Origin of the sequence: Streptomyces armeniacus, assembly GCF_003355155.1 — a bacterium.
GTDB lineage: Bacteria > Actinomycetota > Actinomycetes > Streptomycetales > Streptomycetaceae > Streptomyces > Streptomyces armeniacus.
Genome location: NZ_CP031320.1, coordinates 5,949,174 through 6,006,844, shown reverse-complemented (window position 1 = coordinate 6,006,844; position 57,671 = coordinate 5,949,174). Strand labels below are relative to the sequence as shown.

The 57,671-nt window shown below is 69.9% G+C and carries 51 protein-coding genes, 1 tRNA gene, 1 pseudogene and 2 CRISPR repeat arrays (2 of these 55 cut by a window edge); of the genes and pseudogenes, 37 read left to right on the top strand and 16 right to left on the bottom strand.

Going from position 1 to position 57,671, the window contains the following annotated elements:
- From DVA86_RS26125 to DVA86_RS26110, 4 genes are all read left to right on the top strand, one after another.
- Positions 1–675 carry the 3' portion of a carbohydrate kinase family protein gene (locus DVA86_RS26125; RefSeq protein ID WP_425470930.1) on the top strand. Its footprint begins 447 nt before the window's first position, so the window shows 675 of its 1,122 coding nt (coding positions 448–1,122); its start codon lies off the left edge, out of view; its stop codon occupies positions 673–675.
- 52 nt (positions 676–727) lie between these two features.
- Positions 728–2,146: an extracellular solute-binding protein gene (locus DVA86_RS26120; RefSeq protein WP_208881914.1), complete on the top strand. Its 1,419-nt coding sequence runs from the start codon at positions 728–730 to the stop codon at positions 2,144–2,146.
- Positions 2,147–2,328: 182 nt separating this feature from the next.
- Positions 2,329–3,171, top strand: a complete 843-nt coding sequence (locus DVA86_RS26115) for a carbohydrate ABC transporter permease (RefSeq protein WP_208885181.1) — start codon at positions 2,329–2,331, stop codon at positions 3,169–3,171.
- Complete coding sequence (locus tag DVA86_RS26110; RefSeq protein ID WP_208881913.1) at positions 3,168–3,989, top strand: carbohydrate ABC transporter permease; 822 nt, start codon at positions 3,168–3,170, stop codon at positions 3,987–3,989. The genes DVA86_RS26115 and DVA86_RS26110 overlap by 4 nt, the downstream gene beginning before the upstream one ends.
- A 36-nt stretch (positions 3,990–4,025) precedes the next feature.
- Here DVA86_RS26110 and DVA86_RS26105 read toward each other — a convergent pair whose 3' ends face one another.
- On the bottom strand, positions 4,026–4,667 hold the full coding sequence (locus DVA86_RS26105) for a hypothetical protein (RefSeq protein ID WP_208881911.1): 642 nt from the start codon (positions 4,665–4,667) through the stop codon (positions 4,026–4,028).
- Between the two features lie 194 nt (positions 4,668–4,861).
- Here DVA86_RS26105 and DVA86_RS26100 point away from each other — a divergent pair, with 194 nt between their 5' ends.
- A complete protein-coding gene (locus DVA86_RS26100) occupies positions 4,862–6,001 on the top strand; it encodes a PQQ-dependent sugar dehydrogenase (protein WP_208881909.1) in 1,140 nt (379 codons plus the stop codon).
- Positions 6,002–6,090: 89 nt separating this feature from the next.
- Here DVA86_RS26100 and DVA86_RS26095 read toward each other — a convergent pair whose 3' ends face one another.
- Positions 6,091–6,498: an ATP-binding protein gene (locus tag DVA86_RS26095; RefSeq protein ID WP_208885180.1), complete on the bottom strand. Its 408-nt coding sequence runs from the start codon at positions 6,496–6,498 to the stop codon at positions 6,091–6,093.
- Between the two features lie 215 nt (positions 6,499–6,713).
- On the opposite strand from DVA86_RS26095, the gene DVA86_RS26090 reads away from it, so the two are divergent.
- Genes DVA86_RS26090 through DVA86_RS26075 form a run of 4 tightly spaced genes read left to right on the top strand, consistent with a single transcriptional unit; the run spans position 6,714 to position 8,771 of the window.
- Entirely contained in the window at positions 6,714–7,562 is an 849-nt protein-coding gene (locus DVA86_RS26090) for a helix-turn-helix domain-containing protein (RefSeq protein WP_208881907.1), read from the top strand.
- Entirely contained in the window at positions 7,559–7,753 is a 195-nt protein-coding gene (locus tag DVA86_RS26085; RefSeq protein WP_208881905.1) for a DUF397 domain-containing protein, read from the top strand. The genes DVA86_RS26090 and DVA86_RS26085 overlap by 4 nt, the downstream gene beginning before the upstream one ends.
- Positions 7,754–7,777: 24 nt before the next feature.
- Positions 7,778–7,975, top strand: a complete 198-nt coding sequence (locus DVA86_RS26080) for a DUF397 domain-containing protein (RefSeq protein WP_208881904.1) — start codon at positions 7,778–7,780, stop codon at positions 7,973–7,975.
- 49 nt (positions 7,976–8,024) lie between these two features.
- Positions 8,025–8,771, top strand: a complete 747-nt coding sequence (locus tag DVA86_RS26075; protein ID WP_208881903.1) for a phosphotransferase family protein — start codon at positions 8,025–8,027, stop codon at positions 8,769–8,771.
- A 33-nt stretch (positions 8,772–8,804) separates the two neighbouring features.
- Here DVA86_RS26075 and DVA86_RS26070 read toward each other — a convergent pair whose 3' ends face one another.
- Positions 8,805–9,251, bottom strand: a complete 447-nt coding sequence (locus DVA86_RS26070; RefSeq protein ID WP_208881901.1) for a nuclear transport factor 2 family protein — start codon at positions 9,249–9,251, stop codon at positions 8,805–8,807.
- A gap of 165 nt (positions 9,252–9,416) precedes the next feature.
- Here DVA86_RS26070 and DVA86_RS26065 point away from each other — a divergent pair, with 165 nt between their 5' ends.
- The 6 genes from DVA86_RS26065 (at position 9,417) to DVA86_RS26040 (ending at position 15,732) form a co-directional block, all read left to right on the top strand.
- Positions 9,417–10,151, top strand: coding sequence for a vWA domain-containing protein (locus tag DVA86_RS26065; RefSeq protein ID WP_208881900.1), 735 nt, complete (start codon positions 9,417–9,419; stop codon positions 10,149–10,151).
- Positions 10,152–10,268: 117 nt separating this feature from the next.
- Positions 10,269–10,811 (top strand): hypothetical protein, encoded by a 543-nt coding sequence (locus DVA86_RS26060; protein ID WP_208881898.1) that lies wholly within the window; start codon positions 10,269–10,271, stop codon positions 10,809–10,811.
- Positions 10,808–12,643, top strand: a complete 1,836-nt coding sequence (locus DVA86_RS26055; protein WP_208881896.1) for an alpha/beta hydrolase — start codon at positions 10,808–10,810, stop codon at positions 12,641–12,643. Before DVA86_RS26060 ends, DVA86_RS26055 begins: the two co-directional genes overlap by 4 nt.
- Before the next feature lie 140 nt (positions 12,644–12,783).
- Positions 12,784–13,320 (top strand): hypothetical protein, encoded by a 537-nt coding sequence (locus tag DVA86_RS26050; RefSeq protein WP_245997181.1) that lies wholly within the window; start codon positions 12,784–12,786, stop codon positions 13,318–13,320.
- Positions 13,321–13,405: 85 nt separating this feature from the next.
- On the top strand, positions 13,406–14,197 hold the full coding sequence (locus tag DVA86_RS26045) for an NAD(P)-binding domain-containing protein (protein ID WP_208881895.1): 792 nt from the start codon (positions 13,406–13,408) through the stop codon (positions 14,195–14,197).
- Between the two features lie 287 nt (positions 14,198–14,484).
- The gene (locus DVA86_RS26040) at positions 14,485–15,732 is read left to right on the top strand and encodes an alpha/beta hydrolase (RefSeq protein WP_245997179.1); all 1,248 of its coding nucleotides are present in this window, start codon (positions 14,485–14,487) and stop codon (positions 15,730–15,732) included.
- A 38-nt stretch (positions 15,733–15,770) separates the two neighbouring features.
- Here DVA86_RS26040 and DVA86_RS26035 read toward each other — a convergent pair whose 3' ends face one another.
- From DVA86_RS26035 to DVA86_RS26025, 3 genes are all read right to left on the bottom strand, one after another.
- Complete coding sequence (locus tag DVA86_RS26035) at positions 15,771–16,643, bottom strand: 5-oxoprolinase subunit C family protein (protein ID WP_222623365.1); 873 nt, start codon at positions 16,641–16,643, stop codon at positions 15,771–15,773.
- Positions 16,644–16,836: 193 nt separating this feature from the next.
- Positions 16,837–17,475 (bottom strand): 5-oxoprolinase subunit B family protein, encoded by a 639-nt coding sequence (locus DVA86_RS26030; protein ID WP_245997178.1) that lies wholly within the window; start codon positions 17,473–17,475, stop codon positions 16,837–16,839.
- 131 nt (positions 17,476–17,606) lie between these two features.
- Positions 17,607–18,368 carry a LamB/YcsF family protein gene (locus tag DVA86_RS26025; protein WP_208881889.1) on the bottom strand — a complete coding sequence of 254 codons (762 nt, stop codon included), beginning with the start codon at positions 18,366–18,368 and terminating at the stop codon, positions 17,607–17,609.
- An 81-nt stretch (positions 18,369–18,449) separates the two neighbouring features.
- On the opposite strand from DVA86_RS26025, the gene DVA86_RS26020 reads away from it, so the two are divergent.
- From DVA86_RS26020 to DVA86_RS25975, 10 genes are all read left to right on the top strand, one after another.
- Positions 18,450–19,172 (top strand): GntR family transcriptional regulator, encoded by a 723-nt coding sequence (locus DVA86_RS26020; RefSeq protein ID WP_208881887.1) that lies wholly within the window; start codon positions 18,450–18,452, stop codon positions 19,170–19,172.
- A 280-nt stretch (positions 19,173–19,452) separates the two neighbouring features.
- Positions 19,453–20,175, top strand: coding sequence for a DUF969 domain-containing protein (locus DVA86_RS26015; RefSeq protein ID WP_208881885.1), 723 nt, complete (start codon positions 19,453–19,455; stop codon positions 20,173–20,175).
- Positions 20,172–21,140, top strand: coding sequence for a DUF979 domain-containing protein (locus DVA86_RS26010; RefSeq protein ID WP_208881883.1), 969 nt, complete (start codon positions 20,172–20,174; stop codon positions 21,138–21,140). The genes DVA86_RS26015 and DVA86_RS26010 overlap by 4 nt, the downstream gene beginning before the upstream one ends.
- A gap of 674 nt (positions 21,141–21,814) precedes the next feature.
- Complete coding sequence (locus DVA86_RS26005; protein WP_208881881.1) at positions 21,815–22,069, top strand: hypothetical protein; 255 nt, start codon at positions 21,815–21,817, stop codon at positions 22,067–22,069.
- 403 nt (positions 22,070–22,472) lie between these two features.
- Entirely contained in the window at positions 22,473–23,060 is a 588-nt protein-coding gene (locus DVA86_RS26000) for a class I SAM-dependent methyltransferase (protein ID WP_245997176.1), read from the top strand.
- Entirely contained in the window at positions 23,057–24,439 is a 1,383-nt protein-coding gene (locus DVA86_RS25995; protein ID WP_208881879.1) for a N,N-dimethylformamidase beta subunit family domain-containing protein, read from the top strand. The genes DVA86_RS26000 and DVA86_RS25995 overlap by 4 nt, the downstream gene beginning before the upstream one ends.
- Positions 24,440–24,453: 14 nt before the next feature.
- Positions 24,454–25,581, top strand: a complete 1,128-nt coding sequence (locus tag DVA86_RS25990) for a glycosyltransferase family protein (protein WP_208881877.1) — start codon at positions 24,454–24,456, stop codon at positions 25,579–25,581.
- A 5-nt stretch (positions 25,582–25,586) separates the two neighbouring features.
- Complete coding sequence (locus DVA86_RS25985; protein WP_208881876.1) at positions 25,587–27,185, top strand: hypothetical protein; 1,599 nt, start codon at positions 25,587–25,589, stop codon at positions 27,183–27,185.
- A complete protein-coding gene (locus DVA86_RS25980; protein ID WP_208881874.1) occupies positions 27,166–27,717 on the top strand; it encodes an FkbM family methyltransferase in 552 nt (183 codons plus the stop codon). The genes DVA86_RS25985 and DVA86_RS25980 overlap by 20 nt, the downstream gene beginning before the upstream one ends.
- Positions 27,714–28,367: a histidine phosphatase family protein gene (locus tag DVA86_RS25975; RefSeq protein ID WP_245997174.1), complete on the top strand. Its 654-nt coding sequence runs from the start codon at positions 27,714–27,716 to the stop codon at positions 28,365–28,367. Before DVA86_RS25980 ends, DVA86_RS25975 begins: the two co-directional genes overlap by 4 nt.
- A 32-nt stretch (positions 28,368–28,399) precedes the next feature.
- Here DVA86_RS25975 and metG read toward each other — a convergent pair whose 3' ends face one another.
- Positions 28,400–30,121 (bottom strand): methionine--tRNA ligase, encoded by a 1,722-nt coding sequence (metG, locus tag DVA86_RS25970; RefSeq protein WP_208881873.1) that lies wholly within the window; start codon positions 30,119–30,121, stop codon positions 28,400–28,402.
- Between the two features lie 317 nt (positions 30,122–30,438).
- On the opposite strand from metG, the gene DVA86_RS25965 reads away from it, so the two are divergent.
- From DVA86_RS25965 to DVA86_RS25920, 10 genes are all read left to right on the top strand, one after another.
- Positions 30,439–31,728 carry a nucleotide sugar dehydrogenase gene (locus DVA86_RS25965; protein ID WP_208881870.1) on the top strand — a complete coding sequence of 430 codons (1,290 nt, stop codon included), beginning with the start codon at positions 30,439–30,441 and terminating at the stop codon, positions 31,726–31,728.
- An 11-nt stretch (positions 31,729–31,739) separates the two neighbouring features.
- Positions 31,740–32,669 carry an NAD-dependent epimerase/dehydratase family protein gene (locus DVA86_RS25960; protein WP_208881869.1) on the top strand — a complete coding sequence of 310 codons (930 nt, stop codon included), beginning with the start codon at positions 31,740–31,742 and terminating at the stop codon, positions 32,667–32,669.
- A gap of 744 nt (positions 32,670–33,413) precedes the next feature.
- Positions 33,414–38,222, top strand: coding sequence for a type I-E CRISPR-associated protein Cse1/CasA (gene casA, locus DVA86_RS25955; protein ID WP_208881868.1), 4,809 nt, complete (start codon positions 33,414–33,416; stop codon positions 38,220–38,222).
- A complete protein-coding gene (casB, locus tag DVA86_RS25950; protein WP_208881866.1) occupies positions 38,219–39,082 on the top strand; it encodes a type I-E CRISPR-associated protein Cse2/CasB in 864 nt (287 codons plus the stop codon). The genes casA and casB overlap by 4 nt, the downstream gene beginning before the upstream one ends.
- Positions 39,083–39,177: 95 nt before the next feature.
- Positions 39,178–40,380 carry a type I-E CRISPR-associated protein Cas7/Cse4/CasC gene (gene cas7e, locus DVA86_RS25945; RefSeq protein ID WP_208881864.1) on the top strand — a complete coding sequence of 401 codons (1,203 nt, stop codon included), beginning with the start codon at positions 39,178–39,180 and terminating at the stop codon, positions 40,378–40,380.
- Positions 40,377–41,132, top strand: a complete 756-nt coding sequence (gene cas5e / locus DVA86_RS25940) for a type I-E CRISPR-associated protein Cas5/CasD (protein ID WP_208881862.1) — start codon at positions 40,377–40,379, stop codon at positions 41,130–41,132. The genes cas7e and cas5e overlap by 4 nt, the downstream gene beginning before the upstream one ends.
- The gene (gene cas6e / locus DVA86_RS25935; protein ID WP_208881861.1) at positions 41,132–41,866 is read left to right on the top strand and encodes a type I-E CRISPR-associated protein Cas6/Cse3/CasE; all 735 of its coding nucleotides are present in this window, start codon (positions 41,132–41,134) and stop codon (positions 41,864–41,866) included. Before cas5e ends, cas6e begins: the two co-directional genes overlap by 1 nt.
- Before the next feature lie 3 nt (positions 41,867–41,869).
- Positions 41,870–42,817 carry a type I-E CRISPR-associated endonuclease Cas1e gene (gene cas1e, locus DVA86_RS25930; protein WP_208881859.1) on the top strand — a complete coding sequence of 316 codons (948 nt, stop codon included), beginning with the start codon at positions 41,870–41,872 and terminating at the stop codon, positions 42,815–42,817.
- Entirely contained in the window at positions 42,814–43,173 is a 360-nt protein-coding gene (gene cas2e / locus DVA86_RS25925) for a type I-E CRISPR-associated endoribonuclease Cas2e (protein WP_208881858.1), read from the top strand. The genes cas1e and cas2e overlap by 4 nt, the downstream gene beginning before the upstream one ends.
- A gap of 95 nt (positions 43,174–43,268) precedes the next feature.
- Positions 43,269–47,040: a CRISPR direct-repeat array (repeat unit 29 nt; unit sequence GTGGTCCCCGCGCCTGCGGGGTTGTTCCC).
- 91 nt (positions 47,041–47,131) lie between these two features.
- Positions 47,132–47,771: a CRISPR direct-repeat array (repeat unit 29 nt; unit sequence GTGGTCCCCGCGCCTGCGGGGTTGTTCCC).
- Between the two features lie 1,148 nt (positions 47,772–48,919).
- Positions 48,920–50,575 carry a recombinase family protein gene (locus tag DVA86_RS25920; protein ID WP_222623364.1) on the top strand — a complete coding sequence of 552 codons (1,656 nt, stop codon included), beginning with the start codon at positions 48,920–48,922 and terminating at the stop codon, positions 50,573–50,575.
- On the opposite strand, the gene DVA86_RS25915 is transcribed toward DVA86_RS25920, so the two are convergent.
- Positions 50,557–50,641 (bottom strand) — tRNA-Leu (locus DVA86_RS25915). The genes DVA86_RS25920 and DVA86_RS25915 overlap by 19 nt on opposite strands.
- Before the next feature lie 165 nt (positions 50,642–50,806).
- A pseudogene (locus DVA86_RS25910) lies at positions 50,807–51,148 on the bottom strand (sugar phosphate isomerase/epimerase); the annotation flags it as partial.
- 37 nt (positions 51,149–51,185) lie between these two features.
- On the opposite strand from DVA86_RS25910, the gene DVA86_RS25905 reads away from it, so the two are divergent.
- Positions 51,186–51,716, top strand: a complete 531-nt coding sequence (locus DVA86_RS25905) for an FAD-dependent oxidoreductase (protein ID WP_425470929.1) — start codon at positions 51,186–51,188, stop codon at positions 51,714–51,716.
- Between the two features lie 173 nt (positions 51,717–51,889).
- Here the strand turns inward: DVA86_RS25905 and recX are convergent, their stop codons facing one another.
- From recX to DVA86_RS25870, 7 genes are all read right to left on the bottom strand, one after another.
- Positions 51,890–52,537 (bottom strand): recombination regulator RecX, encoded by a 648-nt coding sequence (gene recX, locus DVA86_RS25900; protein WP_208881855.1) that lies wholly within the window; start codon positions 52,535–52,537, stop codon positions 51,890–51,892.
- Between the two features lie 3 nt (positions 52,538–52,540).
- On the bottom strand, positions 52,541–53,692 hold the full coding sequence (gene recA, locus DVA86_RS25895) for a recombinase RecA (protein WP_208881853.1): 1,152 nt from the start codon (positions 53,690–53,692) through the stop codon (positions 52,541–52,543).
- A gap of 178 nt (positions 53,693–53,870) precedes the next feature.
- A complete protein-coding gene (locus tag DVA86_RS25890; protein WP_245997173.1) occupies positions 53,871–55,058 on the bottom strand; it encodes an AI-2E family transporter in 1,188 nt (395 codons plus the stop codon).
- Positions 55,059–55,101: 43 nt separating this feature from the next.
- Positions 55,102–55,296 (bottom strand): DUF3046 domain-containing protein, encoded by a 195-nt coding sequence (locus DVA86_RS25885; protein WP_208881851.1) that lies wholly within the window; start codon positions 55,294–55,296, stop codon positions 55,102–55,104.
- 56 nt (positions 55,297–55,352) lie between these two features.
- Positions 55,353–55,667: an AzlD domain-containing protein gene (locus DVA86_RS25880; protein WP_245997169.1), complete on the bottom strand. Its 315-nt coding sequence runs from the start codon at positions 55,665–55,667 to the stop codon at positions 55,353–55,355.
- Entirely contained in the window at positions 55,664–56,494 is an 831-nt protein-coding gene (locus tag DVA86_RS25875; protein WP_208881850.1) for an AzlC family ABC transporter permease, read from the bottom strand. The genes DVA86_RS25880 and DVA86_RS25875 overlap by 4 nt, the downstream gene beginning before the upstream one ends.
- Positions 56,495–56,586: 92 nt before the next feature.
- Positions 56,587–57,417, bottom strand: coding sequence for an AraC family transcriptional regulator (locus tag DVA86_RS25870; RefSeq protein WP_245997165.1), 831 nt, complete (start codon positions 57,415–57,417; stop codon positions 56,587–56,589).
- A gap of 45 nt (positions 57,418–57,462) precedes the next feature.
- On the opposite strand from DVA86_RS25870, the gene DVA86_RS25865 reads away from it, so the two are divergent.
- Positions 57,463–57,671 carry the 5' portion of an ATP-dependent helicase gene (locus DVA86_RS25865; protein WP_208881847.1) on the top strand. 4,471 nt of this gene lie beyond the right edge of the window, so the window shows 209 of its 4,680 coding nt (coding positions 1–209); the start codon lies at positions 57,463–57,465; its stop codon lies off the right edge, out of view.

Here is a 57,671-nt window from a genome sequence, read left to right as displayed (position 1 = left end):
TGCGTGAGCGCGGCGGAGCGGCCGCGCTCGCGCGCCTGCGTGACCTCGCTGGACCCGGGCCGGCTGGAGGACTGGGTGCGCCAGGCGCACGCCGAGGGCAGCATGATCTTCGCGGACGTCGGCTGGGACGAGACCGGCGCCTGGGACCCGGACACCCTCGCCGACCTGTCCTTCTGCCACGCGTTCCTGCCCAACGCCACCGAGGCGATGCACTACACCCGTACGGACACCCCCGAGGCCGCCGTACGCGCGCTGGCCGAACTGGTGCCGATCGCCGTCGTCACCAAGGGGTCCGGCGGCGCGGTCGCCGTCGACGGCGTGACCGGCGAGACGGCCGACGTGCCGTCGCTGCGCGTGGAGGCGCTGGACCCGACGGGCGCGGGCGACGTGTTCATGGCCGGGTTCACCACGGGCACGCTGGCGGGCTGGCCGCTCGCGGACCGGCTCGCGTTCGCGAACCTCACCGCCGGGCTGTCCGTACAGCACTTCGGCGGATCGCTGTCCGCGCCCGGGTGGCGCGAAGTCGCCGCCTGGTGGCAGTACGCCACGCGGTGCGGCGGGCAGAGCGAAGAAGTGATGCGGCGTTACCGCTTCCTCGAGGACCTGCTGCCGACCGGCGGCCACGAGGGATCGCTCCGCCGCGCCACCCCGACCATCGGTTTCCGCGCGTCGTAACAGGCACCGGGCAGACGGCACCGGCCGCCGGCGCCGAGAGGAGTTGCTGACGATGAGCTTCCCCCGCAGCGGGGCGTCCCCGCGCCGCCGTGCCCGCGCGTCCGCGGTCGCGCTGGCCCTCGGCATGGCGCTGCTCGGCGCCGCGTGCGTGCCCGGCACCGACGGGTCCGGCGCGGGCTCCGGCGGCGCCGGTGACGCCACCGCCGTCCCCGACCCCTCGAAGGAGGGGAAGGTGACGCTGACGGTCTGGGACCAGGAGGTACGCGGCGGTCAGAACGCCGAGATCGAGAAGCTGAACAAGGAGTTCCAGGACAAGTACCCGAACGTCCGGATCAAGCGCGTCGCGCGCAGCTTCACCGATCTGAAGACCACGCTGAAGCTCGCCCTCTCCGGCAACAACCCGCCCGACGTCGTCCAGGCCAACCAGGGCTACGCCGACATGGTGGCCTTCGCGAAGGCCGGGATGCTCACCCCGCTGGACAACTACGCGGGCATCTACGGCTGGAACAGCCGCTACCCGAACACCCTCCTCGACCTCAACCGCGTGTCCGTGGACGGGATGAACTTCGGCACCGGACGGCTCTACGGCCTGTCGCAGACCGGCGAGTACATCGGCCTCTACTACAACAAGGACGTCCTGGAGAAGGCGGGCGTCGAACCGCCGCGCACCTGGGCCGAGTTCACCGCCGCGCTGCCGAAGCTGAAGCAGGAGGGCGAGCTGCCCGTGCAGTTCGGCAACCTCGACAAGTATCCGGCCATCCACACCTTCGGCGTGCTCCAGGACCAGGCCGCGGACGGCCCCGGGCAGATCCGGAACACCGTCCTCGGCAAGGGCGACGGCTTCGACAACGAACCGACCCGGCAGGCCGCCCGTACGCTCGCCGACTGGGCGGAGAACGGCTACCTGCCGAAGGGCGCGAACGGCACCGGGTACGACGACGCGGCGAAGAAGTTCGCCGGCGGCGACGGCGCGTTCCTGCTGACCGGCACCTGGCAACTCGCCGATCTGAAGAAGCAGATGGGCGGCAAGCTGGGCTTCATGCCGCCGCCGCCCGGCAAGGCCGGCGAGCCGCTGCGGACGACGGGCGGGCAGGGCCTGGCCTGGTCCGTGACCTCGAAGTCCCGGCACCCGGACGTCGCCGCGGCCTACCTCGAGCACATCACCAACGCGCACGCCGCCGAGGTGATGATGGACGAGGGCGTGCTGCCCGCCGTGCCCGGCAAGGCGGCGGGCCGGGCCCCGGAGGGCAGCCCCGACCGCCAGATGGTCGAGGGCTGGGAGCAGTTGAACGAGGACGACGGCATGGTCCCGTACCTCGACTACACCACGCCCACCATCTTCGACACCCTCACTGCCGACCTGCAGGGCCTGCTCGAGGGCAGCCTGTCGCCGGACAAGCTGGTGTCGAAGATGCAGGAGGAGTACGAGACGTTCCGCGAGAAGCAGTCCGGCGAGAAGGCGGACCGGTGAGCGCGCCGCACGCCGGAAGCCCCGCGGCCACCGGAAGCCCTGCGGCCACCGGAAGCCCCGCGCCCGCCGGGAGCCCCACGCCCGCGGGGCGGGCCCGCGACGGGGGTCGGGCCCGCCTCGCGCTGCGGGCGTACGCCGCCCGCTACCGCCGCCGCGCGCCCGGCGAGCCGCGCGCGATCGGGATGCTGTACGTGCTGCCCGCGCTCGTGCTGTACACGCTGTTCCTGCTGATCCCGCTGGGGCAGACCGTGTGGCTGTCGTTCCTGGACTGGGACGGGCTGACGGTCGCCACGTGGGCCGGACTCGACAACTACCGCGAGCTGTTCACCGATCCCGCGCTGCGCGCCCCGTTCGTGCACGCGCTCGTGCTGCTGCTGTTCTACGCGGCGCTGCCGGTCGCGATCGGGCTGCTGCTGGCGGCGGCGCTGTCGCGGTTCCGGGTGCGCGGGATGACGTTCTTCCGGACGGTGCTGTTCCTGCCGCAGGTGCTCGCCATGGTGGTGGTCGGCGTCGCCTGGCGGTCGATCCTGGCGCCCGACGGGCTGCTGAACGACGTCCTGCACGCCGTCGGCGCGGGCGGCCTCGCCCGTTCGTGGCTGGGCGACTACACCTGGGCGCTGCCCGCCGTCGGCATCGTCGGCACCTGGGTGGAGACGGGGCTGTGCCTCGTACTGTTCCTCGCCGGCGCGCAGCGCATCCCGCGCGAGCTGTACGAGGCGGCGCGGATGGACGGGGCGGGCGCCGTACGGGAGTTCTTCACCGTCACGCTGCCCGGCCTGCGCGGTGAGGTGGCCGTCGCGCTGACCCTCACCATCGTCGCCGGGCTGCGGAACTTCGACCTGATCTACATCACCACCAGCGGCGGACCGGGCAACGCCACCTCGGTGCCCGCCTTCGAGGTGTACCGGCGGGCGTTCGAGGTGAACGAGGTCGGCGCGGCCGCCGCGATGGGCGTCGGCCTCACCGTCATGATCTTCGTTCTGACCGTAGTGGTGGCACGGCTGGTGGAGGGCCGCAAGTCATGATCAGCCGCACCGAACGACTCCTCACCTACGGCATCCTGGCCCTCTTCACCGTCATCTCGCTGACACCCGTGGTCGGCATCCTGTCGTCCGCCTTCGGCAAACGGTCGTCCCTGGAGTCCGGCTTCTCCCTGCCGGACGGCCTCAACTGGGGCAATTTCAGCGAGGCCTGGACCCGCGGCCACTTCGGCACCTACATGACCAACTCGGTGCTCGTCGCCGTCGCCGTCGTCGCCGTCACCACGGTGCTGGCCGTACTGGCCGCGTACGGGCTCGGGGCGATGCGCTTCCCCGGCTCGGACCTGCTGTTCTACCTCTTCGTGCTGGGGCTCACGCTGCCCCAGGAAGCGGTGCTCGTCCCGCTCTACTTCGACCTGCGGTACTGGGAGCTCACCGACACGTACTGGGCGTTGATCCTGCCGCAGACCGCGCAGTCGCTCGCGTTCGGCGTCTTCTGGATGCGGACGTACTTCCGGAACAGCTCGCGCGCGGTCGTGGAGGCGGCCCGTATCGACGGCGCGTCCAGCTGGACGGTCCTGTGGCGCGTGCTGCTGCCGATGGGGCGGCCCGCGCTGTCCACGATGGTCGTGATCGTCTTCATGTGGACGTGGAACGAGTTCCTGATGGCGCTCGTCATGGTCAGCGACGAGGCACACCGTACGGTCCCGCTGGGCCTGGCCTTCTTCCAGGGCCAGCACAGCTCGGACACGGCGCTGCTCGCGGCGGCCTCGGTGCTGATCGCGCTGCCGGTGGTGATCGTCTACATCGCGCTGCAACGCCGCTTCATCGAGGGCATGCTGACGGGCTCGACGAAGGAGTAGGCGGCGCCAACGGGGAGTGGGCGGCGCTCCCGGTGCCTACTCGGGAAGGGTTCGCGTCGGAGGGGTCTGCGGTGGAGTGGTCTGCATCGGAGGGGTGCGCGTCAACTGCACGCCGTGATGGTCGAGATGAGTGGTGAGGAGCTCGACCATCACGGTGGCCGCGTCGTCCGTGTTCAGCAGACGGTCGGTCTCCGCTTCCCCCGAGGGAAAGGCGGAGTGCCCGGGCAGAGTGACGGCCCGGGTGAAGAAGTCGCACAGGACGTCGAAGGACTCGTGATCCGAGCGCTCGGGAGCGGTCTTGCCCAGGGCTGTCAGGCCGGCCTCCACGATGGTGTTGAGGTAGCGCCGGCGCGCGTTCCTCTGCTGTCGGGCCTCGCTGGAGGCGTTCTCCTCGGTGGCCTCCACCACCCGGAACCTGCCGGGGTCGCTGCCGGGTCCGCTCCTCGGCCACTGGTCCGCCTCGCGGACCTTCACCACGGCCTCCTCCAGCGAATCCGCGTGCACATGGTGCACCCGCCTGATCCCCTCGTCGCTGCTCTCCAGTTCGATCCGGTAGCGCGGCAGGCCGTTCTCCCGCCCTTCGCGCGACTCCTCCGGCGTGTGCTCGAGGTCGTCGATCCCGGCCTCTTCCGGGGCCGAAGGCCCGGTCACGTGCTGATTCGACGGTGACTCACTCATTCGTTCTCCTGGATGGCCTCGCTCGAACCTCGGCTTTGGTCTACGCCAAAGCGCCGCGCCCCAGTATCCTCATGCGTGCCAGTGGCACACGATCCCCCCACCCAGGTTGCGTGCTGGCGACGGGCGTTGCCCACACCAACTCTGCCCCCAGCAGCCGGGTGAACTCTTCGACCGCCACCTCCAGGAGGGTCACGGTGAAAGTTCGCACCAGAAGCTCGGCGATCATCGGCACACTGTTCCTCGTCGGGTCACTCGCCTTCGCCACAGCGTCCGCCGACGAGCCCGCCGCCCCGCGCGAGGCCGCAGCGGAAGTCGCGCTGAGCGAAGTGGCCACCGCGGAGAGCCCCTCCGCAGGCGTCGCCGGGCCCGGCGAAACCGTATGGATCACCGAACGCGCCGGACGTATACGGGTCCTGGACGACAAGGGCCTCGGCGAACCCGTCCTCGACATCTCCGACGAGACCACCGTCGACGGCGAACGCGGCCTGCTGGGCATCGCGTTCGACAAGGACTTCGCGCACCTCTACATCATGTTCACCGACAAGGAAGGCACCAGCACGCTCGACGAGTTCGCGATGGAGGGCAGCGAGATCAAGCCGGACACCCGGCGCACCGTCCTCACCCAGGAGCAGCCGTACGCGAACCACAACGGCGGCCAGATCGCGTTCGGCCCGGACGGCATGCTCTACGTCGCCCTCGGCGACGGCGGCTCGGGCGGCGACCCGCACGGCAACGGCCAGAAGCTCGACACGCTGCTCGGCAAGATGCTGCGCATCGACCCCAGCGGCGGCGACCCGTACGCGATCCCGGAGGACAACCCGTTCGCGGGCGACGCCAACGCGCGCGGCGAGATCTGGGCGTACGGGCTGCGCAACCCCTGGCGCTTCTCGTTCGACGCGGAGACCGGCGACATGCTGATCGGCGACGTCGGCCAGAGCGCCTGGGAGGAGATCGACTGGGCGCCCGGCGACAGCAAGGGTGGCGAGAACTACGGCTGGTCCGAGATGGAGGGCAACCACGTCTTCCGGGACGGCACTGAGCCCGAGAACCACGTGCCGCCGGTCCACGAGTACGGGCGCGACGACCTGGCCTGCTCGGTCACCGGCGGCTACGTCTACCGCGGCGAGAAGATCGCGGACCTCAAGGGCCAGTACCTGTTCAGCGACTACTGCGACGGCACCGTACGCGCCCTGAAGATGGAGAACGGCAAGGTCACCGGCGAGACCGACCTCGGCGTCAACGGCGGCGAGGTCGTCTCGTTCGCGGAGGGCCCCGACCGCGAGCTGTACGTGCTCGACATCGGCGGCACGATCTCCCGTATCGACCCGGCGTAACGGGCCCCAGGGCCGTTGGGCCCCCTGGCCCGTCGGCTTCCGCCCCCGCCCGCCCTTCGGGGCCGGGCGGGGGCGGTGCCTTACGCCGCTCAGCCGTCCACGACCTCCGCCCACACCGTCTTCCCGGACGGGAAGTACGGCTCCGTACCCCACCGTTCGGCAAGCGCCTCCACGAGCAGGAGGCCGCGCCCGGCCTCGTCACCGGGACGGGGTGCTGGTACGGCCTCCGGCGGGTGCCGCGTCTCGCACGCATCGGTCACCTCGATCCGGAGGAGACAGTGCCGCCGTACGGGCGGTCCGGCCGTTGGCACGAATACGAGCATCAACCGGAAGCTGCGCCCCGGTACGCGCCCGTGCAGCGCGGCATTGGCGGCGAGCTCGGCGACAACGGCCTCGGCACGCTCGACGAGGCCGAACGGGGCGTCCCACTGGCGGAGTTGCCCAACGGCGAGCAGCCGCGCGAGCCGCGCCCCGCGACGGGTGGACGAGAAGAGCATCGTGAACCGGCCGGAAGCGGAAGCGGGCGGGGCGGCTCGGGGAGTGGTGATTTCGTGAGTCACGTCACACAGCCTGTCCGGCTGGCAGTAGGCTGACCAGTGACGACTCCGGTACGCAGCGCTACCGTCCGCCTCCCACCGGGCGTGCGTACCAGCGGGCGACCGTGACCGTGCGGAGGCGGACGGGCGGAGACCGGAACGGCGCGGTGGAACGCATGGCTGACCCGACGGACGAGGACGCGGGCGACGGCGCGGTGGACCTGTTCCGCGCCCTGGGACGACAGATCAAACTGCTACGGGAACGGGCCGGACTCACCCAGCGCGAACTGGGCGACCGGCTGGGCTACGGCGAGAACCTGATCTCGTCGGTCGAACGGGGCCGCCGCGTGTCCCAGCCCGAACTGCTCGACGCGGTGGACGAACTGCTGGGCGCGGGCGGCCTGCTGAGCGCGGCGAAGACGGACGTGGAACGCGCGAAGGCGAAGGCCCGCGTGCGGCACCCGGCCTGGTTCCGCGACTACGCCCGCCTCGAGCGCGAGGCGGAGGAACTCTGCTACTTCGCCAACCAGGCAGTGCCCGGCATCTTCCAGACCGAGGCCTACGCTCGCGCGGTGATCACCAGCCGCCTCCCACTCTTCGACGAAGAGACGGTGGAACAGCGGGTCGCTGCGCGACTCGGTCGGCAGGAGTTGCTCACCAGGTGGCCACCCCCGATGGTGAGCGCGATTGTCCAAGAGTCGGTGCTTCGGCAGGCGTTCGGAGGGCAGGCTGTGCAACGGGCCCAGCTGGAGCGTCTCCTCACGGTGGGGCGGATGCGCAGCGTTGAGGTTCAGGTGATGCCATCGGCCAGCACGGAGCACTCGGGTATGGGCGGCCCGTTTACGCTGCTAGTTCCCCGTGGCAAGCCACAAGTCGCGTACCTGGAGGTGCAGCACGTGAGTCGCGTGGTGACGGAGGCTGACGAGGTGCGGGCACTCGCGGTGACCTATGGCAGTATCCGAGGGCAGGCGCTCACGCCACGAGAGTCCCTCCTCTTGATCGAGAAGATGCTGGGAGAGCTATGAACACGGAGAATCGCGCGGCGCTGGACTGGTTCAAGAGCAGCTACAGCGGCCCTGAGGGCGGCGAGTGCGTCGAGGTGGCCGCCGCCAACGGGACGATATGCGTGCGGGATTCGAAGGATGTGTCGCGTCCGCCGCTTGTGGTGAGCGGCGCGAGTTGGTCGCGGTTCGTGCGGTACACGGCGCGGGGCTGACCCACTCGCCTGGAAGGGGTTCATATGCCGAGCACGGAGAAGCGCGCGCCGCTGGACTGGTTCAAGAGCAGCTACAGCGGCGGCGAGGGTGGCGAGTGCGTCGAGATTGCTGTCACTGAAGACGCTGTCTGTGTGCGGGATTCGAAGGATGTGTCGCGTCCGCCGCTCGCGGTGAGCGGCGCGAGCTGGTCGCGGTTCGTGCGGTACGCGGTGCGCGGCTGATCGATAAACCCGGCGACGTCGGCGATCGTCCCCGGGACACTTGTCGCCCATGGATGAGATCGAAGTCGTCGTCGCCCATTCCGAGCGCGCGACTCTGCGCGTCGGCGACGTGTTCCTGAAGGTGGACGCCGATCAGGCGCGTATCGACGTCGAGGTCGAGGCGATGGCCCTCGCGCCGGTCCCGACCCCGGAGGTCCTGTGGCGCAAGCCGCCCGTGCTCGCGATCGCCGCACTCCCGGGGACGACGCTTGGGCGCCTCGGCGGGCCCTCGACCGGGTCGCCGGCGGCGTGGGCCGCGGCGGGTGCCGCCATCCGGGAGCTGCACGACGCGCCCCTGCCGCCCCGGTCCGGCCAGGCCGGCCGGAGCATCGCCGCGCTGGCGGCGGAACTCGACGACGAGTGCGAGTTGCTCGTGACGAACGGCCTCCTGCCCGCTGACCTGGTCACCCGCAACCGCCAGGTCGCCGAGGCCGCGCTCCGGCCGTGGACTCCGGCGTTCACGCACGGCGACCTGCAGATCGCGCACGTCTTCGTCGAAGGCGACGAGGTGACGGGCATCATCGACTGGTCCGAGGCGGGCCAGGGTGACGCCCTGCACGACCTGGCCACCTTCACGCTCGGACACGAGGAGCACCTTGACGATGTCGTCGCCGGCTATGGCACCGACATCGACCTCGATGTACTGCACGCGTGGTGGTCGTTGCGAAGCCTGCTGGCAGTCCGCTGGCTGGTCGAGCACGGCTTCGACCCGTTCGCGCCGGGCTGTGAGGTCGACGTGCTGAGATCCCGGATGTGAGGCTGCGCGGGCCGGAGTCGTTACCCCGAGTCGTTACGGCGCGCACGCCTCCGCGATCGACAGGCTGTTCTCGTACAGGTGGTGCCGCGTGATACGGCCGTCCTCCACGGTGAGGCGCAGCGCGAAGGGGCCCTCGAACGACTTGCCCGTCGCCCGTACGGTCCCCGAGAGGTGACCCGTCAACACCGCGTCGGTGCCGTCCACGAGGAACGCGTCGACCGACGCCCGCGCGTCCTCGGGCACCGTGTGCTCGGCCAACTCCTCCGACTGCGCGGCGCATTCGGCCGCGGTGGAGCGCGGCCGTATCCACGGAACGCCGGGGTTCTCGGCGAGCAGCCAGTCCACCTCGTCGGCGAACAGCGCGACGAGCCGCTCGCCGTCCCCGTTCAGCCGGGCGGCCAGGAACTCCTGGACCACGCGGCGGGTCTCGTCGGCGACGGAAGCCGTGGCGGCGGGGGACTGGGCGGTCGTGGCGGTCATGGCGCGCTCCTCGGGACTGCGGTGGTGCCGGAACCTCGTTGACGTGCACCACGCTGCCGCAGCGCGGGAACGCGGTCGATTACGTCCGGGGTAATGGCAGAGGCGGCCGTACGCTGAGCGGTGCAGAGACGCGTGGCCGAGACGCGTGACAAGGAGCAGCCCACCGTGACTTCCGCGATCAGCCTGTCCAAGGTGGAGGCGACGGCTCCCACACTCGTCAGCCTCTACAAGACCGCCGGCGTGAGCCTGCGCAAGCACGCGCTGGAGGGTGAACGGGCCGCGGTCTACCTGGTGCTGGACCGCTCCGGGTCCATGCGCCCGTACTACCGCGACGGCACCGTTCAGCACCTCGCCGAGCAGGTGCTGAGCCTGGCCGCGCACCTGGACGACGACGGGACCGTGCCGCTCACGTTCTTCTCCACCGACGTCGACGGCGCCGCAGACCTCTCGCTGACCGATTACGAGGGGCGGATCGAGAAGCTCCACGGCGACCTGGGCCACATGGGCCGTACGAACTACCACTGGGCGATGGACGCGGTCATCGACCACTACCTCGCCTCGGGCAGCGGCGCCCCCGCGCTGGTCGTCTTCCAGACCGACGGCGGCCCCACCAGCCGCCCGGCCGCTGAGCGTTACCTGTGCAAGGCGGCGCGGCTGCCGCTGTTCTGGCAGTTCGTCGCCTTCGGCGATCCGGACGCGAACGAGTTCGCGTTCCTGCACAAGCTCGACGAACTCCCCGTCCCGGGCAGGCGCGTGGTCGACAACGCAGGCTTCTTCCACGCCGGTGCCGACCCGCGCGCCGTATCCGACGCCGAGCTGTACGACCGGCTGCTGGGCGAGTTCCCCGACTGGCTCACGGCGATCCGCGCCCGTACCGACATCTGGCCAGTGACCCCGTAGACCGGTAACCGCGGAGTGAGGGTCCGAGGGGCATGCTGCGGAAGTACGGTAATGCCTGGTCGGTAGTGTGTTCGGGGCTGTTGAATGCGTGCGGGTGTGTCCACGGGAGGGGGATTCATGGCGGAGGGGACCGGCCAGCGTTCGGCGATCTACGACCTGATCGGTGATCCGTCACCCGGAGCCGGAAGTCCCCGAGCTGATTCCGGAGGTCCCGGAGCCGGTTCCGGCGACGTGGGCACGCGGCTCGCCGGCGCCGGCGACAAGCCCGACTGGGCGGACGGAGGCGACAGTTCCGGCAGCATGACGTCCGACCAGAAGGCGTGGGCGGCCGGCGGCGAGGGCGTACGTTCGCTGCGTTCCGGAATCAAGAAGGTACGGACCCGGCTGGAGCCCGCAGAGGGCGGCGGCTCCGGCGGCGAGGCGGACGACTTCGAGTGCGGCGCCGTCCTGCAGAGCCTGAACACCTCCTGGAAGCGCTACACCGGAGACGTCAGCGGTAGATGCGGCACGCTGGCGGGCCTGCTGGAGAAGGCGGGCAACGACCACTACAAGGGCGACCAGGAGCGGCGCGCCGCGTTCGAGGCGCTCGACGCCAAGTACGAGGACACCGCGGCGGTGGGCGGCGGGAAAGGGACTGGGGACGGTGACGGGGGCCGGTGAAGTACACGACGCTCTCCGCGCTCAAGCCCGGTGACCTGGAGAACGCGGCCGACGACTACGCCGCCGCGAGCAACATGGCCGACAACGCCAAGGGCCGGCTGAACGACGAGATCGGCCCGAAGATGCGGGGCGCGCTGGAGGGCAAGTCCGTCGACGCGGCGCTCACCCAGGTGAAGAAGCTCTCCTCGAACTTCCACTACACGCAGACCCAGTGCGGCCTGATCCGTACGAACCTCAACCTCCTCGCCGGTGAGCTGCGCGCGGCGCAGAAGAAGCTGAAGGGCGCGGAGTCGGACGCGGCGGCCGAGGGGTTCACCGTCAACCCAGACGGCTCGGTCAGCTACCCCGCCGCCGGCGACAAGGTGGACGGCAAGACGCCGGCGGGCGGCACCGTAGCCGGCAGCACCCGGCCGGAGTCGCCCACCGAGGGCAAGCCGCTAGACCCGGCGGGGGACGCCGGCGACCTGGCTGACGCGCTGGACCGGCAGGCCGCCAACGCGGACCCCAACCCGAACCGCGCCAAGGCCCTCGCCATCGCCAACACCATCGCCGCCGCCGTCAAGGAAGCCACCGAAGCCGACCGGCAGTACGCACCCGTACTGCGCCGGCTCAAGGCCGACGACGACCTCGACGTCTCCCACGCCGACTGGGCCGACAGCGGGCAGGACATGGAAGCCTCCCGCAAGGCGGCGAAGGAGGTCGGCGCCGAGCTGCCGGGAGCGCCCCGGAACGGCACGCCCAAGGCGAACGCGGAGTGGTGGAAGGACCTCAGCGCGGAGGACCGGGACAACTACATCGCCCTGCACCCGGCGGGCATCGGCGCCATGGACGGCCTGCCCGCCGACGTACGGGACGAGACGAACCGCGTCGTGATGTCGGAGAAGCGCGGCCAGTACGAGATGGAGCTCGCGGGCATCCCGCCCGAGCCCCGCAAGGAGCGCCCGGGGCCCTCCGGCCTGCCCAGCCGGGAGTGGGAGAAGTGGGACGAGAAGTACGGCGACCGGAAGGCGCATCTGGAGTCGTCCATCAGCGGCATGAAAGCGATCCAGGGCCGCTTCGACCGTACCGGTGAGAAGGGCCTGCCCGAGGCGTACCTCCTCGGCTTCGACCCCGAGGGCAAGGGCGACGGCAAGGTCATCATCGCCAACGGCAATCCGGACACCGCCGACCACACGGCGGTCCACACGCCCGGCACGGGCACGAATCTCGGCGGCATCAGCGGTGACCTGGACCGCAGCGACAAGCTGTGGCGCAACAGCGACCGGCTGGCCCCGGGCGAGTCCGTCTCCACGGTGATGTGGTTCGACTACAACGCGCCGGACAGCATTCCGCAGGCCACCGAGAGCGGCTGGGCGAAGGACGGCGGGCCGTCGCTCCAGCGGTTCCTCGAAGGCACGGAGGCCGCTCAGGGCGGGCCGGAGGCCAGCCACACCACCGTGTCCGGGCACAGCTACGGCAGCACGGTCGTCGGAGAGGCCGCCAAGCACCACGACATCCCGGCCGACGACATCATGGTGGAGGGCAGCCCCGGCATGCAGGTCGAGCACGCCCGCGACCTGGGCGTGGGCGCCGACCACGTATGGGCGGTGGGCGCCGACTGGACCTGGGACGACTCCATCGTGCGGCAGGGCGGCCGGCTGATGGGCCTGGGCGAGGGCGGCAACATTCCCACGGATGACGACTTCGGCGGGAACGTGATGGACTACGGCGAGCACCGAGGCATCTCCGGGCACAGCGGATTCTGGGACGAGAGCGGTGGCGAGCCGTCGACGAGTTTGCGGAACCTGTCGAGTGTGGTGGTCGGGGACTACGACAACGTTGAGCTGAAATAGCCGAGCAGCTGAAGCGGCCGGAACGGCGGCGAGAGCGGCGAGAGGTACAGGGGCGAGTCATTCGTAAGCATCCTCGGATCCGGGCACTGTGTGCGGTGTCCTCGGTGGTCCTGCTTGCTGGGTTGATGGGGTGTTCGACGGTGGACGACGGAAACGGGACGGGCGACTCGAAGGGTCCCGGCGACAAGGTTGCGCACGAGCAGTCGGAGGCGCAGGACAAGCTGGGGTACGAACCCGAGGTACGGGAGGTGGCGCCCGCCGAGGAGGAGGTCAACAAGATCTCCAGCAAGGTGCTCGAGTGGATGGCCCTCCAGGGCAAGGTGAGTGAATCGGGCGCCGCCGCCGGCAGCTGCGAGGCCGTGGACCCGGAATTCACCACGTACTACGTGGTGAACCATCCGTGGAGCGTCCACGACGTGCAGAAGGGGAGTTTCGCCGAGGCGATGGCGAATCTCCGCAAGGAACTCCCCAAGAACGGCTGGAAGATCACCAAGGACGGCAAGATGAATACGAAGGCCGGAAACCCGGAAATCGTCGCCGTCCATCCCAAGACGCACCACACCCTGACCGTCCAATGGCGCGAAAAGCGCTCGGGCGATCTCAAGGAACTCATCACCGTCGACGTCGACTCACGCTGCTACCGCGCCCCCAAGGGGACGGACCTGTCCGGCGGTTGAGCGGCCGGTGGACGCGGGTGATCCCGCGTGGGTCAGCACGCACCGTCCGGGGCCGGAGCCCAGCGCAGTGAACAGGAAGCGAGCCATGCCGCCGCAGTCGTCGTCGAGTTCGTCCTCATTCGGATTCGTGGGGGCGGGGGAGATCACCGCCGCCCTCGTGGCAGGCATGAGCGCCGAGGCCGGCGCGCCTCCCGCGGTGTTCCTCTCACCGCGCGGCCGGACCGTCGCCCGCGACCTGTCCGACCGGTTCCCGAACGTGCGCGTCTGCCGCAGCAACCAGGAGGTCGTCGACAGCACCACGTCGATCGTGCTCGCCGTGCCGCCGCCGGCCGCGCAATCCGTACTGGAGGAGCTGTCGTTCGGGCCCGAGCACGTGGTGCTGAGCGCGGTCGCCGGGCTGCGCCTGGACCGACTGGCCGGGTGGGCCGCACCGGCGGGCCAGGTCGTACGGACCATCCCCCTCCCGCAGGCGGCCCACCGCGAAAGCCTCACCGTGGCCTACCCGGACCACGCGGTCGCCCGCGACCTGTTCGACCGAGTCGGCGGCATGCTCGTCCCGGACGACGAACGGGCGCTGGAGGCCTTCAGCGCCACGACCGCGACCTTCGCCGCGCACCTCGACTACCTCGCCACGGTCGCCGCCTGGCTGGCCGACCGGGGCGTGGACCACGCCACCGCCACCGACTACACCACGCACATCTTCAGCCAGCTGGGCCGGTCCCTGTCCGAGCACGACGACGCGCTCGCCGTCATGACGGGCAAGCACTCGACCCCCGGCGGCACCAACGAACAACTGAGGAACGACCTCCGCCGCGACGGAGTGCCCGATTCCGTACGGCACGCCCTGGACCGCGTCCTGAGCCGCCTCCGTAGCTGACCGCCGAGTTGTGAGCCGCGGGCTCGCGCCCGTAACGGGCGGGTAGTCCGTACGGGACGGGTAGCCCGTACGGGACGGGTAGTCCGTACGGGGAAACGGGTGCGCCGTGCGGGGCGGCGGGTGTGGGGGAAAACCTCCGGTCAACTCTGCGGGAAGCCCCAATGGACCCTGGTGCCGGGGGTGAACAGCATGGACGTATGAACTTTCACCGTTCCTTCCCACGCCGTTCCTTCCCACGCCGTTCCTTCCCACGCCGCGCGTTCATGGCGGCCTCCGGAGCTGCCGCCGTGGCAGCCCTGTCCGTCGCGGCACCCGGCGCGCCCGCTGCCGTACGGCGCGCCAGGCCGCCAGACGGCGTGCGGCAGGGGCCCGTGCGGCTGCGGCTGCCCGCACCCACAGGGCCGCACGCCGTCGGTACGGCGCAGGCGCACCTCGTCGACCGCGCGCGGCGCGATCCGTGGCAGGACGCGGCGCCGTGGCGGGAGTTGATGGTCAGCGTCTGGTACCCGGCCTGGCGCACCGGTGGGCACCGGCTCGCGCCGCACATGCCGCGCGGCGCGGCCGAGCGGTTCGCCGCCGACCGCGCACCCGGCCTGGGAATACCGCGCGGGACGGTCGACTGGGCCGCGACCCGTACGCACGCGCGCGAGGCCGCCCCGCCCGACCCGCGGGGCGGCCGGCGACCGGTGCTGATCTACTCGCCGGGCACCGGCGACCCGCGTACGTGGGGCACCGTGCTGGTCGAGGAGTTGGCCAGCCGGGGCTATGTGGTGGTGACGGTCGACCACACCTACGAGTCCCCGGCCGTGCAGTTCCCCGACGGCTCGGTCAAGGGCGCCGAACCGATGCTCGCGGAGTTCGAGGAGGCCCGGAAGAACGGCGCCGTTCCGGCGCTGCTGGAGAAGGTGCTGCGGGTGCGGGTGGCCGATCTGCGGTTCGTGCTGGACGAGTTGGGGCGCGGGCTGCCGTCTGACGTCTCACAGCCCGTGCGGTCACCGGACTCCCCGCTGGCATCGCTCCTGCCGCTGGTTGACCTGTCGCGCGTGGGCGCGTTGGGCCAGTCCGCGGGCGGGATCACCGCGGCGCAGGGCATGTACGAGGACCGGCGGATACGCGCGGGCATCAACCTCGACGGCACCCTCGAGTACAACCAGGAACCCAACGGCACCAATCTGATGCCCGTCGCCAAGCACGGCCTGGACCGGCCGCTCCTCCTGATGGGCAGGCACGGCAGCGACCACACGACGGAGCCGTCCTGGCGGGTGTTCTGGTCCCGCACCCTCGGCTGGCACCGCGACCTGACCCTGCGTCACTCCAAGCACCAGTCGTACACGGATCTGGAAGCCCTTCTGCCGCAGACGGGGGTGGCCCGCGATGTCGTGCGGGACGGCATAGGCACGGTCGACCCGGACCGTGCGGTGGCCGCTGTACGGGCGTACGCCACGTCGTTCTTCGGCCGCTGGCTGCGTGGCCACGACGATCACCTGCTGGACGGCCCGTCGCCGCGTCACCCGGACATCGCGTTCGTGCCCTGAGCGCGGCCACCGGCTGGGGGCGGATCCGCGTCGGCCGCTCAGCTCGCCGGGACGAAGCGGACCGGGGTGCCGGGGGTGGCCTGGGCGGCGGCCGGCAGGGCGTCCTCCGGGACGACGCCGATGACCGGGTAGCCGCCGGTGACCGGGTGGTCGGCGAGGAACACCACCGGGCGGCCGTCCGGCGGGACCTGGACCGCGCCGAGTGCCATGCCCTCGCTGGGGAGTTCGCCGTCGTACGCGCGCTCCAGCGCCGGGCCGTCCAGGCGCAGGCCGATGCGGTTTCCGGCGGGGGAGACTCGGTAGTCGCCGGTGGTCAGGGTGTGCAGGGCGGCGGGCGTGAACCAGTCGGCGCGGGGCCCGGGCACGACGGGCAGGACAAGTTCGCGGGGCGGCGCCTGCCATGGGGCGGCCTCCACGTGAGCGTATGCCCCGCGCACGCCGTACGGTGCGCCGAGCCGCAGCCGGTCGCCGTCGCGGAGCGGTGCTGGGCCCAGTCCGGAGAGGAGGTCGGTGGCTCGGCTGCCGAGGACGGGTTCGGCGTCGACGCCGCCCGCGAAGCCGATGTAGCTGCGCAGCCCGTACGTGGCGGGGCCCGCCTCCAGCACGGCTCCCGCGGGCAGCCGTACGGGGCGGCCCCAGGGCGCGGGCCGCCCGTCGACGGTGACCGGGCAGGGGGCGCCCGTGACGACGGCGACCAGCGGGGCGAGGGCGCGTACGGCGCAGCCGGTGAGCGTCGTTTCGAGGGTGGCGGCGGTGCCGGGGTTGTGCAGCAGGCGGTTCGCGAGCCGGTGCGCGGGCTCGTCGAGCGCGCCGGAGCGCGGGACGCCCAAGTGGGCGTGCCCGGGGCGGCCCAGATCCTGCACGGTGGTGAGCGCTCCGGCCCGTACGACCTCCAGCGCGGGCGTCGGCACGGGCGCGGGCGCTGACCGGCCCGAACCGGTGGCGGACGGCCGGGTGTCGGCGGGTTCGCCACCGCCGCGCGCGGATGGGTCCTGTGCCGACGCGTGCGGGGTGCGGGCCGGTGGTGGCTGAGGGCCGTCCTCAAACGCCGGACGGGCTGGGGGTGGTGCGGCGGGGCCTGTGCGTGCCGGGCTCATGGCGCGGTCACCCCTCCACCGGGACGAAGCGGACGCGGGTGCCCGGTGCGAGCAGCGCGGCGGGGCTGCGGTCGGGGTCCCACAGGACCGTGTCGACGGCGGTGCCGATGAGCTGCCAACCGCCCGGCGAGGAGCGCGGATAGACCCCCGCGTACGCGCCCGCCAGCCCGACCGCGCCGGCCGGCACGCGGGTACGGGGGCTGGGGCGGCGCGGCACGTGGTACTTCTCGTCCAGGCCGGTCAGATAGCCGAAGCCGGGCGCGAAGCCGCAGAAGGCGACGCGGTACGCGGCGCTCGCGTGCACCCGTACGACCTCCTCCTCGGCGACGCCCCACAGGGCCGCGACATCGGCGAGGTCGGGGCCGTCGTAGCGGACGGGGATGCGCACGGCGGACTCCGCCGTGCGCGAGAGCGGTGGTATCCGCCAGCGCGGCAGCTCCTCCGCGAGGCGCCGCGCCTCGGCCAGCCCCTCCAGGAGGACGGTGCGGGCGCCGGGCACGATCTCCCGTACGGGTGGCAGCGTGCCGTCGGCGCGGCGGCGCAGCAGTTCGGCGTGGAGGGCCTCGGCGGCCTCGGCGGTGGGGAGTTCGACCAGCAGGCCATGCCTGCCGACGGGCAGCACGGTCACGGGCGGTGTGGCGGTCACGGGCGGAATGGTCACGGGCGGTGTGGCCCCCGGCTGCGCGGTCACCGGCCCCGGCGTCGCGCCCCCGCGCGTACCGGAGCCGGGCGTACGGGAGCCGCGCGCGGCGGAATCGGGCGTGCCGCCTCCGCCCGTCACGAGAAGGCCCTGACCGTGACCCCGGCCGCCGCCAGTTCCTCGCGGACCCGGCGGGCCAGGTCCGCCGCGCCCGGCGTGTCCCCGTGCAGGCAGAGCGAACGGGCGCGCAGCCGCAGCGGCTTGCCGTCGGCCGCCGTGAGCCGCCCGTCCCGGGCGAGCCCGACTGCCCGCTTGAGCACCTCGCCGGGCTCGGTGAGCACCGCGCCCGGTTCGCCGCGCGGTACGAGCGTGCCGTCCGGCCGGTAGCCGCGGTCCGCGAAGGCCTCGGCGACGGTGGGCAGCCCGGCGTCCTCGGCGGCGGCGTGCAGCGCCGAACCCGTGAGCCCCAGCAGGGGGAGCGGCGTACCGGCGAGGCGTACGCCCGCGACGACCGCCGCGGCCTGCTCGGGATCCTGGGCGGCGCGGTGGTAGAGCGCGCCGTGCGGTTTGACGTAGGAGACGCGGATGCCGGCGGCGCGGGCGAAGATGTCGAGGGCACCGATCTGGTACGCGACTTCGGCGGCCAGTTCCGGCGCGGGCACGTCCATGGCGCGGCGGCCGAATCCGGCCAGGTCGCGGTACGAGACCTGGGCGCCGACCCGTACGCCGTGCGCCGCCGCGCCCTCGCAGACCCGGCGCATGGTGGCGGGGTCGCCCGCGTGGAAGCCGCAGGCGACGTTGGCGCTGGTGACGTAGGCCAGCAACGCGTCGTCGTCGGTGAGGTGCCAGCGGCCGAAGCCCTCGCCCAGGTCCGCGTTGAGGTCGATGGGTCCGTTCATCGAAGGCAACGTATGCGATTGTTCAACGATTCAGCAAGGCTCGTGTTGTCTCGGTCCTGAATCTGGGTTTGACTGTGCCGCATGACCGCCGACGCCTCCGACCTCGCCACCGGGCTGAGTGAACTCGCCGCCGACCGTGCGCTGCTGAGCCGTACGAGCACGGCCGAACGCGTCGCGGCGATCCTGCGCGGGCGGATCGCGCAAGGGCTGTTCCGGCCTGGTGTGCGGCTCTCGGAGGAGCGGATCGGGGGCGCGCTGGGGGTCTCGCGCAACACGCTGCGGGAGTCGTTCCGGCTGCTCACGCACGAACGGCTGCTGGTGCACCGGCTGAACCGGGGCACGTTCGTACGCGTCCTGGACGTCTCCGACATCCACGACATCTACCGCGTACGGCGCCTCGTGGAGTGCGCCGCGCTGCGCGGCCTCGGCGAGCCGCCGTACCGGCTGGACGAGGTGCGCGCCGCCGTCGAGGCGGGCGAGCAGGCCGCCGAGAAGGGCGACTGGCAGGAGCTCGGCACCGCCAACATACGTTTCCACCAGGCCATCGCGGGGCTCGCGGACAGTCTGCGCGCGGACGACATGATGCGCGGCGTACTGGCCGAACTGCGGCTGGCCTTCCATGTCATGGCGGACCCGCGGCGCTTCTACGAGCCGTACCTCTCCCGCAACCGGGAGATCCTGAACACGCTCGACGCCGGCGACGCGGCAGCCGCGGAGCGGATGCTGGGGTTCTATCTGGAGGACTCCCGGCGGCAGTTGATCGAGGCGTATCCGGACGAGCCGGAGTCCGCCGGCCGCCGCTGAGCCGTCCCTCCGGCGGTCAAGTCCACGGCTGCCACGCCGTCACGCCGCCACGCCGCCACATCGCCGTACCCGCCACTGCCCTAGCGGTGTGCCCAACGGCCCTCACGTGCGGGTCCGTTGTGGCTCGGGGCCGTCCTCAAACGCCGGACGAGCTTGATTGTGCGCGACCCTCTTGTGGGATCGTTGAACGATCCTCTAGTCTCCCGGCAATTCGCTCCACACGACCGTACGGAGGAGCGCCCGGTCCGGAGGCGCCCCGCGCCAGGAAGGCAGACAGCGCATGGTGGTTCTGCTCGGCGTCCTCGTGGTGATCCTCGGATTCGCCACACGACGCAATCCGCTGCTGGTGGTCGGGGTGGCCGGGATCGCCACCGGGCTGCTGGGCGAGCTCTCGCCCGTGGAGATCCTGCGGGCCTTCGGGGACGGCTTCGCGTCCAGCCGTTCCGTCACGATCTTCGCCATCACCCTGCCGGTGATCGGCCTGCTCGAGCGCAACGGCCTGCAGCAGCAGGCCCGTACGCTCATCGGCAAGCTCGGGAAGCTCACCACGGGCCGCTTCCTCGCCCTCTACCTCGCGCTGCGCCAGCTCACCGCCGCCTTCGGGTTGCAGAGCATCGGCGGCCCGGCGCAGAGCGTACGGCCCATGATCGCGCCCATGGCCGAGGCCGCCGCCGAACGCCGCAACGGCGGCCGCCCGCTGCCCGAGCGCGTACGCGAGAAGGTGCGCTCGCACTCGTCCGCGACCGACACGGTCGGGCTGTTCTTCGGTGAGGACTGCTTTCTGGCGATCGGTTCGATCCTGCTCATCACCGGCTTCGTGAACAGCACCTACGACACCCACCTCGAGCCGCTGTCGCTCGCGCTGTGGGCGGTGCCGACGGCCGTGTGCGCGTTCCTGATCCACGGCGCGCGGCTGCTCCGCCTGGACGGGACGCTGGACCGCGAACTGGCGGCGTCCACCGCGGACTCCGCGACCGAGGCGGCACAGGAGAGTGCCAAGTGATCAAGTCCGAGTGGTTCTTCTGGCTGGTCGGCGCCGCCTTCCTGATCATGGCGCTGCAGATGACCGTCGACCGCAGCAACCCCAGGCGCTGGGGCTCAGCCGCCTTCTGGGGCCTGCTGGGCATCTGCTTCGTCTACAGCACGTGGGTCGTGGACAAGTCCCTGCCCGCCGAGCCGCTGGGCGTCGCCGTCCTCGCCATGATCTGCCTCGGCGGCTTCGAGTTCACCGGCAAGGGCGTGCCCCGTACGACGAACGAGCGGGAACGCACCGAACTCGCCGCGCGCTGGGGCAACAAGCTGTTCATCCCCGCGCTCACGATCCCGCTGGTCGCCGTCCTGTGCTCGGCGGTCCTCGACAAGTGGAGCATCGGCGGCGAACCCGTCCTGGAGGACGGCAGCGAGACGATCCTCGGGCTGGGCATCGGGGCGATCATCGCGCTCGGCGTCGGCATGTGGGTGCTGCACGAGCGCAGGCCGACCGTGCCGGTGCACGCGGGCCGTTCGCTGCTGGAGTCGATGGGCTGGGCGCTGCTGCTGCCGCAGCTGCTGGCCGTCCTCGGATCCATCTTCCAGGCGGCGGGGGTCGGTACGCAGGTCGGCAAGATCACGGAGCAGGTGCTGCCGGACGGGCAGCGGCTGGCAGCGGTCGCGCTGTACTGCGTCGGGATGGCGGTCTTCACGATCATCATGGGCAACGCGTTCGCCGCGTTCCCGGTGATGACGGCGGCGGTCGGCTGGCCGGTGCTGGTCGAGCAGATGGACGGCAACGCGGCGGCCGTGATGGCCGTCGGCATGCTCGCCGGCTTCTGCGGCACCCTCGTCACGCCGATGGCCGCGAACTTCAACCTGGTGCCCGCCGCGCTCCTCGAACTCAAGGACCAGTACGGGCCGATCAAGGCGCAGGCCCCGACGGCCGCCGCGATGCTCGGCTGCAACATCGCGATCATCTACCTCTTCGCCTTCTAGCTCGCGAGGCCTTCCAGCCCTCCAGCCCTCAGCGCCCCACCGGCGCACCCGCACCAGGCGCGCACCGCGACCGCACAGCCCGTACGGAGGCTCCCATGCCCGCAACCCCGAACGTCCGCCTCACGCCACAGCCCGCCCCCGCCCCCGTTCACGCTCCAACGGCGCCTCTCGGGCCCGGTGGCACCACCCCCCAGGTCATCGGTTCGACAGGGGGGAACAGCCATGCCAGGCCCGGAGGCCAGCGGCCCTCTTGCAGGACCGCAGAAAACATAACGGGGGGGTCCCTGTGAGTCCAGGGGGTGGGGACTCGTAGTCCCGTGCTCCCCGCGGACGCGGGACCACGGCGGCGTCAAGCATGGCCCGAAGAGAACTCACGCATCGGACCGTCTGCCTCTTCGCCTCACGACGGCTCCTTGTGCTGCTCTCTCACGGCATGGCGTACGTCGCTTCGACTGTGATCCGTGATCCCGGCGACCACCCCCTCGCCGTGCGCATCTGCCTGACGCTCTACCGAGGGCTCGGAGCCACGGTCAGAAACCGACGGTCTACCGCTTCAGCGGGACAACCGTCTCGATCACCAGCTGCCCATCCCCGCCCGGCGGCTCACCCAGTTCCCCAGTTCCGAGCGCCCCGCCGACTGGGCAGTCCGCGCGCTCCTCGCGCTGGGGCTCCTGGTGACGGGCGTCGTCGTAGGGCTGCTGGGGCCGCTGCTGGCCATCGCCTGCGAAACGTGCGAAGACGGCGTCCGCAACCCCCGGTTCGGCGACACCCTGATCACCGTCGCGCAGCTGGCTGTACCGCTCACCACGCTGGCAGCCGGCGCTGGCACCTTCCTCCCTCGCCAAGGCGTACGAGTAGGCCTCGCAGGTCTCGGAACGCTCATCCTGCTGCTGATCACGATGCTGGCGCTCGGCGAAGTGGCGGCCTGACGGCGGCGCGAACCGCCCCCGGACGGCCGCCTACGTAGGCAGCGTGCCGACGAACACGCGGATCGTGGCTGCTGGACACCCGACCACACCGCAGGCTCGGGCGGCCCAGGGCGCGGACCGCTTCCTCGCCCTGGCCGGCGTACCTCTTCCGGTGAGTGGGACAGCTCACTCGCCTGAGGGGCACAGCTGCTCGAATACCCCGGCTCTCGCCGGGACATGTATGGGGTGGTATGGCCACTCAGTTGAGTACGAGGATGCTGTTATCCCGTGTTGCGGAGACGACGACGGCCGATCGTTCGCTGCGACGGCGCGGGGTGGTTCCGTGATGGGTGCGGCACCTGTTGATCGGGCTTGGCTGGACCGGCAGATCGCGTACTACCGTGCACGTGCCGGGGAGTACGACGTGGGCTACGAGAGCCGCATGCCGATGCCCGTGCTCCAGACTGCGCTCGAGCGCCTTCCGGTCTCGGGAGACGTGTTGGAGCTGGCGTGCGGGAGCGGACAGTGGACGCAGCTGCTCGCCTCTCGGGTGCGTAGCCTCACGGCTGTCGATGCGGCGCCCGAGATGCTGGCCCTGGCCCGCCAGCGGGTCCCGGACCGTGCAGTTCGATTCCGCCAGATTGATCTCTTCGACTGGCAGCCGGATCGGCGGTACGACACCGTCTTCTTCGCCTTCTGGCTCACTCACGTCCCGATGGATCGCATGCCCGGCTTCTGGTCCGCCGTGCGCGCCGCGTTACGGCCCGGCGGACGCGTGGTCTTCCTCGACGACGGCAGCGTGAAAGCGCAGCTCGAAGACGCCACCAGTGCGGCAGGTGGTGCTGTCGTACGCCGCTGTCTGAGGGATGGCTCAGAACACCACGCCATCAAGGTCTTCCACACCCCTGACAGCCTCACCGCGCTGTTGGCCGGGTTCGGTTGGGACGCGTCGGTCGGCACGATCGACCAGTACCACCTGTCAGGCGTCGCGGCCCCGTCGGAGGTCGGATGACCGACTCCTCCACCGCGATATCCGGCTATCCATCCCGCGCCAGTGTGCGGGCGGGCGAGCGCTTCTTCCTCCATGTGGCGACTGACGCGCCCCGCTTCCGGGCAGAGTTCTACCGTTTCGGTGATCCCGTACGACTTATGGAGCGCGTCGAGTGGCCGGGCAAGTCCGCGGAGCCGGGGCGTTTCGACGAGGACTGGCGTTGGCCCGGCTTCGAGTTCCTCGTTCCCTCCGATTGGCCCTCCGGCGTCTACATCGTGGTTCTCGCCACTGAGCCGGAGTCTCAAGCACCGCCTGCTCTGGATGCCCGCTCCGCCCGTGTTCTCTTCGTGGTCACGCCCTCCCGGGGGTCCCGGCGGGCGGATGTCCTCTACAAGGTGCCGCTGTTCACCTACCACGCGTACAACACCAGCGGCGGCGGAAGCCTGTACGGGACGCTGCGTCCCGTGGACGACCCGGCCGCGGTGCGGGGTGCCGGCGTGTCTCTGCTGCGTCCCGGTGGCGGAGTGGGCGGGCCGGTGAAAGGGCTGCCGGATGCCTACGATCCGTCCTCTCCGCGGCAGACCTTCGCCCACTGGGACATGAAGTTTCTCGCGTGGCTGGAGCGTGAAGGCTTCACCTGCGACTTCTGCACCGACCTCGATCTCCACGAGGGCGCGGTGCTGGAGGACGGCTACCGTCTGTTGCTCTCCGCCGGGCACGACGAGTACTGGAGCGCCGAGGTTCGGGCGCACGTAGAGGGTTTCCGGGACTCCGGTGGCAACATCGCCAACTTCGGGGCGAACACGTGCTGGTGGCGAGTCGTAGTCTCGGCCGACGGCAGCGGGCTGCTCTGCGAGAAGTTCCCGCCGGACGCGCCCCGCGGCGCGAACCCCGACGGTCTTCGCGGTGCCCCGGACCACTGGTGGGAGACGGAACCGGAGAACGCGCTCACCGGAGTCAGCTACCGCAACGGCGGCGGTCACTGGGAAGGGCCGCGCGCCGGCCTCGGATTCCGTGTCCAGCATGCCGACAACTGGGTCTTCGCGGGGACGGGGCTGCGTGACGGCGACATCCTGGGCGAAGAGAGCGCGCTTGTCGGCTACGAGTGCGACGGAGCGGCCTTCACCAGAGGTCCCGACGGGCGCGTACGGCCCAGCGGCGCCGACGGCACGCCGGGGACCTTCCGCATTCTCGGTATCGCAGAGCTTCCCGAGGAGCCAGACCATGGCTGGCACTTCGCCGCCCGTGAGCCCACGACTGCCCCTCGCGCGGCAACTCTCGGGCTCTACGCCGCCGGAGGAACGGTCTTCACCGCAGCCACCACCGACTGGGCTCGCCTGCTGGAGACAGACCCCCACGTACGGACGATCACCCGCAACGTGCTCACTCGACTCACCTGACGGAAGGACCCAGCATGCCGGCGCCGTCGCAACTGGATGTCGTGATCGGAGTCAACGGCATCGGCATGGGCCACTCGGTACGCGAGAGCGAGATCGCCCGTCACCTGCTCTCCCGGGGCCATCGCGTACGCGTCATCACCACCAGCGCTCCCCGCGCGCGCTACTTCCGCGAGCAGGGCATCTCCGTGCTGGAGGCGTGGATGCCGACCTTGATCGAGCACGAGCACCGTATTCGTACGCGCGACGCCGTACGGAACAACGCCCGCTACGTCCTGTCCGGTCTCCGCAGGCACCGCGTGGTGCGCCGCCTGATCGAAGAGGGCGGCATACCGGATGTCTTCCTCACCGACTACGAGCCCAACGCGCCCCGCCTCGCCTACCACTTCCGCCGGCCGCTGATCTCCGTGGACCAGCAGAGCAAGTACCGGCACCTGGATCTGCCGCCGATCCACCCCTACTCGTGTGCCCCGGACCGGCGGCGGCTGCAGCTGTTCGCTCCCCGCGCCGACCGCTCCTTCATCTGCTCCTTCGTGCCGCTCACCTCGCGCGACCCGACGCTGGAATTCCTCCCGCCGGTGATCCCCGACGCCCTCCGCACGGCACCCGTGACCACCGAGCCGATGTGCGTGGGCTACTTCTCCCGCTACTTCAGCCACGGGCCGGAACCCTCCGTCGCCCGCCTGTCCGCCATATTCCGGGACAGTGCACCGCACCTCCGGCTGCGCCTGTACGCCCAGCCCGCCGACATGCCGCACCTCGCCCGCCACGAGGGCGGCAACGTGGAGATCCGCGCCTTCGACCGCGACGCGTTTCTCACGGACCTGGCCCGTGCGCAGGCTGTCTTCTCCAACGCGGGCTTCAACCTCATCGCCGAAGCGATCGCCTTGGGGAAGCCGCTCTGCGTGGTGCCTCTGCCGACGTACGACCAGCACTGGTGCGCCCGCTCCGTCACGGCGTACGGCCTCGGCGTCGATGTGCCGCGCCTGGAAGAGAAGCCCGTACGGGACTTCCTGCATCGCGTTCCCGAACTCGCCTCGTCCGTCCGTGAACACCGGCAACGCCACCTGGCCGATGACCCTCGCGAACGCATCGCGGCCTACCTGGAGGGGACGCGCTCCGACTCTTCGTCCCCCACCCGGTAGCCGCCGTGGCCGAAGCGCTCGCAGAGCACACCAGCATCGCGATCAACGTGGCGGCGACGGCGTCCTGCTACCGGTTCGCGATCTCACCGGGCGTCCGCGCCCTCTCCAGACGCTTGGAGAGACCGCCCGACCGCCGCCGTCGGATAACGGCAGCGGTGGTGACCGGGCTCGCGGTGCTGACTCCCGCCGGACTCGCGGCCCTCCAGACACCGCCCTCGGCAGGGCCCGCCCGCTGGTTACTGCTGGCCGTACTCGCCCTGCTCACCTGGAAGTTCAGCACGACCGACTACGACCTGACCCGCCCCCTGGCCCTGCAACGCCGCGCACGCCGGCTCCTCGTCCTGCTCGCCTTCGGGGGCGCGGTGTGGCCGCCTCTCCTGCTGTGCTGGCTCGCCCTGGCCTGCGGCCGACTGCACGGATGGCAGCACCACGCGATGATGCCGCTCCGCCTCCTCAAGGCCTATGTGGCGTGGTACGTGGCGGCGCTCCTGCTGACCGGCGCCGTTTCCCCGAGCGCCGCCCAGGACGGGCTGCTCCTCACGCTGTGCTGCGTCGCCCTGTCCCACTACCTCAAGGCGGCATGGAGCAAGGCCCGCCTCGGGCCTCACTGGTGGTCCTGGAGCTGGCACAACCGTACGCACTGCCTCATCGCATCCGCCTACTCCTGGGGCTGGGCCCGCTTCCTGCCGCCCCGCACGGCGACCACCGCGCTACGCACCGTGCAGCCGCTGAACCGGCCGCTGAACGTGGCTGCCATGGCCGTGGAGCTCTCCCCGCTCCTCGCCTTCTCCCACCGCTGGGCACTGATCGCGTCGCTTGCGGCGACAGCGATGTTCAACACCGTCGTCGCCCTCACCTCCGGCATCCTGTTCTGGGAGAACATCTGCGCCAACGTGGGCCTCGCGCTCACCGTTGCGACGTGGCCCCGGGACATGTCCGGCTGGCCGAGCACTCTGTTCGCGTTGGCGCTGCTGCTGCTCGCCGTGGCCGACCGGATCTGGCAGCCTTGGCATCTGGGCTGGTGGGACACGCCGTTCACCGCTCGTATCCACTGGGAAGTACGTACGGCCGGCGGGCGCCGCCTGGGTCTGTACAACAGCTTCATGTGTCCGTACGAGCGTGAATTCGGCCGCGTCCTGGGCTACTTCCTCAGCGAAGAGCCCATCCTGCACGGCCACCTCGGCACCGTCTTCGACCACGAGCTGCGCGACCGCATCCTCGACGCGGACGCGGACCCCGAAGCCCTCGCCCGTCTCAAACAGCTCCACGGGCACGTACACGCCGACCCCGCCCAGGCCGGCCGCCATCTGGACTTCCTCCGCACGACCTTCTCCCGGCTCAACTCCGGCGCTCCCAAAGGACCGCTGACGGGCCGTCTGCGCCGGCTGAAGGCCCCCGGCGGTCAGCTCTTCTCCTGGGGCGACCTGCCGCCGTACCGCGGGGACGAGCCCGTCGACCGCATCGCCATCCGCTACGAGGAGCGCTACTACCGCTCCCGTACGCGGGAGTTCGTGGTCCTCACCGATCAGCCGCTCCTCGAACTCGACATCACCCCGACCGCCACCGAGCCGACCAGGAGCACCCGTGCGAAAGATCTTCGTTGACTGCGGCGCGAACCTCGGACACGTCCTGCACGACTTCATCAATGCCCTGCCGGACCACGACTTCTACGCCTTCGAGCCCAACGCCGAACTCCTCCCCTCCCTGCACACAGAGATCCAACGCACCGGCCACCCCCGCGTCCATGTCCTGAACAGCGCCGTGTGGACGCACGACGGGACGATCGACCTGTTCCTCGGACATCACGAAAGCTCCACCGTGATGCCCGGCAAACGCGTCCCCCCGGTCTATGACCAGCAGATCGACTACGCCGCCCCCGTGCCCGTACCAGCCGTGGACTTCAGCGCCTGGCTACGCCGCACCGCAGCCCCGGACGACGAAGTCACCGTCAAGATGGACATCGAGGGAGCCGAATACCCCGTACTGAGCCGGATGCTGCACGACGGCACCCTCGGCCTGATCACCACGCTCCACATCGAGTGGCACCACGACCGCTTCCCCGCCATGCCCCGAGCCGAACACGATCAGCTCTTCGCCGAGGTCTCAGCCCGCATCGACGTACGGGAGTGGGAATGAGCACGGCCTCCATCCCGCCGAAGCGGATCCTGCTGCTCAAGCACGGCGAGACCCTCGAGAACGCCCGCGGCATCCATCAGGGCCGAGGCATCGGCGGCACCCTCAGCGACCAGGGCACCAAGGACGTGGACCTCGCGGCCGGGACCCTGAGCGCGAACGGCATCTCACCCGAGGCGATCCTGCGCAGCCCCATGTCCCGCTGCCGCCAGTCCGCCGCGCTCGTACGTGCGCACTTCCCGCACGCCACCGTGCATGAAGACGACCGCCTGGCCGCGAAGGACAGCGGACATCTCTCCGGGCTCCCGAGGCACGCGGCGGCCGACGAGGCCGCCCGCGAGGGCGTACCCATCCATCAACTCCGCGCTCCTGGTGGCGAATCCTCCGAAGACGTACAGGCCCGGTACATCTCCCTGTGCCATGCCGTGTTCGCCACCCCGGCCCGTACGACGGTCCTGCTGGGGCACGGCGGCGGGTTCGCCTGCCTGCTGCTGTGGCTCACCGGCATCGGCTGGGACAGCTACCTCGACCACGTCCCCGCTTCCGGCGCGCTCTCCCTCATCGAGCAGAGCCACGCCGGGCCGAGCCTCGCGCTGATCAACGTCCGGCCCGCAGAACTGGGCGACGCCCTCTCCGCCCGTGCAGCGCCGTGAACGGCGGCACGATACGAGCGGAGAGCGGCAGCTCAGCCCTCCTCCGGCTCCCCGCCGAAACGCTCCCGGTACGCCACCAGGTCGTCCTCGGTGATCTTCTGGAAGAGGACGGGCGGCACCGTGAACCCGACGCCGGCCGGTACGGCGTTCAGCGCCTTCGCGTCCTGCGCGCTCACCCACCGCGCGTCATCGTCGGGAAGATCGAAGGCGGCCCGCATGGTCTTGGCGGAGGACGGGATGAAGGGCTCGGAGACCACCGCGTACAGGTGGATGAGGTTCATGGCCGTACGGAGCGTCAACGCCGCCGCGTCCTTGTCCGTCTTGATCTCCAGCCAGGGCGCCTTCTCCTCCAGATACACGTTCCCCGCGCTCCACAACGCGCGCAGCGCGGCAGCCGCCTTGCGGAACTGCAGGTCCTCCATCTGCTGTTCGTACTCCGCGAGCAGCCCCGCGACCTCCTCGCCCAGCGCCCGCTCGGCCTCCCCCGCCTCGGCGCCTGCCGGGACCTCGTCGCCGAAGCGCTTGCGGGAGAAGGACAGCACGCGGTTCACGAAGTTCCCGAGGGTGTCCGCCAGGTCCTTGTTGACCACGGAGGAGAACAGCTCCCAGGAGAAGGAGGCGTCGTCCGACTCCGGGGCCGAGGCGATCAGGAAGTAGCGCCAGTAGTCGGCGGGCAGCAGCTCCAGCGCGGCGTCCGTGAAGATGCCGCGGTTCTGCGAGGTGGAGAACTTGCCCCCGTAGTAGTTGAGCCAGTTGAACGACTTGACGACGTCGACCTTCTTCCACGGCTCGCGCGTGCCCAGCTCAGTGGCCGGGAACATCACGGTGTGGAAGGGGACGTTGTCCTTGGCCATGAACTCCGTGTACCGGACGCTCTCGTCGGCCTCGTACCACCACGACTTCCAGTCCCGGGCGGCCGGGTCTTCGTCCGCCCACTCCTTCGTCGCGCCGATGTACGCGATCGGGGCGTCGAACCACACGTAGAAGACCTTGCCCTCGGCGGCCAGCTCGGGCCAGGTGTCAGCGGGGACCGGCACTCCCCACTCCAGGTCCCGGGTGATCGAACGGTCATGCAGCCCCTCGGTGAGCCACTTCCGCGCGATCGAGGTGGAGAGGAGCGGCCATTCCTCGGCGCGCTTGTCGACGAACGCCGCGACCTCGTCCGACAGCTTCGACTGCAGCAGGAACAGGTGCTTGGTCTCACGGACCTCCAGCTCGCTGCTGCCGCTGATCGCGGAGCGGGGCTCGATCAGGTCCGTGGGGTCCAGGACTCGCGTGCAGTTCTCACACTGGTCACCGCGGGCCTTGTCGTAGCCGCAGTGCGGGCAGGTGCCCACGATGTAGCGGTCCGGCAGGAACCGGCCGTCGGCGACGGAGTAGACCTGGCGGACCGCGCGCTCCTCGATGAAGCCGTTCGCCTGCAGCCGGCGCGCGAAGTGCTGAGTGATCTCCACGTTCTGCGGCGAGGAACTGCGGCCGAAGTAGTCGAAGGCGAGCCCGAAACCGTCGTAGATCGCCTTCTGCACCTCGTACTGCTGGGCACAGAAGTCGGCGACGGGCAGCCCGGCCTCCTTCGCGGCCAGCTCGGCCGGCGTTCCGTGCTCATCGGTCGCGCAGATGTAGAGGACGTCGTGATCGCGCTGGCGCAGATACCGGGAGTACACATCCGCCGGGAGCATCGACCCGACCATGTTGCCCAGGTGCTTGATCCCGTTGATGTAGGGAAGCGCGCTGGTGATCAGGTGTCGAGCCATCCTTGGATGCTCCCTTTCGAACGTACGGCGCCGATGGCGGTATCCCGGCGAGCCCGGGACCGGAGGCCGCAGCAGGGCCGGCCACTCAGCCTCACCTCACGGTCACGCACCGTGAACGGGGGATCTGTGGGCTGCGCCCATGGTAGCGAATCACGCAATCGCCCCCGCCACCGTTTTCCGGCGGCCTCACACGCGGCCACAAGGAACGCCCGGCCGTACAGGACAGGCGGCCAAGCGAGTCCCGTACGGCCGGGCTGCCCACATCCTACGTCCCCGGCGACCCTGCCCGATCACGCTCCGTCTGCGAGGAACCCAGCATGATCGAAAACGTAAAGCCGCAGCGCGTCGTTGTCGTCGGGCAGGGCTACGTCGGGCTGCCCCTGGCCGTCCGCGCCGCCGAGGTCGGGCACCACGTCCTGGGCTACGACGTGGACGCGGAACGCATCAAGCTCCTGCTCACGGGCGACACCTACGTCGAGGACGTCCCGGCCGGGCGACTGCGACCGCTCCTCGCCGCAGGCGCCTACCGCCCCACCATCGACCCCGGGGACTGCGCCGCCTTCGACATCGGCGTGGTCACCGTCCCCACTCCCTTACGCGACGGCGTCCCCGACACGTCTCACATCGAGGATGCGGCACGAACGCTCGGCCCTCATCTCACACACGGCGCAGCGGTCGTACTGGAATCCACGACCTACCCCGGCACCACCGAAGAGATCTTCGCCCCGGCCCTCGAAGCCGCCTCCGGGCTGCGGGCCGGTGCCGACTTCCACGTCGGCTACTCCCCCGAGCGCATCGACCCGGGCAACCGCCAGTGGACCCTGGAGAACACACCCAAAGTCGTCTCCGGCATCGACCCCGCCTCTGCCGCTGCCGTCGAGCGCTTCTACACCACCCTCGTCGACACGGTCGTCCCGGTCCGCGGCTGCAAGGAAGCCGAACTGGCCAAGCTGCTGGAGAACACCTTCCGGCACGTCAACATCGCCCTCGTCAACGAACTCGCGATGCTCGCCCACACCTTGGGCATCGACATCTGGTCCGCCATCGACGCCGCCGCCACCAAGCCCTTCGGCTTCCTGCCTTTCACCCCCGGCCCCGGCGTCGGCGGACACTGCCTGCCCATCGACCCCTCCTACCTCTCCTGGCACGCCCGACGCACCTCGGGTCACGGCATCCGCTTCATCGACCTCGCCAACGACATCAACGACGGAATGCCCGCCTACGTCGTCGACCGCCTCACCCGCGGCCTCAACACCCGCCGGAAGCCCGTCAACGGATCCCGCATCCTGCTCCTCGGCCTCACCTACAAGGCCAACACCGCAGACGCACGCGAAACACCGGCCGCCCGCATCGCCACCCTCCTCACCGAACTGGGCGCCGATGTACGCGCAGCCGACCCGCACCTGCCTGACGGCCTTCCCCCGAGCAACTCCGCGCTCGCCGCCCTCCCCCGAGTCGAGGCCACAGCCGAACACCTGGCAGCAGCCGACGCCGTCGTCCTCCTCGCCGACCACGACGCCTTCGACTACGCACACATCACCGCACACGCCCGCTACGTACTGGACTGCCGTCGCCGTCTCACCGGGCCCCACATCGAAACCCTCTGAAGGGAGCTCGCATGCATGTCGTCATCACGGGCGGCGCCGGATTCATCGGCAGCAACCTCACCCGCGCACTGACCCGCCACCCGGCATTCGGCCAGGTCCGCGTCGTCGACAACCTCTCAACCGGCTCGAAGAGCAATCTCACCGGTCTCGACGTCCAGTTCCTCGAAGGAGACGTCCAGGACGCCGGCCTGCTCAACGAAGCCTTCCGCGACGCAGACGCGATCGTCCATCTCGCCGCTCTCCCGTCCGTACCACGTTCCTTGAAGGACCCCCTGGCCAGCCACCACGCCAACGCCACCGGCACGCTGCAAGTCCTCGAAGCCGCCCGCCGCGCCGGCAACCTCCACGTGATCGCCGCGTCCTCATCCTCCGTCTACGGCGCCACGCCGGCCCTCCCCAAGCACGAGGACCTCCCTACGGCCCCGATGAGCCCGTACGCCGTCACCAAACTCGCCACCGAGGCATACCTGACGGCCTACCACCACAGCTTCGGCCTCCCGGTCCTCCCCCTCCGCTTCTTCAACGTCTACGGCCCGGGCCAGCGCGCCGACCACCCGTACGCCGCCGTCATCCCCAAGTGGATCGCCGCCATCCTCGCCGGCCGCCCCCTCACCATCCACGGCGACGGCACCCAAACCCGCGACTTCACCTACGTCGGCACGGTCTGCGACCTCCTGACCGACGCCCTCCTCCGCACCGTCACCCACCCCACCCCAGTGAACCTCGCCTTCGGCACCCGCACCTCACTGCTCGACCTCGCAGCCGAACTCGAACGCGCCACGGACACCCCAACCACCCGCAACCACACACCCCCACGCCCCGCCGACGTCCCCCACGCCCACGCCGACGCAACCCGCCTGCACAGCCTCTTCCCCGGCGTCACCTTGACACCGCTCCGCGAAGGGCTCCGCCGCACCGTCGCCTGGCACCAAAGCATGTAACCCAACGCGTCTACGGGAGGGTGCATCGGCCCTTGCGAAGCTGTTCAGTTACGGCGGATTCCTGGTGAGCGCGACAACACGGCGGAAGCAGGATTCGGAACCGATGTCGGAGCCTCCGGTCTGACATTGCTTCAGGACGCCCCTCGCGCAGCTCAGGAACGCCTCGAAGTGTTCTGACGCCTCGGCGGGCACCGCAAGGCGCTTGGTGCGCTACCTCTGAACTGTGGAGGCTGCCTCGACACTAATCTCAGCAAGGGATTGACTGCATGGCTACTCCGAGTCCTGTACGGTGGCTGCGAGCTCCAGAGAGGGTCCACCAAGCGAAGAACCGGGCCCGTCATTCCCTTCTCGTTGGTGCGAGAAGGCGGGCCCGGCTTTGTCCTCGTCAACCTGCAAAGTGACACAGAACGGAGTACAACCTAACGATGAGTGCCGCAAGCACGCCAGCTCACCCGCCAAGCCACCCTCCCGAGTCTGTCGGATATGGCTTACTCGCGACGCTGCTCGCAGCGTGTCCTTCGGCGCCGTCCCCCCATGCACCATGGGTTTGGGGCGGCGCCGTTGTCGTGGTGGTCGTGGTGCTGATCCACCCAGGGCTGAAGCGCCGAGCCTGAGGGGTTGCTTGGGGGAGGCGCCGGTGGGAGCTGGCACCTCCCGAGCCTTCCCTTATCACGATGCCTCGCGTCGTCGAGCCATTTCGAATGTGCACCCTCACGTGGGGATTCCGTCATGTTGCATGCCTCTATGACCTCGATATCAGGCGCGCATGCCTGGGGCCGATTGTCGCCGGCGGCGAGGGCGGCGTGGGCGAAGCACGACCGGGAGACGGAGGGTTGGCTTCCGCTGTGGCGGCACATGGCTGACTCGGGTGCCGTCGCTGGGGCGCTGTGGGAGCAATGGGTGCCGCGTACGGTGCGGGAGTTGGTTGCGGAATCGCTGCCTGGCGGCGGCGATGATGCGGACAGGCTTGTGCGGTTTCTCGCGCTCACCCATGACGCCGGAAAGTGCTCGCCTGCCTTCTCATGCCAGGTTGAGACGTTGGCGTCGGGCATGCGCGACACGGGGCTCGATATGCCAACGTTTAAGGAGTATGGGCAGGATCGGCAGCTGGCACCGCACGGGCTGGCCGGGCAGTTGTTGGTGCAGGAGTGGATGACCGAACGGTTTGGGCTCTCAGGGCGGGCCGCCGGTCAGTTCGCCGTGGTGGCGGGTGGGCATCATGGAGTTCCGCCTGACCATCAGCAGATCCATGATCTTCAGCTCCGCCCGCATCTGCTCCGGCACCCTGGCCCAAGCGAAGATCTCTGGCGCCACGTCCAGTTCGAACTGCTGGATACCTGTGCCGAAGTTTCCGGAGTAGCAGAGCGATTGCCGGAGTGGGGCACGGTGCGGCTGCCTCAGCCCGCGCAGGTGGTTCTGACTGCCGTGGTGATCCTTTCGGACTGGGTCGCCAGTGCACCGGAACTCTTCCCGTACGACTACGCAACCTGGCAGCCGGAGGGACCAGTCGGTGAGCGCCGTCGCCTGCAGGCCGCGTGGAGCGGGTTGGACTTGCCGGCGCCGTGGACACCCGAGGTGCCGCAGGGTTCGGCGGAGGACCTGTTCGCGGTGAGGTTTCCAGATCTGGCTGGAGCGCCTGTCCGGCCAGTGCAGTCCGAGGCGGTGCGCATGGCTCGGTCTATGCCGGGCGCGGGGCTGCTGGTGATCGAGGCACCCATGGGGGAAGGGAAGACCGAGGCGGCGCTTGCTGCGGCGGAGATTCTCGCGGCGCGTACTGGTGCTGGTGGCCTGCTGGTGGCGTTGCCGACTCGGGCTACGAGCGACGCGATGTTCAGTCGTTTGCTGAACTGGCTGAATCACTTGCCTCCGAGCGACAGCGAGGCGCGTTCCGTGGTTCTGGCGCACGCTAAAGCGGCACTCAACGATGTCTGGGCTGGGTTGCTCCGGCAAGGGCAGCGGGCGATCGCTGCCGTGGAAACGGACAGAGATGGTCACCTCGACGGTCAACTGCCCATGGGTGATGTGCGGTCACCGCGTATGCGGCCGGCTGAGCTTCATGCCCATCAGTGGTTGCGGGGGCGGAAGAAGCAACTCCTGGCATCGTTCGCTGTCGGCACGATCGACCAGGTGCTGTTCGCGGGGTTGAAGAGTCGGCATCTGGCGCTGCGGCACTTGGCGGTGTCGGGCAAGGTCGTCGTCATCGACGAGGTGCATGCGTACGACGCGTACATGGGGCGGTATCTGGACCGGGTGCTGGAGTGGCTGGCGGCGTACCGGGTTCCGGTGGTGCTGCTGTCCGCGACCCTCCCGGCCGAACGCCGACGCGCGCTGTCCACGGCCTATGGGGGCCCTCAGGCCGCTGTGGCGGTGGAGACGGCTGCCGACGCGTATCCCCTTCTCACTGCTGTCGATCCGGGAGGTGAGGTGTTGTCCGCCTGTCCCGCGCCTGCGTCGGGGCGGCATGCGGACGTGGCTCTGGAGCGGCTGGACGATGACGTTGCCGTGCTGGCCGATCGTCTGGCGGAGGAACTCGCCGATGGTGGTTGTGCGCTGGTCGTCCGTAATACGGTCGACCGGGTGTTGGAGGCCGCTGCGGCACTGCGCGCTCGGCTCGGGCACGATTCTGTGACGGTGGCCCATTCACGCTTCCTGGCCGCCGACCGGGCCGCGAACGACACTGACCTGCTGCGGCGGTTCGGTCCCGGGATTGATCACCGACCGCACCGGCATGTGGTGGTGAGCAGTCAGGTGGTGGAGCAGTCCCTCGATCTCGATTTCGATCTTCTCGTCACGGATCTCGCTCCGGTGGACTTGGTCCTTCAGCGGATGGGTCGGTTGCACCGGCACTCGCGGCGGCGCCCCGGGGCGCTGTCCCGGGCGCTCTGTCTGGTGACCGGCGTTGACTGGCGGTCTACGCCTCCGCAGCCCGTTAGCGGCTCGCAGGCAGTGTATCCGGGGCGCTTCACGCTGCTGCGGTCGTTGGCCGCCCTCGATCCGTATCTGAACGGGGAATTGCTACGTCTCCCCGCGGACATCAGCCCACTGGTGCAGAGCGCCTACGGCGAGGAGAACGTCGGCCCGGAGGCGTGGCAGGAGGAACTTCACGCGGCGCGGGCGGAGCATGTGGCGCTGCTCGCCCGGAAGGAGGAGAAGGCGGAGAGCTTTCTGCTCGGCGCGGTGCGGAGGCCGGGGCGGCCGGTGTACGGGTGGCTGGAGGCGCACGCCGGTGATGCCGACGACGACCGTGCGGGCCGTGCTCAAGTGCGGGACAGTGAGGTGACCGTCGAGGTCCTCGTCATCCAGCGGCAGCCTGACGGACGGTTGACGACCGTTCCCTGGTTGGACGACGGCCGCGGCGGCCTTGAGTTGCCCACCGACTTCCCTCCGAGCAGACGTGCTGCCGAGGCCGTGGCCGCGAGTGCGTTGACGCTGCCGGGACGCTTCAGCAAGGACTGGTTGATCGACCGCACCATCGGTGAACTGGAGCGTTTCCTGGTGCCGGCCTGGCAGGTAAAGGAGTGCCCGTGGCTGGCGGGGGAACTGCTTCTCGTGCTCGACGCGAATTGTCAGACCCGTCTGTCAGGCTTCGAACTCACCTACACCCGCGAGGACGGATTGAAGGTGAGTGCTCCCGATGTCCTCGCAAAGGGGATAGGGGTGCAGGGGAGCACAACGGGCGCGTCAACGCGCGCACAGGCCGGGAAGTTGGGGAATCAGAATGAAAGCGATACGACCGATCCGCAGGGGCCGGGGAATGGGGCTGACAGGGCCACGGACGGGCAATCGGTACCAGGGGGTGTGGTGAGCACAGCGCCTCCCACCTCGCCGGGGCACCCGTCGTTCAACTTGGTTTCCGCGCCGTGGCTGCCGGTGCAGTGCACGGACGGAACGGCCGAGGAGATGTCTCTGCTCGACCTGTTCGCCAAGGCCGACGGCGTACGACGGCTCGTCGGAGATCTGCCCACTCAGGAGATGGCACTGCTGCGGCTCCTTCTCGCAGTCCTGTACGACGCGTTAGAGGGACCCGCCGAGATCGAGGACTGGGAGGATCTGTGGCTGTCGCCTGATCCCTTCGCCGTGGTCGCGGACTATCTGGAGCGTCACCGGGAGCGCTTCGACCTCTTTCACAGCGAGCGGCCGTTCTACCAAGTTGCGGGGCTCCGCACATCGAAGGGCGAGGTAGCCCCGCTCAGCCGTATCGTCGCTGACGTGCCGGTCGGTGATGGCTTCTTCACTATGCGTCGCCCTGGCGTCGACCGGCTGTCCTACGCGGAGGCCGCACGGTGGCTTGTACACACCCATGCCTACGACACATCCGGCATCAAGTCCGCGATGGTCGGTGACGAGGGGCGATCCAAGGCGGGCAAGGTCTACCCGCTCGGTGTGGGTTCGCTGGGAAACCTTGGAGGGATCTTCGCGGAGGGCGCCACTTTGCGCGAGACGCTGCTGCTCAACCTCATTCCCTTCGAGGAGGCGCATACCAGGAGGGACAGCGGTGATGGTGACGTGGATCTGCCCGTGTGGCGGCGTACGGAACCGCTGACCGCCCGAGAGCGCAGCCAGGACTCCGGTGGACTGCATCCCTGCGGGCTGCGGGACCTCTACACCTGGCAGTCTCGTAGGGTCCGGCTCCACACGGAAGAGGGCGTGGTGACCGGGGTGGTCCTGGGTTATGGTGATCCGCCCGCGATGCCCGCGCCGTGGACTCTGGAGCCGATGACCGGCTGGCGCCGCAGCTCCGTTCAGGAGAAGAAGCAGGGTCGCGCCCCCGTATACATGCCGCGTCGGCACGACCCGAGCCGTGCCGCCTGGCGCGGGCTGGGCGCGCTTCTTCCTGCTCTGCAGGAAGTGACGGACACCGGGAGCCGGGGAGAGGCACCCGTCACCCTGCGTTCCGGCATTACGAGCTGGTTCACGCAAGTGATCATCTCCAGCGAGATCGCCCCGGGAAAGCTGGTCCGATTGCGACTGATCGGAGCGCTTTACGGGACTCAGCAGTCCGTCGTGGACGAGATCGTGGACGACTCAGTCGTCCTGCCCGTCATCACGTTGCATGAGAAGAACCCTGTGTACGGTGCTGCGGCAGTCGGCGCCGTCAGCTCGGCGGAACTGGCTGTCGCCGCGCTGGGTCAGCTTGCCGGCAACCTCGCCCGAGCGGCCGGAACAGACCCGGAACCCTCCACAGCTGCCGCGCGTGAGCTGGGCTTCGGCGCCCTGGACGGCCCTTACCGTGCGTGGCTGAAGGATCTGCTGAACTTTCCCGACCTGGCCACAGCGCGGGTGGAGTGGCAGTCAACAGTGCGGCGTCATGTTCTGCGGCTGGGCCGCCAGTTGCTGGACTCCACGGGCCCCGCGGCCGACGAGGGACGCATAGCGGACGTTCCGGGCCTCGGCAAGCGCCTTGTGGATGCCGGGCGCGCCGACAGTTGGTTCAAGCAGCGACTGAACAAAGACCTCGGCTCCACGTCACAACCCGACCGCGCGGGGTCCCCTGTCCTCCACCAGCCAACCAACGTGGCCATTCGCAACGACCCTACGGAGAACACACCATGACCACGGCCACCCCGCACCTCGGGGACGGGGAGAGTCCACTCCGGCCCAAGGAGAGCCACTCCGAGGAGCAGTCCCTGCCTCGGCGGGCCACCCTCCGTACGATCCCGCGTTTGCAAGGTGGCTACCGCCGGGACGCTCCCGCAGCCGTCGCAACCGTCGCCCGGCTACGACGCGAGGCAGGACGGGATCCACACGGTTCTCCGTCGAGTTGGGGCCTGGACCACCTGGCGACACTGACGGCGCTCCGGGACCAGCAACGCGAGGAGCAGGAAGAAGGGCGTGCGGCGCCAAGGTACCTGTCCGCACGCGAGAGAGCGCGAGAAGAAGAACGCGAAGAGCGCGAGGACAGGGCGGTCCATCTCGCGGTCACCCTCTGGGCACTGCACCAACAGGCCCTGCGCGACGAATCCATGCACAAGCCGGGCTGGCCCCTGGGTCGCGCCGTACGGCGGCTGGCACACGGCAAGACCGGTACGACAGACCACGACCGTGACGGGAACGTCGAAGGGAACTCGGACACGACCGCTCGGAGCGATGAAGCAGTCGAGGAAGTCAGGCCCACCATCCGCAAACGCTTCGTCCGCATCGGTGTCTCAGCTGACATCGAGACCCTGAGCAGTCGGCTGCGCGAAATCGTGCTGCTGCTGCGCACCTCGCGAATCCCCCTGGATTACGGACAGCTCGCGGAGCAGCTCTACCTCTGGCAGGACGACAATCACCAGGCAAATGTCCGGCGCGCCTGGGGACGCGAGTTTCACCGCTCCTACCGAAAGGACGCGGAACCCGAGGCCGGGGAAGACTCCCCGACCCCTCCGGCCGGCAGCCAGCAGAACATAACGACCGACGACGCAGACGACTAACCGACCTGCTTCACTCTCCGATGAGCGCCGGTGCAGGCCGAACAACGGCACAGACTTAAACCACCGCTGGCAGCAGCGAACAAGAACGGATACTCATGGCAACCCGCACCATTCTCGACATCCACATTCTTCAAACAGTTCCGCCGAGCAACCTGAACCGTGATGACACCGGCACACCGAAGTCCGCTTACTTCGGTGGTGTACGGCGGGCACGTGTCTCGAGCCAGGCATGGAAACGCGCCACCCGCGAAGCCTTCAATGAAATCCTTCCGCCCGAGGAACTCGGCGTCCGGACCAAGAAGGTGGCCGAGGCGCTGGCCGGGCACATCATCAAGAAGAAGAAGTCACTGGAGCCGGGGGCCGTGCAACTGGCCGCCGAAATACTGAAGGTGGCCACAGGCTCGGCTATCGAAGGACCGAAGCGAAAAGAGAAGAGCGGCGAGGAGGGATCCCCTAGCCCGGAGTCGAAGTATCTGATGTTCCTGAGCCGGAGGCAATTGGACGCGCTCGCCGAACTCACAGTTGAATTCAGCGGCGCGGACGGCGACGTGAACACTCTCACAAAGCACCTCAAGGCCAAGGAGAACAAGACCAGGGCCCGCGAGGCCGTCGACACCCTGCACTCGGTGGACATCGCACTCTTCGGACGCATGGTCGCCGATTCGGCCGACCTCAACGTCGAGGCGGCGACGCAGGTCGCACACGCCCTCAGCGTGCACAAATCGGATATCGAGTCCGACTACTACACGGCAGTGGACGACCTCAGTGCCGATGAGGAATCAGGTGCCGGGATGATCGGCACGATCGACTTTAACTCTGCGACACTGTATCGGTATGCGGCTGTGGACGTCGATCAGTTGAGCCGCAACCTTGGTCCGGGACTCCGGGAGAACGAATCGCCGAATGCCGCAGTGAAAAGGGCCGTCTGCGCCTTCCTGGAGACGTTCGTCACATCGCTCCCGACCGGAAAGATCAACACGTTCGGCAATCACACCCTTCCCTCTGTCGTGATTGTGAAGCTACGCGACCGCTGGCCCATCAGCTTCGTCGCGGCCTTCGAAAAGCCTGTGGCCAAGGGCCCGGAGGGCGGATATCTACGCGAAGCCTGCCACCGCCTCGCGTCCTACGTGCCCGACCTGGAAAAGCAGTACGGAATGATCTCCAAGGACCGCAGTTGGGTATTCCGCGTCGGCGAGGAAACACAGGCGCTGGAAGCACTCGGTTCCGAAATCTCCTTGGATGCCCTGGTGCGGGACGTCGGAGAGGCGGTGTCGCGACACCTGGAGTCCGGCGCATGACAGTGCTCCTTCTGAGGCTCGCAGGGCCCCTCCAGTCATGGGGGGCCGCAGCTCGCTTTGCCCGCCGCGGTACGGAGAACGCACCCACCAAGAGCGGCGTACTCGGCTTGCTGGCTGCCGCACAAGGCCGTCCGCGCGACGCGGACCTCTCCGACCTGGCGGCACTACGATTCGGCGTGCGGATCGACCAGCCCGGTCAACGGCTTCGCGATTTCCACACTGCCCACCACGCCGATTCCGGCAAATCGATGCCAGTCTCCGAACGCTTCTACCTTGCAGATGCCGTGTTCGTCGCCGGAGTCGAAGGCGACACGGAACTCATCGAGCACCTGCATCAAGCCCTGGGCGCCCCGTGTTTCCTCCCGTACCTCGGACGGCGCTCCTGCCCGCCGTCTCACCCCATCCTGATGGGTGACCCGCTGAACGGCTCCCTCGAAGACGCCCTGCGTAACGCCCAGTGGCAGGCATCCACCTGGTACCTCGATCAGTTGGAACGCGCCGCAGGCACCAACGGCGCCTCGACCGATACAGCCTCACTGGACCTGCTCCTCGACTGCCCACCAGCCCAAACCCCACACCTGTCCCTGCGGGACACGCCGGTCAGCTACGACCCGCGCCACAGGCAGTACGAGCTCCGGGGCCTCCTCACCGACCGGACCGCCCCACCGCCCCGCCACGACCCGACTGTCGGGCTCCGCCCTGCCAACCTACCGACGAGTGATACAGCAGAACGCTCCCCTAGGACCCCGTGATGTACCTGACTCGCTTCCCCGTCAACACCGCCCGCACCGAGGCCCGTCGACTCCTTGGCTCGCCCCACTTCCTGCACGGCGCAGTCAATATGGCCTTCCCCGCCGCGCCGCCCCGGGACGACCAAGCGCCACGGGTCCTGTGGCGAGTGGACCACCACTCCGGATCAGGGCGTGCCGATCTGTTCATCGTCAGCCCCGTTCGCCCCGACCTAACTCACCTCTCCGAGAAGGCCGGCTGGCCCACCCTGGAGGAGCCGGGATGGACCACATTCGCCTATGACGAGTTCCTGGAAACCCTCACCACAGGGGACGCCTGGAGCTTCCGGCTTGCGGCAAACCCAATCCACCACGTCCGCAAATCAGGTACATCCAAGGACTCCCCAACGAAACGCACTGCGCACGTAACCCGGCGACACCAGGTGGGATGGCTGCTGCAACGGCAACAGCAAGCCGGCTTCGAAGTCCTACGCAAACCCGCAGACCGGCAGTTGATCCCCGGCCACGACGACGGAGCAGGCGATGAACACGAGGTAATCGTCCACGACCGCCTGCCGCTCCAATTCCGCAAGCGGGAGGAGGCGGGCTCACGGAACGACGTACGCCTCGTCCGCGTCACCTTTGACGGTCGACTGCGTATCACGGACGCCAATGCCCTCCGCCGGACCCTCACCCACGGCCTCGGCAAAGCCAAGGCATACGGCTGCGGTCTGATGACCCTCGCCCCAGTGCGGTGAGCCATGGGCACCGTTAGCCAGCGAGGCTCCTCATCACCCCGCGAACTCGCCCGAGTTAGGGACCGGCTTTCGTTTATCTACCTTGAGCGGTGCGCCGTACACCGCGACGACAACGCCATCACCGCAACCGACACCGACGGCATCACCCACATCCCCGCCGCCACCATCGGCACCCTGCTCCTCGGCCCGGGCACTCGAGTCACCCACCAGGCTATGTCCGTCCTCGGTGAATGCGGAGCCGGAGTCGCCTGGGTAGGCGAACACGGAGTGCGATACTACGCAGGCGGACGCGCGCTCACCCGTTCGTCGGCCCTGGCCGAGGCCCAAGCAACTGCTTGGGCGAACCGCCGCACCAGGCTCGAGGTCGCACGAGCCATGTACCGGCTGCGATTCCCCGGAGAAGACACCGCCGGACGTACCCGTCAGGAACTCCTCAGCATGGAAGGCCGCCGGCTCAAGGAGTGTTACCGGCGCGAGTCGGCCCGTACAGGCGTGCCCTGGCGCCGCCGTGAGTACAACCAGGGCGACTTCTCCTCCGGAGACGCCCCGAATCAGGGAGTAACGGCAGCCGCACAGTGCATGTACGGAATCGCCCACGCCGTAGTCACAGCCCTCGGCTGTTCACCAGCCCTGGGGTTCGTTCATTCCGGCCACGAACGCTCCTTCGTCCTGGACATCGCCGACCTGTACAAGACCGACGTCGCTATCCCCGCCGCATTCGACGCCGCGGCCGATAGCACAGAAGACGTGGCAACCCGCACCCGCAGAGCGCTACGGGACCGTGTCAACAAGACCAAGCTCCTTGATCGTTGCGTGCGCGATATCCAGAACCTTCTCCACCACAACGAAGTACCAGACGCAAACCACACACATGACCGCGTGACGCTGCAAACCGACGGAGACCACCACATCGAAGGCGGGCGCAACTACGCGGAAGAACCCATCTGGTGACCGTCATCATTCTGGCAAACTGCCCCGCAGGCCTACGTGGCTTCCTTACCCGCTGGCTCCTGGAACTCTCCCCCGGCGTATTCCTGGGATCACCCTCAGCACGCGTACGGGAAATTCTGTGGGCCGAAGTCCGCCAATACTCAGGCCAAGGCCGCGCGCTTCTCGCCTACCAGACCGACAACGAACAAGGATTCACCTTCGAAACCCACGACCACGCCTGGCACCCCATCGACCACGAAGGCCTCACCCTCCTCCGGCGCCCAAACCCCAATTCTGTTCCCCCAGACACCCACACCACACAGCCTCCCCGCCAAGGCTGGAGCAAGGCAGCCAAACGACGCCGCTTCGGAAAGTAGCAACGAGGGTGAGTAACACACTGTCCATAATGCCGGATCTTGGCAAAGTGAGCAAAAACAAGTACACACCGAGGTAAAGCCCCAGGTCAACGCCTGTGGTCCCCGCGCCTGCGGGGTTGTTCCCTGTTGACCAACGCAGTGCGCCACTGTGCATGCGTGGTCCCCGCGCCTGCGGGGTTGTTCCCCCCAAGGGGGTTGACACGGTTCGTGTCAGCGGGTGGTCCCCGCGCCTGCGGGGTTGTTCCTCAGGTTTGGGGTGCAAGGGTCAGAACAGTGACGTGGTCCCCGCGCCTGCGGGGTTGTTCCCACGACATCACGAACTCATGCAGCATTCCGAAAGTGGTCCCCGCGCCTGCGGGGTTGTTCCCCCTCCGAAAGGCCGCCCGGCGACCCGGGCGGCGTGGTCCCCGCGCCTGCGGGGTTGTTCCCGTGTGCCCGGCCGCCGTTGTCAGAATCCAGCCGTGGTCCCCGCGCCTGCGGGGTTGTTCCCGTGCTGGACCGGGACGACGCGAAGGCCGCGAAGTGGTCCCCGCGCCTGCGGGGTTGTTCCCACCGCGCCACCGAGGAGGTGCTGCAGCATCTGGTGGTCCCCGCGCCTGCGGGGTTGTTCCCTGATCACACGCGGCCGGATGCTCATGCCCGGCGTGGTCCCCGCGCCTGCGGGGTTGTTCCTGGCTCTACGAAAATTCCGGGGCTGACTCTGCTGTGGTCCCCGCGCCTGCGGGGTTGTTCCCAGGCGCCCGCTCGCTCCTGCTCGGCCCCATGGGTGGTCCCCGCGCCTGCGGGGTTGTTCCCCACGCCGCCGGGACGGTCGTCTGGGCGGCGATGTGGTCCCCGCGCCTGCGGGGTTGTTCCCGTGCCCCGCCCCCTTCGTCCGTCGCTGAACATGTGGTCCCCGCGCCTGCGGGGTTGTTCCCCGATGTCCCGTCACCCGTGGGGCGGGGCACGGGTGGTCCCCGCGCCTGCGGGGTTGTTCCCGTGGTGTTGCACACCGAGCTGCCCCAGGAGGGGTGGTCCCCGCGCCTGCGGGGTTGTTCCCGTGCTCGCCGCGGCCGGAGGCCCTCGCCACGAGTGGTCCCCGCGCCTGCGGGGTTGTTCCCCGTTCCCCAGTTGCCGTCCCGGCGGTGCGGAGGTGGTCCCCGCGCCTGCGGGGTTGTTCCCCGCGGTCTATGGCCGCGCGCTGTCACGGCAACGTGGTCCCCGCGCCTGCGGGGTTGTTCCCTGCCCTCTTCCACCGTCCGGATCCTCGTCTCCGTGGTCCCCGCGCCTGCGGGGTTGTTCCCCAGTCCAGGCCGTCCGTGATGTGGCCCACCGAGTGGTCCCCGCGCCTGCGGGGTTGTTCCCAGGCCAAGCTCGCCAGCTGGTCGACTCCGCCGGTGGTCCCCGCGCCTGCGGGGTTGTTCCCGAGCGCAGTTTCGGCGACCCGGACCAGAACTGGTGGTCCCCGCGCCTGCGGGGTTGTTCCCGTCCGGCGGCGTCACAGGCATCGACGGCAGTCGTGGTCCCCGCGCCTGCGGGGTTGTTCCCAGCGCGGTGCGCTTCCGCGACTTCGTGACCGAGTGGTCCCCGCGCCTGCGGGGTTGTTCCCGGGCGACCAGATGATCAGCGTCCGAGCCGTCTGTGGTCCCCGCGCCTGCGGGGTTGTTCCCGACCACCGCCTCAGGGTCGGCTGGTGGTAGCGGTGGTCCCCGCGCCTGCGGGGTTGTTCCCGCCTCCACGACGTCCAACCGCCCGAGCGCCGCGTGGTCCCCGCGCCTGCGGGGTTGTTCCCAGCCACAGCAACCACTGGCGCTGCGGATCGGCGTGGTCCCCGCGCCTGCGGGGTTGTTCCCGCGCCATCGCTCTTGCCGCCCTCGTTCTCTCCGTGGTCCCCGCGCCTGCGGGGTTGTTCCCACGATGGCCTCGAACTGGCCGCTCGGTGGATGGTGGTCCCCGCGCCTGCGGGGTTGTTCCCGCTGACCGGTGGGCCGCCCTTCAGGACGTGGCGTGGTCCCCGCGCCTGCGGGGTTGTTCCCCGGCCGAGTGGCACGGGACGCACAGCAATCCGGTGGTCCCCGCGCCTGCGGGGTTGTTCCCACCCCTCCGCATGGACGGTCCCCCATGCGGAGGTGGTCCCCGCGCCTGCGGGGTTGTTCCCGCTGACCGGTGGGCCGCCCTTCAGGACGTGGCGTGGTCCCCGCGCCTGCGGGGTTGTTCCCCGGCCGAGTGGCACGGGACGCACAGCAATCCGGTGGTCCCCGCGCCTGCGGGGTTGTTCCCACCCCTCCGCATGGACGGTCCCCCATGCGGAGGTGGTCCCCGCGCCTGCGGGGTTGTTCCCGTCTGGGGTCGGTGCCGCATCTCGTTCGGCTGGTGGTCCCCGCGCCTGCGGGGTTGTTCCCGGCCGGACCGACCGCAACATCGTGGAAGACCTGTGGTCCCCGCGCCTGCGGGGTTGTTCCCAGGCCCAGCAGCTGCTGCAGGAACGCCTCGCAGTGGTCCCCGCGCCTGCGGGGTTGTTCCCTCGGCCACGGTGTCGTCGGCGTAGTGCTGCTGTACCGCCGCGTGTGGTCCCCGCGCCTGCGGGGTTGTTCCCTCGGCCACGGTGTCGTCGGCGTAGTGCTGCTGTACCGCCGCGTGTGGTCCCCGCGCCTGCGGGGTTGTTCCCTGGTCCAGCCCCACCTTGCCGACATCGAGCTGGTGGTCCCCGCGCCTGCGGGGTTGTTCCCGCCCGGGTGCGGGTCTCGCTGATTCCGAGAGGGTGGTCCCCGCGCCTGCGGGGTTGTTCCGCCTGATCGGCCAGCGTCCGCAGCCCGGCTACGGTGGTCCCCGCGCCTGCGGGGTTGTTCCCGGGATCGTCGCCAAGGCCGTGTTCACGCTGGTGTGGTCCCCGCGCCTGCGGGGTTGTTCCCGCGGCACGCAGCCGGTCGCGGAGCTGGTCGATGTGGTCCCCGCGCCTGCGGGGTTGTTCCCTGGGAGCGGATGCCCGCGAACTGACCGCCCGTGTGGTCCCCGCGCCTGCGGGGTTGTTCCCGACCGGCTGCGTGCCGTCGCCCCCATTGCTGTGTGGTCCCCGCGCCTGCGGGGTTGTTCCCAGCGAAAGTCGACTCTCGCACAAAGAGCCCCGGTGGTCCCCGCGCCTGCGGGGTTGTTCCCGATGGCCTCGCGGTACGCCGTGGGCTCGCTTTGTGGTCCCCGCGCCTGCGGGGTTGTTCCCCGTCCGAGGGTGAGGCGGCAGAGCCGCAGCAGGTGGTCCCCGCGCCTGCGGGGTTGTTCCCGGTGAGGTGTACACGGACGAGGATCTGGAGCGGTGGTCCCCGCGCCTGCGGGGTTGTTCCCCATCCCTGGCGTCCCGAACGAGCCCGTCGAGTAGTGGTCCCCGCGCCTGCGGGGTTGTTCCCGATGTCCGGGTGATTCTCGGCGTGGCCGGCGTGTGGTCCCGCGCCTGCGGGGTTGTTCCCTTCCCGGCGTCGGCCGGGTTGGACGGGTCGGGGTGGTCCCCGCGCCTGCGGGGTTGTTCCCGCGCTGCTGCGGGCGGAGAAGGGCAGCACCCGGTGGTCCCCGCGCCTGCGGGGTTGTTCCCGCTACCGGCGGGTACCACATGCTGGTCCGCGGGTGGTCCCCGCGCCTGCGGGGTTGTTCCCGAGTTCGTCATGCGGCGAGCGGCCGTGGACCAGTGGTCCCCGCGCCTGCGGGGTTGTTCCCATCGGCGGCCAGAACGGCATCCGGGGCCAGGCGTGGTCCCCGCGCCTGCGGGGTTGTTCCCTGGTGGGCAAGGTTCGTCAGCGGGTCGGTCAGGTGGTCCCCGCGCCTGCGGGGTTGTTCCCCGACGCCCCCGCGGGCCGCAGTCGCACTGGCGGTGGTCCCCGCGCCTGCGGGGTTGTTCCCCCGCTCCGCGATGTCCTCCCCGAACTCGGCCAGTGGTCCCCGCCCTGCGGGGTTGTTCCCTCGCCGCACTCCGCGCGGAGATCGACCGCATCTTGGTCCCCGCGCCTGCGGGGTTGTTCCCGTGAAGGTTTCATCCTGACCGGGCCCTGGAAGGTGGTCCCCGCGCCTGCGGGGTTGTTCCCATCGAGCACCACTTCGTGGTGGACCCGTCCAAGTGGTCCCCGCGCCTGCGGGGTTGTTCCCAAGAGGTTCGTCAGAATAGCCGAAGAGCTCGGGTGGTCCCCGCGCCTGCGGGGTTGTTCCCGCGAGCGCCACCAGCACCCGGCTCGTCTTCTGGTGGTCCCCGCGCCTGCGGGGTTGTTCCCTGCCCGCTCCGTACGGGACGGGAGGGCACGCGGTGGTCCCCGCGCCTGCGGGGTTGTTCCCGTGCAGAACGCTCACTGGGGTTCTCCTTGATGGTGGTCCCCGCGCCTGCGGGGTTGTTCCCGGACAGGGCGACCGTGCGGCGCTGACCAGCCAGTGGTCCCCGCGCCTGCGGGGTTGTTCCCCCGCCACGGCGTGCACCCCTGCGGGACACTGCGTGGTCCCCGCGCCTGCGGGGTTGTTCCCGGCTCGGGCCAGCCCCCGACCTCGTCCAGCATGTGGTCCCCGCGCCTGCGGGGTTGTTCCCGACACCACCTTCCCGGTGCGGGACATGTACCAGTGGTCCCCGCGCCTGCGGGGTTGTTCCCTCGCCCTCTGAACGGGGGTGCCATGGCGTACGGTATTCCCCGCGCACTCGGCGGTGGCCCCGAGACGCATCCTTGGTGGGAGTAGACGACTCCGTCTTCCCCGCACATGCGGGGGTGGCCCCTGTGGAGGCTGCCTCGAAGGTCCAGCTCCGAATTGTTCCCCGCACCTGCGGGGTTGTTCCCGGGCCCATTGGCTCGGTGCCGACGCCTGACCTGCGGTCCCCGCACCTGCGGAGTTGATCCCATGCGGCTGGTCGCACCCATGACGTCGTGGTCGTGGTCCCCGCGCCTGCGGGGTTGTTCCCCGGGCAAGTTCGTTTTCCGGAAGCCGTCTTACGTGGTCCCCGCGCCTGCGGGGTTTTTCCCACTTGGATCTGGAGCGGGCATCGGTCGAACTGGTGGTCCCCGCACCCGCGGGATTGTTGCCTGGCGCCAGCCCAGCGGACCAACGCCGCAGGTGACCTCTGTGATTCCGTGATCTCGGCGACCGTCCCCTCGTTCGTTTCCATATGCCTGATGCCCTGCCGAGGGCCGGAAGCAACGGTCAGCCGACGGTCTACCTATTAAGCGGAACTACCGTCTCGATCGCCAGCTGCCCGTCCCCGCCCGGCGGCTCACCCAGTTCCCCAGTTCCGAGCGCCCCGCCGAGGGCTCGAACCTGCGGCGGTCGGCCAAGTTTGGTTCTGTGCACCTCCCCTTGGTCGGAACGTGGCAATAACAGCTTCGGCAATCTCTATCTCCTGTGTGAGAACGAAGAACGGTAGCTCCAGCCATTACCCCTCCCCCCACGGCCCCTGCTCCCGCGCCTGGTGCCGACGGTTGCGATCCAGGACGCGTCTGTGACCGAGGGCCCTCGCTCGGCGGAACCGCCGATTGGCTTTCGCGTCCAGTTCGCCTCCGCGGAGCCAGAATTGACCGCAGAAGCCGCGGTACTGCTCTTGCGCATCATCAGCCGACACACATCCGACGCTGGCGCTCCAACGGGCGGCGAGCTACGACAGAACCGTCCACACGATGACCGGCCGAAGGACAGCTCGTAGATGCCTCAATCAGACCCCTCTTCTCCCCCGTGGCTTCGCCAATGGCACGCGCCACCCGCAACCACGGTGCCAGGCCGCCGAGCACCCCGATTCGCCTTCTACGGACGCGTGTCCACCGAAGATCAACAAGACCCGGAAGCCTCCCGCCTCTGGCAGCGCGGGCGTGCCGAAGCTCTGATCGCGGCAAGAGGTGGCGAGATCGTCGCCGAGTACTTCGACGTGGGAGAGTCACGGGCTCTGCCCTGGAAACGCCGCCCGCGTGCCAGCGCGCTGCTGGCCCACCTGGCGGACAGGGATCGCGAGTTTGACGCTCTCGTCATCGGTGAGCCACAACGCGCCTTCTACGGCAACCAGTTCGGCGACACCTTTCCGCTCTTCGTGCATTACAACGTGCCGCTCTGGGTGCCCGAGGTCGGCGGCGCCATCGACGGCGACAACGAGGCCCACGACTTGATCATGTCCGTGTTCGGCGGCATGTCCAAGGGAGAACGCAACCGCATCAAGGTCCGCGTGCACGCTGCCATGTCCTCGCAGACCCTCATGGAAGGCCGCTTCCTCGGCGGCCGACCGCCCTACGGCTACCGGCTCCGCGACCTGGGGCCCCACCCGAATCCGGGCAAGGCCGCCGAGGGCAGGCGACTCCACGGACTGGAACCCGACCCGGACACCGCACCCGTGGTCGTCCGGATCTTCAACGAGTTCCTGTGCGGGTACGGGATCTATGCCATCGCGGAGGGACTCACCCGCGACAGCATCCCCAGCCCTTCCGCCCACGACCCCCGCCGCAACCCCCACCGTGACACCCGGGCCTGGGCCAAGAGCGCCGTGCGCGCCATCCTCGACAACCCGCGCTACACCGGTCGCCAAGTATGGAACCGGCAGAAGAAGCACGAGTCGCTGCTCGACATCACCGACGTCAGCCTCGGCTACACCACCAAGATGCGCTGGAACACCCAGGACAAGTGGATCGTCTCCAAGGGGATCGTCCATACACCCCTCATCGAAGATGAGATGTTCGCCCGCGTCCAGGACATCTTCCGCGGGAAGGCACGGACAGGCCCGGCTCACGGTGTGCAACGCACCCGCCGTCCGTACCTACTGCGAGGGGCCCTCATCTGTGGCGTGTGCGAGCGGAAGATGCAGGGCCACTGGTCTCATGAGCAGGCGTACTACCGCTGCCGCTTTCCCAATGAATACGGGCTCGCGAACCGCGTCCAACACCCTCGCAACCTCTACGTACGCGAAGCATGGGTGACCCGGCCACTCGACGACTGGCTCGCGAAAGTGTTCCTGCCGCACCGCATCGACAAGACCGTCGACCTCATGACGGCAACCGCTCCCGACGCGGGCCGTCTCGATGTCACCGAATGCGCTCAGGCACGGGCCGAGATCGCACAGTGTGACGCCAAGCTCGCCACGCACCGCTCCGCCCTCGAAGCCGGTGCCGACCCCGGTCTGATCACCCGCTGGGTCGCCGAGACCCAGGCCGTACGGGCCCAGGCCGAGACGAAACTACGCCCTCCCCGTTCGGGCACGGACACCGGAATCTCGCGTGAACAGGTCGCAGACCTCATTCGTGCAGCGGGCGACCTCACTCAGGTGATCCACCAAGCCGCCCCGGCCGACAAAGCCGAGATCTATCAGAAGCTCGGTCTCCGCATCCGCTACGTGCCCGCACAACAAAAAGTGCTGGTTGAAGCGCACCTCAACCAGCACATTCCCGATACCCGTGGGGCACCAGTCGGTGTCCGAGGGGGGACTTGAACCCCCACGCCCGATAAAGGGCACTAGCACCTCAAGCTAGCGCGTCTGCCATTCCGCCACCCGGACAGGTGAGCCGCACGGCCTGGGGCCGTCGCGGCGATGCGGACCACCATACCAAGTCTTCGGAGTGGTTCTCACCTGCGTAAACCCCGCCCCCGACGGGAGGCGAAGGGTGACGGTGCGGCTACGTGGAGTGGTGACGGGGGTGGGGCGGGCCCCCGTCACCACTGGTCAGCAGCCGCGTACGCGCAGGGAGCGGAGGTGTTCGCTGGAGCGGCGGGCGGTGCTGAGGGAGCCGGCCGGGTTGGCGTCCGGGTCGACCGCGTCGTCGCGTTCCACGATCCAGTGGTGGCGGCGGCGGTGCCCGGGGACGTTGCCGACCCGCTCCAGGAAGTGGCGGTAGTCGATGTCGCCGTCGCCGACGTCGACCATGCGGTAGCCGTCGGGGGACGCCTCGTCGTGTTCGCCGTCCTTGACGTGGAAGAGGGGGAAGCGGTCGGGTGCGGCCAGTACGTAGTCGAGGGGTTCGAAGGGGGCCGGGGTGCCGTCGGGGCGGGTGCTGTACTTGTACTCACTCTGAAGCATTAAATGCAGAGCAGATTTTTGTGTTGTGGGGTCGGAGATGTGTATAAGGGGCAGGCTGACGGACGGGCATCTGGGGCGCGGGCTGCTGGGGGCGCCGCCCGCGTACGGGCGGTCGCCGCTGACGCCCGCGCCCACGCGTGCGTCGGCGGCCGCGGCTCCGGTGGGCACCGCCCCGGGCGCGGCGGTGCACGACGTGCCGGTCACCGCGCTGGACGGGACGAGCTGCCGGCTGCGCGAACGGCTGGGCGGGCGGGGCGGCGAGCTGATCGTCGTGCTCGTCGCGCCCGGCACGGGGGTCTGGGACAGCCGGCACTGGATGTCGGCCGGGCTGATGCCCGAACTGGCCGCTGCCGTCGGTTCGCTGCCGCTCCGCACCGACCTGCTGGTCACCGAGAACTACCCGGGGGCGGCGGCGCACACGGTCATGGTGATGCGTCCGGACGGGCACCTGGTGGCGGCGCTGCCCGGAGTGCGTACGGCGGAACTGCGGGCCTGCGCCGACGCCGTACGGGGGCTGGCGGGGCACTCGGCGGAGGACCGCCGGTCCCGCCGCTGACCGTACGGGCCTGCGCACGCGTCGCAGGCGACTTGGACGCCGGACCGTACCCGCACCGGCCGGTGCGGACCGGTGCACCGCGCGCCTGCTGACCGTATGGGCGCTCCCGCCCACGGGCCGCCGCGGGCCGGGTGTGGCCGGTGCCGCCGGTGTCCCGGCGGGCCGGCTGTGCGTCAGACATCGGGGAGGTGCTGCTCCAGCACCTCCGGGTCTTCCCCTTCCTCCTCCAGCGCCTGCCGGACCACGCGCAGGGCGACCCCTTCCGAGTAACCCTTGCGGGCCAGCATCGAGGCGAGGCGGCGGACCCGCTTGTCCCGGTCGAGGCCGCGTGTGGCACGCAGCTTGCGGTCGACCAGTGCGCGCGCGGTCTCCGCCTCCTGCTCGGGCTGGAGCTGCCCGACGGCCTCGTCGATGACCGTGGCGTCGACGCCTCTCGTACGCAGCTCGCGGGCGAGCGCGTGGCGGGCGAGCCCCCGGCTGTGGTGCCGGGACTCCACCCAGGCGTCGGCGAAGGCGGCGTCGTCGATCAGCCCGGCTTCCTCGAACCGGTCCAGCACCTCCTCGGCCGCCTCCGGCGGGATGTCCCGCTTGCCGAGCGCGGCCGCCAGCTGGCCACGGGTGCGCGGGGCCCCCGTCAGCAGCCGCAGACAGATCGCCCGCGCCCGCTCCGCCGGGTCCTTCGGTGTACGCGGTGGTCCCGCCTCGGCCCTCGACGAGGCGGGACCACCGCCGTTTCTTCTCCCCCTCCCGGACGCCGTGTCCGTGTCCGGGCCCCCGCCCGGCCCGGGGTCCGGGTCCGGCCAGTCGCTGCGCCGTGTCACGGACTAGCTCTTGGCCGCGGCGGCCTTGGACTTCCCCTTGGCTGCCGTGGCGGGCTCCGCCTTGGCGCCCGTCGCCGCGCCGGCCCCGCCGGCCCCTTCGACAGGTGCCGCGGCCGCACCGGCCGCGTCCGCGCCGGGCTCCGCCGCCGGCTCCTCCGGCTTCGCGCCGATGCCCAGCTTCTCCTTGATCTTCTTCTCGATCTCGTTGGCGAGATCGGGATTGTCGCGGAGGAAGTTGCGGGAGTTCTCCTTGCCCTGGCCCAGCTGGTCACCCTCGTACGTGTACCAGGCGCCGGACTTGCGGATGAAGCCGTGCTCGACGCCCATGTCGATCAGGCCGCCCTCGCGGCTGATGCCCTGGCCGTAGAGGATGTCGAACTCGGCCTGCTTGAAGGGCGGGGCCACCTTGTTCTTCACGACCTTGACCCGGGTGCGGTTGCCGACCGCGTCCGTGCCGTCCTTGAGGGTCTCGATCCGCCTGATGTCGAGGCGCACCGAGGCGTAGAACTTCAGCGCCTTGCCGCCCGTCGTGGTCTCCGGCGAGCCGAACATCACGCCGACCTTCTCGCGGAGCTGGTTGATGAACACCGCGGTGGTCTTGGAGTGGCTGAGCGCACCGGCGATCTTCCGCAGGGCCTGGCTCATCAGCCGGGCCTGGAGGCCGACGTGCGAGTCGCCCATCTCGCCCTCGATCTCCGCGCGGGGCACGAGCGCGGCGACGGAGTCGATGACGATCAGGTCCAGGGCGCCGGACCGGATCAGCATGTCGACGATCTCGAGCGCCTGCTCGCCGTTGTCCGGCTGGGAGAGGATCAGCGAGTCCACGTCCACGCCGAGGTTCTTGGCGTATTCCGGATCGAGGGCGTGCTCCGCGTCCACGAAGGCGACGGTCCCGCCCGCCCGTTGGGCGTTCGCCACCGCGTGCAGCGTGAGGGTCGTCTTGCCGGAGGACTCCGGTCCGTATACCTCCACCACCCGCCCGCGCGGGAGGCCGCCGACGCCGAGTGCCACGTCCAGTGCGGTCGAGCCGGTGGGGATCACCTCGATGGGCTCGTTCGGCCGCTCGCCCAGGCGCATCACGGCGCCCTTGCCGAATTGCCGTTCAATCTGTGCGAGCGCGGCGTCCAGCGCCTTCTCGCGGTCGGTTCCTGCCATGGGTGCCACCCGGTTGCTTGCTTGATTCGATCGCTTCACGTCCAAGACGCTAGCGCCTGCCACTGACAATCGGCCCGGACCTTCGCTCCGTACCGCCCCGGCACCTCTATAAGAATGGCTGTTCGATTTTCGTGTCAAGTGACCCCTGAAACCTGTGGAAAAGTCAAGAACGCCGAGTTCAGGAGGAGTTCCGGCGCTTCCACAGACGTCCCGGCGTGCGCCGGGACCGCCTCGGACGGCCGTGCACGCGCGGGTCCGTGACGTCGTAACGCTTCACGTACGCGCCGAGGAAACCCTGGAGCGTCGCCGTCGCCGGCACCGCGATCAGCGCGCCCACCACCCCCATCAGCGCGGTGCCCGCGACGACCGAGCCGAAGGCCACCGCCGGGTGGATGTCCACCGTCATCGCGGTGATACGGGGCTGCAGCATGTAGTTCTCGAACTGCTGGTAGAGCACCACGAAGCAGATCACCCACACCGCCGACCAGGGGTCCACCGTGAACGCCAGCAGCACCGGCAGCGCGCCCGCGAGATACGTACCGACGGTGGGCACGAACTGCGAGACCACGCCCACCCAGATCGCCAGCGCCGGGGCGTACGGCACCCCGAGCAGCTCCAGGAACACGTAGTGGGACAGCCCTGAGACCAGCGCCATCAGCCCGCGCGAATAGATGTAGCCGCCCGTCTTCGCCACCGCGATCTCCCAGGCCCGCAGCACCTCGGCCTGCCGCGCGGGCGGCAGCACCGAGCACAGGGCGCGGCGCAGGCGCGGCCCGTCCGCGGTGAAGTAGAAGGCGAAAAGGAACACCGACAGCAGCTGGAAGACCCCACCCAGGACGGTGGCCGAGAGCCCCCAGACGCTGCCCGCGTTCTGCTGCAGGTACTCCCGCACCCAGTCGGAGTGCAGCACCCCGGACTGGAGCTTCCCGGAACTGAGATTGGTGTGGAACGTGCCGTTGATCCAGTGCACGACGTCGTCCACGTAGGACGGCAGGTTCTCGATGATGAGCGTGATCTGGTCGGCCAGGACGGAGCCGAGCGCCGCGAAGAAGCCGGCCACCGCCGCCACCACACTGAGGAACACCAGCGCCGTGGCGAGGCCCCGGCGCATCCCGCGCGCGGCCAGCCAGTCGACGGCGGGCTCCATGGCGAGCGCGAGGAAGAACGCGATCAGCACGTTGAGCAGCAGCCCGACCAGCCGGTCGAAGGCCCAGCCCGCCAGCTGGAAGCACCCCAGGAGCGCGAGCGCGAGCATCATGGCACGGGGCAGCCAGCCCGGCATCCGGTCGCGGCCGGCGGGCCGCTCCGGCGGCGGTACGGAGTCGTCCGCTCCGCCCGCGCCCGTCCCTTCCGCTGTCGCTGGCACCCGGGGATTGTCCCGTATGCGGGCAAAGGTGGCGGTTAACGGCTCACCTCTTGTGGGCAGGGACATCCATCACGTCGCACACCACACGCCACACGTCCTTCGCCGGCCACCCGGCGTCGAGCGCCTCGCGTACCGTACGGCCGCCCAGCGCGGACATCACGTGGTCCCGGGCGAACGAGTCCGCGTACGCCTCGCCGAAGTGATCCGCCATCCGCTGCCAGAAAACCGTCAACCGCATGCGTTCAGTATCCCGTGCCACCGCCGGTCCCCCGCCCCGGCGTCCTCGGGCGGGCGTCAGGCCAGCGCCCGTACGGCCGCGGTGGCGAGCACGGCCACCCCGACGACGAGCAGGAACGGCGCACGCAGCAGCAGTGCGACGGCGGCCGCCGCCAGCCCGGCCGCACGCGCGTCGAGCACCAGGGCGGTGCCGTCGCTGAACGTCTGCTGCGCGGTCAGCGCCGCGAGCAGCGCCACCGGCAGCAGCGCCGCCAGCCGCCTGACCGCGGGGCGCTCGAGCGCGCCGGCCGGCACGGCGAGACCGAGCAGCTTGACCAGGTAGCAGCCGGCAGCGGTTACCGCGATCGCGATCCAGATCTCTGTCGGGGTCACCGGCCGTTCTCCGTTCCGCTCGGTTCGGCTGAGGTCTCTGCGCGCCCTTCGCGCACCTCGCGCCTCCGTACGGAGGCGTTTTCCGCGGCATCGTCCTCCGTACGGTGCGCGGTGCGGCCGTGCAGCAGCAGTACGGCGGGGGCGGCGAGCGCCGCGAGCAGCACGGGCACGCCCGCGGGCAGCACCGGCAGGAACGCCAGGCCCAGCACCACCGCGAGCCCTGCGGTGGCGCGTTCCGCGGACGTACGCAGCATGGGCGCGAGCAGTGCGAGGAACACCGCGGGCCCGGCCGCGTCCAGCCCCCACGCGCCCGTGTCGCCCAGCGCGGAGGCGCCGAGGGCGCCCGCGAGGGTGGTGAGGTTCCACAGCACGTACAGGGTGGCGCCCGCGACGGTGAAGCCGATGCGCGCGGCGCGCCTGTCGCCCTGTGCGAGCGCGACCACGGCCGTCTCGTCGATCACCCAGTGTGCGGCGAACGGACGCAGCCCGCGCGGCAGCCGCAGCAACGACGACAGCCGGAGCCCGTAGAAGGCGTTCCGTACGCCGAGGAAGAAGGCGCCGGCCGCGGCCGCGAACGGGCCTCCGCCCGCCGCGATCGCCCCGACCAGCGCGAACTGGGACGCGCCGGTGAAGACCAGCAGGCTGAGCGCACAGGTCTGCGGCAGGCTGAGTCCGGCACCGGCCGCCGTCACACCGAAGGCGAAGCCGGACAGGCCGACGGCGACGCCGACGCCCAGGGCGTCGCGTACGACGGCACGGTCGTCCCGGGATGTCTCTGACTGTTCTGGCTGCTCTGTCTGTTCCGTGTGTTCTGGCTGCTCTGGCACGGTCCGACGCTAGGCGGCGGAGCGGCCGGCGGTCTTGTACGTTTTTGCGCCCCGGCACGCTCCCGTACGCCCCCGCGACTGCGCGACCGCCCCTACGCCGCCGTGCCCCGCCGCTCCCGCTGGTAGGCGGCGGGCGGGACGCCGACGATCCGGCGGAAGTGCCGCCCCAGGTGCGGCTGGTCGGTGAAGCCGACGGCGGTGGCCACCTCGGCGGGCGGCGTCCCGGCCTCCAGCAGCCCCCGCGCCCTGCGCACCCGCGCGTCGGTGAGCCACGTGTGCGGCGGCATGCCGTACCGCTCCCGGAACGCCCGCAGCAGCGAGAACGGGCTCCCGCCCAGCTCCCCGGCGAGCTGCTCCAGGGTCGGCGGATCGGACATCCGCGCCTCGAGGATCGCGCGGGCGCGTACGGCGTTGCGCGCGCCCGCCGTACTGATCTCGCGCTCCGGCAGCGGCCCGCCGTGCCCGCGCAGCAGCCGCGCGATGGCGACGCGGAACAGGCTGTCGGCGGCCAGCGCGTTCCCCTCCTCCGCGGCCCGGTGCACCTCCGTCAGGAGGCGTGCGGAGCGCGCGTCGTCGGCGACCGTGTCCGCGAACCCGGCCGTGCCGCGCAGCACGGTGGTCTCGGCGGCGATGTCCGCGATGGTGCGGGAGTCGGCGTAGAGCGTGGCGTACGCCCAGCCCTCCGGCACACCCGCGTGCGACGTGTGCGGCACCTCCGGGTTGATCATGACGACCTGTCCCGCGCTGACCCGCTCCGTGCCGTACGGCATCCCGACGACCTGGATGCCCGCGGAGACCGCGCCGAAGACGTAGCCGTCGTGCGCGTGCCGCGGGAAGGTCTGCCGTACGTAGTGCGCGCGCAGCAGGTCGAGCCCCGGCAGCCGCTCGTACTGCCAGTGCCGTGCCCACTCCCCGCTGCTCACGGCTCCATTCTCGGCGCTGTCAGTGCCGGGGTGCACGATGGGGTCATGGCGCAGCGAAAGACCGGCTCGGTGCTGGACGTGTTCTCCCCCGCGACCCGTGCGTGGTTCACGGGGGCGTTCCACGCGCCCACGTCCGCGCAGGAGGGCGCCTGGCGGGCGCTGGCCGAGGAGTCGGACGCGCTGGTGGTCGCGCCGACCGGGTCGGGCAAGACGCTGGCCGCGTTCCTGGCGTCGCTGGACCGGCTGGCGTCCGT

Bases quoted from the DNA above. Each gene is read 5' to 3' on its own strand.
- DVA86_RS25960 (WP_208881869.1), top strand. From the start codon at position 31,740: ATGCATGTCGTCATCACGGGCGGCGCCGGATTCATCGGCAGCAACCTC.
- DVA86_RS26070 (WP_208881901.1), bottom strand. From the start codon at position 9,251: ATGACCGCCACGACCGCCCAGTCCCCCGCCGCCACGGCTTCCGTCGCC.
- DVA86_RS25995 (WP_208881879.1), top strand. From the start codon at position 23,057: ATGACCGACTCCTCCACCGCGATATCCGGCTATCCATCCCGCGCCAGT.
- cas5e (WP_208881862.1), top strand. From the start codon at position 40,377: ATGACAGTGCTCCTTCTGAGGCTCGCAGGGCCCCTCCAGTCATGGGGG.
- DVA86_RS25965 (WP_208881870.1), top strand. From the start codon at position 30,439: ATGATCGAAAACGTAAAGCCGCAGCGCGTCGTTGTCGTCGGGCAGGGC.
- cas6e (WP_208881861.1), top strand. From the start codon at position 41,132: ATGTACCTGACTCGCTTCCCCGTCAACACCGCCCGCACCGAGGCCCGT.
- DVA86_RS26075 (WP_208881903.1), top strand. From the start codon at position 8,025: ATGGATGAGATCGAAGTCGTCGTCGCCCATTCCGAGCGCGCGACTCTG.
- DVA86_RS26085 (WP_208881905.1), top strand. From the start codon at position 7,559: ATGAACACGGAGAATCGCGCGGCGCTGGACTGGTTCAAGAGCAGCTAC.
- DVA86_RS25990 (WP_208881877.1), top strand. From the start codon at position 24,454: ATGCCGGCGCCGTCGCAACTGGATGTCGTGATCGGAGTCAACGGCATC.
- DVA86_RS25885 (WP_208881851.1), bottom strand. From the start codon at position 55,296: ATGCGGTTGACGGTTTTCTGGCAGCGGATGGCGGATCACTTCGGCGAG.
- DVA86_RS26060 (WP_208881898.1), top strand. From the start codon at position 10,269: ATGGCGGAGGGGACCGGCCAGCGTTCGGCGATCTACGACCTGATCGGT.
- DVA86_RS26120 (WP_208881914.1), top strand. From the start codon at position 728: ATGAGCTTCCCCCGCAGCGGGGCGTCCCCGCGCCGCCGTGCCCGCGCG.
- DVA86_RS26020 (WP_208881887.1), top strand. From the start codon at position 18,450: ATGACCGCCGACGCCTCCGACCTCGCCACCGGGCTGAGTGAACTCGCC.
- casA (WP_208881868.1), top strand. From the start codon at position 33,414: ATGACCTCGATATCAGGCGCGCATGCCTGGGGCCGATTGTCGCCGGCG.
- DVA86_RS26015 (WP_208881885.1), top strand. From the start codon at position 19,453: ATGGTGGTTCTGCTCGGCGTCCTCGTGGTGATCCTCGGATTCGCCACA.
- DVA86_RS26045 (WP_208881895.1), top strand. From the start codon at position 13,406: ATGCCGCCGCAGTCGTCGTCGAGTTCGTCCTCATTCGGATTCGTGGGG.
- metG (WP_208881873.1), bottom strand. From the start codon at position 30,121: ATGGCTCGACACCTGATCACCAGCGCGCTTCCCTACATCAACGGGATC.
- DVA86_RS25975 (WP_245997174.1), top strand. From the start codon at position 27,714: ATGAGCACGGCCTCCATCCCGCCGAAGCGGATCCTGCTGCTCAAGCAC.
- DVA86_RS26090 (WP_208881907.1), top strand. From the start codon at position 6,714: ATGGCTGACCCGACGGACGAGGACGCGGGCGACGGCGCGGTGGACCTG.
- DVA86_RS26095 (WP_208885180.1), bottom strand. From the start codon at position 6,498: ATGCTCTTCTCGTCCACCCGTCGCGGGGCGCGGCTCGCGCGGCTGCTC.
- DVA86_RS26115 (WP_208885181.1), top strand. From the start codon at position 2,329: ATGCTGTACGTGCTGCCCGCGCTCGTGCTGTACACGCTGTTCCTGCTG.
- casB (WP_208881866.1), top strand. From the start codon at position 38,219: ATGACCACGGCCACCCCGCACCTCGGGGACGGGGAGAGTCCACTCCGG.
- DVA86_RS26025 (WP_208881889.1), bottom strand. From the start codon at position 18,368: ATGAACGGACCCATCGACCTCAACGCGGACCTGGGCGAGGGCTTCGGC.
- DVA86_RS26080 (WP_208881904.1), top strand. From the start codon at position 7,778: ATGCCGAGCACGGAGAAGCGCGCGCCGCTGGACTGGTTCAAGAGCAGC.
- cas7e (WP_208881864.1), top strand. From the start codon at position 39,178: ATGGCAACCCGCACCATTCTCGACATCCACATTCTTCAAACAGTTCCG.
- cas1e (WP_208881859.1), top strand. From the start codon at position 41,870: ATGGGCACCGTTAGCCAGCGAGGCTCCTCATCACCCCGCGAACTCGCC.
- DVA86_RS26105 (WP_208881911.1), bottom strand. From the start codon at position 4,667: ATGAGTGAGTCACCGTCGAATCAGCACGTGACCGGGCCTTCGGCCCCG.
- DVA86_RS26110 (WP_208881913.1), top strand. From the start codon at position 3,168: ATGATCAGCCGCACCGAACGACTCCTCACCTACGGCATCCTGGCCCTC.
- recA (WP_208881853.1), bottom strand. From the start codon at position 53,692: ATGGCAGGAACCGACCGCGAGAAGGCGCTGGACGCCGCGCTCGCACAG.